Origin of the sequence: Burkholderia sp. JPY481 (assembly GCF_038900515.1) — a bacterium.
In the GTDB taxonomy this organism is placed as follows: Bacteria; Pseudomonadota; Gammaproteobacteria; order Burkholderiales; family Burkholderiaceae; genus Paraburkholderia; species Paraburkholderia youngii.
In genome coordinates this window covers 1-57,259 of sequence record NZ_JAYMRT010000002.1, presented here as the reverse complement: position 1 = coordinate 57,259, position 57,259 = coordinate 1, and the positions used below count along the sequence as shown (strand labels likewise).

General features: G+C 63.8%; 47 protein-coding genes, 2 tRNA genes and 1 rRNA gene (1 of these 50 cut by a window edge). 30 read left to right on the top strand and 20 right to left on the bottom strand.

All coding sequences use genetic code 11. The annotated features are described in order from the left end of the window. The 3 genes from VSR82_RS05595 to folE2 all read left to right on the top strand — a co-directional run. Positions 1–436, top strand: the 3' end of a protein-coding gene (locus tag VSR82_RS05595) for a polyprenyl synthetase family protein (protein ID WP_368584113.1). Its footprint begins 446 nt before the window's first position; 436 of the gene's 882 nt are visible here — the last part of the coding sequence; its start codon lies off the left edge, out of view; it ends in the stop codon at positions 434–436. A gap of 87 nt (positions 437–523) precedes the next feature. Further along, on the top strand, positions 524–2,431 hold the full coding sequence (gene dxs, locus VSR82_RS05590; protein WP_176123306.1) for a 1-deoxy-D-xylulose-5-phosphate synthase: 1,908 nt from the start codon (positions 524–526) through the stop codon (positions 2,429–2,431). A 244-nt stretch (positions 2,432–2,675) separates the two neighbouring features. Next, the gene (gene folE2, locus VSR82_RS05585; protein WP_429456503.1) at positions 2,676–3,482 is read left to right on the top strand and encodes a GTP cyclohydrolase FolE2; all 807 of its coding nucleotides are present in this window, start codon (positions 2,676–2,678) and stop codon (positions 3,480–3,482) included. Between the two features lie 85 nt (positions 3,483–3,567). Here the strand turns inward: folE2 and tsaD are convergent, their stop codons facing one another. Continuing rightward, positions 3,568–4,596 carry a tRNA (adenosine(37)-N6)-threonylcarbamoyltransferase complex transferase subunit TsaD gene (gene tsaD / locus VSR82_RS05580; RefSeq protein ID WP_013093004.1) on the bottom strand — a complete coding sequence of 343 codons (1,029 nt, stop codon included), beginning with the start codon at positions 4,594–4,596 and terminating at the stop codon, positions 3,568–3,570. Between the two features lie 145 nt (positions 4,597–4,741). Between tsaD and VSR82_RS05575 the strand changes: the two genes are divergently transcribed. The 8 genes from VSR82_RS05575 (at position 4,742) to VSR82_RS05540 (ending at position 14,340) form a co-directional block, all read left to right on the top strand. Next, positions 4,742–5,959, top strand: a complete 1,218-nt coding sequence (locus tag VSR82_RS05575; RefSeq protein ID WP_429456505.1) for a BaiN/RdsA family NAD(P)/FAD-dependent oxidoreductase — start codon at positions 4,742–4,744, stop codon at positions 5,957–5,959. Between the two features lie 68 nt (positions 5,960–6,027). Beyond that, positions 6,028–6,240: a 30S ribosomal protein S21 gene (rpsU, locus tag VSR82_RS05570; RefSeq protein WP_008919901.1), complete on the top strand. Its 213-nt coding sequence runs from the start codon at positions 6,028–6,030 to the stop codon at positions 6,238–6,240. A gap of 233 nt (positions 6,241–6,473) precedes the next feature. Beyond that, positions 6,474–6,920 (top strand): GatB/YqeY domain-containing protein, encoded by a 447-nt coding sequence (locus VSR82_RS05565; protein WP_176378918.1) that lies wholly within the window; start codon positions 6,474–6,476, stop codon positions 6,918–6,920. A 119-nt stretch (positions 6,921–7,039) separates the two neighbouring features. Then, complete coding sequence (dnaG, locus tag VSR82_RS05560; protein ID WP_429456507.1) at positions 7,040–8,914, top strand: DNA primase; 1,875 nt, start codon at positions 7,040–7,042, stop codon at positions 8,912–8,914. Between the two features lie 91 nt (positions 8,915–9,005). Next, the gene (rpoD, locus tag VSR82_RS05555) at positions 9,006–11,396 is read left to right on the top strand and encodes an RNA polymerase sigma factor RpoD (RefSeq protein WP_368584108.1); all 2,391 of its coding nucleotides are present in this window, start codon (positions 9,006–9,008) and stop codon (positions 11,394–11,396) included. A 151-nt stretch (positions 11,397–11,547) separates the two neighbouring features. After that, positions 11,548–11,635 (top strand) — tRNA-Ile (locus tag VSR82_RS05550). Between the two features lie 494 nt (positions 11,636–12,129). Beyond that, a complete protein-coding gene (locus tag VSR82_RS05545) occupies positions 12,130–12,300 on the top strand; it encodes a hypothetical protein (RefSeq protein ID WP_429456511.1) in 171 nt (56 codons plus the stop codon). Between the two features lie 897 nt (positions 12,301–13,197). Further along, positions 13,198–14,340 carry a porin gene (locus VSR82_RS05540; protein ID WP_368584105.1) on the top strand — a complete coding sequence of 381 codons (1,143 nt, stop codon included), beginning with the start codon at positions 13,198–13,200 and terminating at the stop codon, positions 14,338–14,340. A gap of 150 nt (positions 14,341–14,490) precedes the next feature. Here VSR82_RS05540 and VSR82_RS05535 read toward each other — a convergent pair whose 3' ends face one another. Further along, the gene (locus VSR82_RS05535; protein ID WP_429457747.1) at positions 14,491–15,621 is read right to left on the bottom strand and encodes a porin; all 1,131 of its coding nucleotides are present in this window, start codon (positions 15,619–15,621) and stop codon (positions 14,491–14,493) included. Between the two features lie 283 nt (positions 15,622–15,904). On the opposite strand from VSR82_RS05535, the gene VSR82_RS05530 reads away from it, so the two are divergent. Further along, on the top strand, positions 15,905–16,261 hold the full coding sequence (locus tag VSR82_RS05530) for a transposase (protein ID WP_410848822.1): 357 nt from the start codon (positions 15,905–15,907) through the stop codon (positions 16,259–16,261). A gap of 18 nt (positions 16,262–16,279) precedes the next feature. Here VSR82_RS05530 and VSR82_RS05525 read toward each other — a convergent pair whose 3' ends face one another. Next, positions 16,280–17,020, bottom strand: a complete 741-nt coding sequence (locus VSR82_RS05525; protein WP_368584102.1) for a Crp/Fnr family transcriptional regulator — start codon at positions 17,018–17,020, stop codon at positions 16,280–16,282. A gap of 182 nt (positions 17,021–17,202) precedes the next feature. On the opposite strand from VSR82_RS05525, the gene VSR82_RS05520 reads away from it, so the two are divergent. Beyond that, positions 17,203–18,837 carry an acyl-CoA synthetase gene (locus VSR82_RS05520; RefSeq protein ID WP_429456514.1) on the top strand — a complete coding sequence of 545 codons (1,635 nt, stop codon included), beginning with the start codon at positions 17,203–17,205 and terminating at the stop codon, positions 18,835–18,837. A gap of 72 nt (positions 18,838–18,909) precedes the next feature. Here the strand turns inward: VSR82_RS05520 and VSR82_RS05515 are convergent, their stop codons facing one another. Continuing rightward, entirely contained in the window at positions 18,910–19,548 is a 639-nt protein-coding gene (locus VSR82_RS05515; RefSeq protein ID WP_429456516.1) for a LysE family translocator, read from the bottom strand. Positions 19,549–20,005: 457 nt separating this feature from the next. On the opposite strand from VSR82_RS05515, the gene VSR82_RS05510 reads away from it, so the two are divergent. Then, the gene (locus VSR82_RS05510; protein WP_368584099.1) at positions 20,006–20,272 is read left to right on the top strand and encodes an H-NS family nucleoid-associated regulatory protein; all 267 of its coding nucleotides are present in this window, start codon (positions 20,006–20,008) and stop codon (positions 20,270–20,272) included. Between the two features lie 96 nt (positions 20,273–20,368). Here VSR82_RS05510 and pcaG read toward each other — a convergent pair whose 3' ends face one another. Together pcaG and pcaH are read right to left on the bottom strand one after the other, a co-directional pair. After that, positions 20,369–20,956: a protocatechuate 3,4-dioxygenase subunit alpha gene (pcaG, locus tag VSR82_RS05505; RefSeq protein ID WP_368584098.1), complete on the bottom strand. Its 588-nt coding sequence runs from the start codon at positions 20,954–20,956 to the stop codon at positions 20,369–20,371. Between the two features lie 3 nt (positions 20,957–20,959). After that, positions 20,960–21,664: a protocatechuate 3,4-dioxygenase subunit beta gene (gene pcaH, locus VSR82_RS05500; protein ID WP_429456519.1), complete on the bottom strand. Its 705-nt coding sequence runs from the start codon at positions 21,662–21,664 to the stop codon at positions 20,960–20,962. A gap of 111 nt (positions 21,665–21,775) precedes the next feature. Here pcaH and pcaQ point away from each other — a divergent pair, with 111 nt between their 5' ends. Next, positions 21,776–22,798, top strand: coding sequence for a pca operon transcription factor PcaQ (gene pcaQ, locus VSR82_RS05495; RefSeq protein WP_368584096.1), 1,023 nt, complete (start codon positions 21,776–21,778; stop codon positions 22,796–22,798). Between the two features lie 272 nt (positions 22,799–23,070). Continuing rightward, positions 23,071–24,198 carry a 4-hydroxyphenylpyruvate dioxygenase family protein gene (locus VSR82_RS05490; protein WP_410848827.1) on the top strand — a complete coding sequence of 376 codons (1,128 nt, stop codon included), beginning with the start codon at positions 23,071–23,073 and terminating at the stop codon, positions 24,196–24,198. Positions 24,199–24,254: 56 nt separating this feature from the next. Here VSR82_RS05490 and VSR82_RS05485 read toward each other — a convergent pair whose 3' ends face one another. Beyond that, a complete protein-coding gene (locus VSR82_RS05485; protein WP_429456521.1) occupies positions 24,255–25,187 on the bottom strand; it encodes a LysR substrate-binding domain-containing protein in 933 nt (310 codons plus the stop codon). Between the two features lie 125 nt (positions 25,188–25,312). On the opposite strand from VSR82_RS05485, the gene VSR82_RS05480 reads away from it, so the two are divergent. Together VSR82_RS05480 and VSR82_RS05475 are read left to right on the top strand one after the other, a co-directional pair. Beyond that, entirely contained in the window at positions 25,313–26,350 is a 1,038-nt protein-coding gene (locus VSR82_RS05480; protein WP_498857517.1) for a DUF1338 domain-containing protein, read from the top strand. A gap of 45 nt (positions 26,351–26,395) precedes the next feature. Beyond that, a complete protein-coding gene (locus VSR82_RS05475; RefSeq protein ID WP_429456525.1) occupies positions 26,396–29,386 on the top strand; it encodes an FAD-binding and (Fe-S)-binding domain-containing protein in 2,991 nt (996 codons plus the stop codon). A 25-nt stretch (positions 29,387–29,411) separates the two neighbouring features. Here VSR82_RS05475 and VSR82_RS05470 read toward each other — a convergent pair whose 3' ends face one another. Both VSR82_RS05470 and VSR82_RS05465 read right to left on the bottom strand, forming a co-directional pair. Further along, positions 29,412–30,047: a helix-turn-helix domain-containing protein gene (locus VSR82_RS05470; RefSeq protein ID WP_429456527.1), complete on the bottom strand. Its 636-nt coding sequence runs from the start codon at positions 30,045–30,047 to the stop codon at positions 29,412–29,414. Positions 30,048–30,230: 183 nt separating this feature from the next. Then, positions 30,231–31,052 (bottom strand): isocitrate lyase/PEP mutase family protein, encoded by an 822-nt coding sequence (locus tag VSR82_RS05465; RefSeq protein WP_429456529.1) that lies wholly within the window; start codon positions 31,050–31,052, stop codon positions 30,231–30,233. Positions 31,053–31,284: 232 nt separating this feature from the next. On the opposite strand from VSR82_RS05465, the gene VSR82_RS05460 reads away from it, so the two are divergent. Beyond that, a complete protein-coding gene (locus tag VSR82_RS05460) occupies positions 31,285–31,596 on the top strand; it encodes a hypothetical protein (protein WP_429456531.1) in 312 nt (103 codons plus the stop codon). A gap of 187 nt (positions 31,597–31,783) precedes the next feature. Here VSR82_RS05460 and VSR82_RS05455 read toward each other — a convergent pair whose 3' ends face one another. The 3 genes from VSR82_RS05455 to VSR82_RS05445 form a co-directional block, all read right to left on the bottom strand. Continuing rightward, positions 31,784–32,095, bottom strand: a complete 312-nt coding sequence (locus tag VSR82_RS05455) for a DUF4148 domain-containing protein (protein WP_498857516.1) — start codon at positions 32,093–32,095, stop codon at positions 31,784–31,786. A 190-nt stretch (positions 32,096–32,285) separates the two neighbouring features. Beyond that, the gene (locus VSR82_RS05450; RefSeq protein WP_410848834.1) at positions 32,286–33,380 is read right to left on the bottom strand and encodes an aldose epimerase family protein; all 1,095 of its coding nucleotides are present in this window, start codon (positions 33,378–33,380) and stop codon (positions 32,286–32,288) included. A gap of 34 nt (positions 33,381–33,414) precedes the next feature. After that, the gene (locus VSR82_RS05445) at positions 33,415–34,635 is read right to left on the bottom strand and encodes a XylR family transcriptional regulator (RefSeq protein WP_018433875.1); all 1,221 of its coding nucleotides are present in this window, start codon (positions 34,633–34,635) and stop codon (positions 33,415–33,417) included. Positions 34,636–34,957: 322 nt separating this feature from the next. On the opposite strand from VSR82_RS05445, the gene xylA reads away from it, so the two are divergent. The 6 genes from xylA (at position 34,958) to VSR82_RS05415 (ending at position 43,358) form a co-directional block, all read left to right on the top strand. Beyond that, positions 34,958–36,280, top strand: a complete 1,323-nt coding sequence (gene xylA / locus VSR82_RS05440; RefSeq protein WP_498857515.1) for a xylose isomerase — start codon at positions 34,958–34,960, stop codon at positions 36,278–36,280. Between the two features lie 129 nt (positions 36,281–36,409). Continuing rightward, positions 36,410–37,438 (top strand): D-xylose ABC transporter substrate-binding protein, encoded by a 1,029-nt coding sequence (xylF, locus tag VSR82_RS05435; RefSeq protein WP_013093030.1) that lies wholly within the window; start codon positions 36,410–36,412, stop codon positions 37,436–37,438. Between the two features lie 95 nt (positions 37,439–37,533). Beyond that, on the top strand, positions 37,534–39,093 hold the full coding sequence (gene xylG / locus VSR82_RS05430) for a D-xylose ABC transporter ATP-binding protein (protein ID WP_368584086.1): 1,560 nt from the start codon (positions 37,534–37,536) through the stop codon (positions 39,091–39,093). Then, the gene (locus tag VSR82_RS05425; RefSeq protein ID WP_368584085.1) at positions 39,090–40,289 is read left to right on the top strand and encodes a sugar ABC transporter permease; all 1,200 of its coding nucleotides are present in this window, start codon (positions 39,090–39,092) and stop codon (positions 40,287–40,289) included. Before xylG ends, VSR82_RS05425 begins: the two co-directional genes overlap by 4 nt. A gap of 281 nt (positions 40,290–40,570) precedes the next feature. Then, positions 40,571–42,841 (top strand): xanthine dehydrogenase family protein molybdopterin-binding subunit, encoded by a 2,271-nt coding sequence (locus VSR82_RS05420; RefSeq protein ID WP_429456537.1) that lies wholly within the window; start codon positions 40,571–40,573, stop codon positions 42,839–42,841. Positions 42,842–42,896: 55 nt separating this feature from the next. After that, on the top strand, positions 42,897–43,358 hold the full coding sequence (locus tag VSR82_RS05415; protein ID WP_410848838.1) for a (2Fe-2S)-binding protein: 462 nt from the start codon (positions 42,897–42,899) through the stop codon (positions 43,356–43,358). A gap of 214 nt (positions 43,359–43,572) precedes the next feature. Here the strand turns inward: VSR82_RS05415 and VSR82_RS05410 are convergent, their stop codons facing one another. From VSR82_RS05410 to VSR82_RS05380, 7 genes are all read right to left on the bottom strand, one after another. Continuing rightward, positions 43,573–45,141, bottom strand: coding sequence for an efflux transporter outer membrane subunit (locus VSR82_RS05410; RefSeq protein ID WP_429456539.1), 1,569 nt, complete (start codon positions 45,139–45,141; stop codon positions 43,573–43,575). Then, positions 45,138–46,148, bottom strand: a complete 1,011-nt coding sequence (locus VSR82_RS05405) for an efflux RND transporter periplasmic adaptor subunit (protein WP_368584081.1) — start codon at positions 46,146–46,148, stop codon at positions 45,138–45,140. The genes VSR82_RS05410 and VSR82_RS05405 overlap by 4 nt, the downstream gene beginning before the upstream one ends. Continuing rightward, the gene (locus tag VSR82_RS05400) at positions 46,145–46,354 is read right to left on the bottom strand and encodes a DUF1656 domain-containing protein (RefSeq protein ID WP_176123222.1); all 210 of its coding nucleotides are present in this window, start codon (positions 46,352–46,354) and stop codon (positions 46,145–46,147) included. Before VSR82_RS05400 ends, VSR82_RS05405 begins: the two co-directional genes overlap by 4 nt. 69 nt (positions 46,355–46,423) lie before the next feature. Continuing rightward, positions 46,424–48,526, bottom strand: a complete 2,103-nt coding sequence (locus VSR82_RS05395) for an FUSC family protein (RefSeq protein WP_429456541.1) — start codon at positions 48,524–48,526, stop codon at positions 46,424–46,426. 6 nt (positions 48,527–48,532) lie between these two features. Next, entirely contained in the window at positions 48,533–49,153 is a 621-nt protein-coding gene (locus VSR82_RS05390; RefSeq protein WP_368584079.1) for a MarR family winged helix-turn-helix transcriptional regulator, read from the bottom strand. Positions 49,154–49,238: 85 nt separating this feature from the next. After that, positions 49,239–50,897 carry an ATP-binding protein gene (locus VSR82_RS05385; protein WP_429456543.1) on the bottom strand — a complete coding sequence of 553 codons (1,659 nt, stop codon included), beginning with the start codon at positions 50,895–50,897 and terminating at the stop codon, positions 49,239–49,241. A gap of 3 nt (positions 50,898–50,900) precedes the next feature. Further along, positions 50,901–52,418, bottom strand: a complete 1,518-nt coding sequence (locus tag VSR82_RS05380; RefSeq protein WP_429456545.1) for an ATPase domain-containing protein — start codon at positions 52,416–52,418, stop codon at positions 50,901–50,903. A 196-nt stretch (positions 52,419–52,614) separates the two neighbouring features. On the opposite strand from VSR82_RS05380, the gene VSR82_RS05375 reads away from it, so the two are divergent. Continuing rightward, positions 52,615–53,055 (top strand): hypothetical protein, encoded by a 441-nt coding sequence (locus VSR82_RS05375; RefSeq protein WP_429456547.1) that lies wholly within the window; start codon positions 52,615–52,617, stop codon positions 53,053–53,055. Positions 53,056–53,068: 13 nt separating this feature from the next. Here VSR82_RS05375 and VSR82_RS05370 read toward each other — a convergent pair whose 3' ends face one another. Next, positions 53,069–53,689 (bottom strand): histidine phosphatase family protein, encoded by a 621-nt coding sequence (locus VSR82_RS05370; protein WP_368584075.1) that lies wholly within the window; start codon positions 53,687–53,689, stop codon positions 53,069–53,071. Positions 53,690–53,962: 273 nt separating this feature from the next. Here VSR82_RS05370 and VSR82_RS05365 point away from each other — a divergent pair, with 273 nt between their 5' ends. The 4 genes from VSR82_RS05365 to VSR82_RS05350 all read left to right on the top strand — a co-directional run bounded on the left by VSR82_RS05365 (position 53,963) and on the right by VSR82_RS05350 (position 57,214). After that, complete coding sequence (locus tag VSR82_RS05365; protein WP_013093044.1) at positions 53,963–54,184, top strand: CbtB domain-containing protein; 222 nt, start codon at positions 53,963–53,965, stop codon at positions 54,182–54,184. An 11-nt stretch (positions 54,185–54,195) separates the two neighbouring features. Next, positions 54,196–54,936 (top strand): CbtA family protein, encoded by a 741-nt coding sequence (locus VSR82_RS05360; RefSeq protein WP_429456550.1) that lies wholly within the window; start codon positions 54,196–54,198, stop codon positions 54,934–54,936. A 590-nt stretch (positions 54,937–55,526) separates the two neighbouring features. Continuing rightward, positions 55,527–57,059, top strand: a 16S ribosomal RNA gene (locus tag VSR82_RS05355). Positions 57,060–57,137: 78 nt separating this feature from the next. After that, positions 57,138–57,214 (top strand) — tRNA-Ile (locus tag VSR82_RS05350). Positions 57,215–57,259 lie beyond the last annotated feature (45 nt).

Genomic DNA, 57,259 nt, shown 5'->3' with positions numbered 1-57,259 from the left:
CGGCATGTGCGGCGGGCAGGCCATCGATCTGGCGAGCGTCGGCCACACGCTGACCCGCCCGCAACTCGAGACCATGCATCGCATGAAGACCGGCGCGCTGCTGCGCGCGGCCGTGCGCATGGGCGCACTGGCTGGCGAGACGCCGGACGCGCAGGCTCTGGCTTCGCTCGACGCCTACGCCGCCGCGGTCGGTCTCGCGTTTCAGGTCGTCGACGACATTCTCGACGTCACGACCGACTCCGCAACGCTTGGCAAGACCGCCGGCAAGGACGCGAAGGACGGCAAGCCGACCTACGTGTCGATTATCGGGCTCGACGCGTCGCGCGCGCTCGCGGCGCAACTGCGCAGCGACGCTCACGCCGCGCTTGCACCGTTCGGCGCTCGCGCACAGCGTCTTGCCGAACTGGCCGACCTGGTGGTGAACCGGGTCAGCTGAACGCGAAAGCCCGCCGCCGCGCACCCTCCATCCCCGGGGTGCATGAATGAAGTGCGGGCGCGTAAGTTTTCCTACAATGGAACGACGATGTACGACTTGCTGAAAACCATCGACGACCCGGCAGCCCTGCGCCGCCTCGATCGCCGTCAATTGCAACCGCTTGCCGACGAGTTGCGCGCCTTTGTGCTCGACAGCGTATCGCAGACGGGCGGCCATCTCTCGTCCAACCTCGGCACGGTCGAGTTGACCATCGCGCTGCATTACGTGTTCGACACGCCGCACGATCGGATCGTCTGGGACGTAGGCCATCAGACCTATCCGCACAAGATCCTGACCGGTCGTCGCGACCAGATGCACACGCTGCGTCAGTTGGGCGGCATCTCGGGCTTCCCGAAACGCGACGAATCGGAATACGACACCTTCGGCACCGCGCACTCGAGCACGTCGATCTCGGCCGCGCTCGGCATGGCGATCGCGAGCAAGCTGCAGGGCGACAACCGCATGGGTATCGCGGTTATCGGCGACGGCGCGATGACGGCCGGCATGGCCTTCGAGGCCATGAACAACGCGGGCGTCGAAGACGACGTCCCGCTGCTCGTGATCCTCAACGACAACGACATGTCGATCTCGCCGCCGGTCGGCGCGCTGAATCGCCATCTCGCGCGTCTGATGTCGGGGCGCTTCTACGCGGCCGCGCGTGCGGGCGTCGAGCGCGTGCTGCGGGTTGCGCCGCCGGTGCTCGATCTCGCGCGCAAGCTCGAGGAGCACGCGAAGGGCATGATTGTGCCGGCCACGCTGTTCGAAGAGTTCGGCTTCAACTACATCGGGCCGATCGACGGTCACGATCTCGATTCGCTGATCCCGACGCTGCAAAACATCAAGGAACTGCGCGGGCCGCAATTCCTTCACGTGGTCACGAAGAAAGGCCAGGGCTACAAGCTGGCCGAGGCCGATCCGGTGCTGTACCACGGCCCGGGCAAGTTCAACCCGGCCGAGGGCATCAAGCCGGCCGCGACGCCGTCGAAGAAGACCTACACGCAGGTGTTCGGCGAATGGCTGTGCGATGCGGCCGAGCTCGACTCGCGCGTGGTCGGCATTACACCGGCGATGCGTGAAGGCTCGGGCATGGTCGAGTTCGAAAAGCGCTTCCCGGATCGTTACTTCGACGTCGGCATCGCCGAGCAGCACGCGGTGACGTTCGCGGGCGGCCTCGCCGCGGACGGCATGAAGCCGGTCGTCGCGATCTATTCGACCTTCCTGCAACGCGCGTATGACCAGTTGATTCACGACATCGCGCTGCAAAACCTGCCGGTGGTGTTCGCCATCGATCGCGCGGGTCTCGTCGGTGCGGACGGCGCGACGCATGCGGGCGCGTACGACCTCGCGTTCATGCGTTGTATCCCGAACATGACCGTGATGGCGCCGTCGGACGAAAACGAGTGCCGTCAGATGCTGTACACCGCGTTGCAGCAGTCGCATCCGACCGCTGTGCGCTACCCGCGCGGCGCGGGTACCGGTGTCGCAACCGTCAAGCAGATGGCCGCGTTGCCGCTCGGCAAGGGTGAAGTGCGTCGCGAGACGTCGGCGCCGGCTGGCAAGCGCATCGCGATTCTCGCGTTCGGCACGATGGTCGCGCCGTCGCTCGCGGCCGCCGAGCAATTCGACGCCACCGTCGCGAACATGCGCTTCGTGAAGCCGCTCGACACCGAACTCGTGCGCAAGCTGGCCGAGACGCACGACGCGATCGTCACCGTCGAGGAAGGCTGCATCATGGGTGGCGCGGGTTCGGCCTGCGTCGAAGCCCTGCTCGCAAGTGGGGTTATGCGCCCCGTACTACAATTGGGCCTCCCCGATCGGTTCATCGATCACGGGGACCCGGCCAAGCTGCTCGCCGCGTGCGGTCTCGACGCCGCGGGTATCGCCCGGTCGATTCGCGAACGCTTCCTCGCAAGCGGCGCGGTCGGCGGTCAGTCGTCGGTGAAGCGCGTCGCTTAAGGCGCTGTCGCCTGTCGTGCCGCCGCGGTACGACTCATGCCGCCGTCATGCGACGGCGGCTTCGGCAATCTCCAGTTTGAATCGACGGGTCCTGCGGCCCGTCACCCAACGCCGGCGGCAGCCGGCGTTCCCCGTTGCGCGCGCTGATCTGCACGGCCGCTGGGCGCTTCGAGCTCGCTGCGCGATGGTCGCCGATGCAGCGAGACCTTGACGCAGCCAGGCGCTTTCCAGAAAGGACAAAAGAATGAATCAGATGAATCCCGCCTTCGTGATGCCCGACGTGCAAAGCACCCCCGACACGCGCCAGATTCCGATCCAGCGGGTCGGCGTGAAGGGCGTGCGTCATCCGTTGACGGTCCGCACGCAAGCCGGTGAAGTGCAGCCAACGGTCGGCACGTGGAATCTCGACGTGCATCTGCCGGCCGAGCAGAAGGGCACGCACATGTCGCGCTTCGTCGCGTTGCTCGAAGAGAACAAGGCGCCGCTCGAACCGGCCACGTTCCGCACGATGCTCGCTGCCATGCTCGATAAGCTCGAGGCCGAGGCGGGCCGCATCGAAGTGTCATTCCCTTACTTCGTGAACAAGACCGCGCCGGTGTCGGGCGTGCAGAGCCTGCTCGACTACGAAGTCACGCTGACCGGCGAGACCCGCCATGGCGCGACGCGGCTGTTTCTGAAGGTGCTGGTGCCGGTCACGAGCCTGTGCCCGTGCTCGAAGAAAATCTCGCAGTACGGCGCGCACAACCAGCGCTCGCACGTGACGATCGATGCCGAGCTCATCGGCGACGTCGCTGTCGAAGAGTTGATCCGCATCGCCGAGGAAGAAGCGTCGTGCGAGCTGTGGGGTCTGCTCAAGCGTCCGGACGAGAAGTTTGTTACCGAGCGCGCGTATGAAAATCCGAAGTTCGTCGAAGACCTCGTGCGCGACGTTGCCCAGCGTCTGAACGCCGACGAGCGCATCGTCGCGTATGTGCTCGAAGCCGAGAACTTCGAGTCGATTCACAATCACAGCGCTTATGCGATGATCGAGCAGGACAAGCGCCTGGCCTGATACGTTCTGTGTCGGTCTACGCCGTTCGTTGCAAAAGCATTGAACCCATGAAAAAGCCGCTTTTTTATCGTCTTGCGGCGCCGGGTTAGTGCGCGAGCGACGTCAGATCCCAGCGCGGCTTCACGGTGAACGCGTAGTCGTTGACGGCCTGTTCGGGCCAGCGTTGCAGACGCAGCGCGCCGGCCAGCGCGATCATCGCCCCATTGTCCGTGCACAGCGACAGGTCGGGATAGTGCACGTAAAAATTGCGCTTCTGCGCGGCGGCCGACAGCGCTTCGCGCAACTGCCGGTTCGCGCCGACGCCGCCCGCCACCACCAGCCGGTTCAGCTTCGTGCGCTTGAGCGCGGCGAGCGATTTCGCGGCCAGCACTTCGACGGCGGCATCGACGAAACCGCGCGCGAGGTCGGCCTTGGCCTGCTCGCAGATGTTTGCGCCGCCCAGCCGGTTGGCGTGCGTGAGCACGGCGGTCTTCAGGCCGCTGAAGCTGAAATCGAGGTCGCCGGAATGCAGCATCGGGCGGGGCAGCACGACCGCGCCGGGTGTGCCGAACTCGGCCATGCGCGAGACTTCTGGGCCGCCCGGATAGCCGAGGCCCAGCAGCTTGGCGGTTTTGTCGAAGGCTTCGCCGGCGGCGTCGTCGAGCGTTTCGCCGAGCGTCTCGTAGACGCCGACGTCCGTCACGCGCATTAGCTGCGTATGGCCGCCCGACACCAGCAGCGCGACGAATGGAAACGGCGGCGGCTCGTCGACGAGCAGCGGCGACAGCAAATGCCCTTCGAGATGGTGAATACCGACGGTCGGCTTGTTCCACGCCATCGCCAGCGAATTGGCGACGCTCGCGCCGACCAGCAGCGCGCCCGCGAGCCCGGGCCCTTGTGTGTAGGCGATCGCGTCGATGTCGCCGCGCGCGACGCCAGCGCGCTCCATCACCTCTTCGAGCAGCGGCAGCGCGCGGCGGATATGGTCGCGCGATGCAAGCTCCGGCACGACGCCGCCGTACTCCCGATGCATCGCAATCTGCGAATGCAGCGCGTGCGCGAGCAGGCCGCGCTCCGTGTCGTAGAGCGCGAGACCGGTTTCGTCGCAGGAGCTTTCGATGCCGAGAACGAGCATGATGAATCGCTTGGGACGGGCGCGCGCGACGCGCGTCCGAAAGTAAAAGGTAAGCCTGAAAGTATACCAGCGCGCACAAGCGGCCGCTGGCGGCCGGCTGCGCACGGGCATGGGCGCGAGGGTCCGGCAGGTACAATGCGGCCCCATGGAATCCTACGATATCGCGGTGATCGGCGCGGGCGCGGCCGGCATGATGTGCGCTGCAGTTGCCGGTCAACTTGGTCGGCGTGTGACGCTGATCGACCACTCGCAGCGTCTCGCGGAAAAAATCCGCATTTCCGGCGGCGGCCGCTGCAACTTCACGAATCTGTATGCGGGGCCGGCCAATTATCTGTCGGCGAATCCGCATTTTTGCCGCTCGGCGCTTGCACGCTATACGCCGCGCGACTTCATGGCGCTGCTGAAGCAGCATCGCGTGACATGGCACGAGAAGCACAAGGGCCAACTGTTTTGCGATCAGTCGAGCGACGCGGTCATCGACGTGCTCAAAAACGAGTGCGACGCCGGTGGCGTTGCATGGCGCACGCCGCTGTCCGTCGAAGAAGTGCGCCAGGACGCAGAAGGGCGGTTCCTGCTTGGCACGACGGCGGGCACGATCGCCGCCCGTGCGCTCGTGATCGCTACGGGCGGTCTGTCGATCCCGAAGATCGGCGCGACCGATTTCGCATACCGAATCGCCAAGCAGTTCGGCCACAAGCTGATCGACACGCGCCCCGCGCTGGTACCGCTGACCTTCGCGCCCGCCGACTGGGAGCCGTTTGCGGCGCTGTCGGGCGTGTCGCTCGAAGTCCAGCTGTCGACCGGCAATAAGAAGACCGGCGCGGAGTTCACCGAAGATCTGCTGCTCACGCACCGCGGCCTGTCGGGTCCGGGGGTGCTGCAGATATCGAGCTACTGGCAGCCCGGCGAGCCGATTCACATCAATCTGCTGCCGGAGCGCGACGCCGCGGTCGCGCTGATCGACGCGAAAAACGGCACTAAGCGGCAGATTGGCAATCTGCTGTCGGAGTGGGTGCCGCAGCGGCTCGCGCACGTGTGGCTCGACACGCACCAGGTGGCCGCCGAGGCCCGCGTCGCCGATTTGCCGGACAAGTCGCTGCGCCGCATCGGTGAGGCGCTGTCGCGCTGGACGCTCACGCCGAACGGCACCGAGGGTTATCGCAAGGCCGAAGTGACGCGCGGCGGCGTCGATACGCGCGGTTTGTCATCGACGACGATGATGAGCGCGCGGGTGCCGGGCCTCTACTTCATCGGCGAGGCGGTCGACGTGACCGGCTGGCTCGGCGGCTACAACTTCCAGTGGGCGTGGGCGTCGGGTGTCGCGGCCGGAGAGGCGGCCGCCGAATATGCCCGGGGGGCTTGACGGCGCAATGGCTTTGTGAGAAAGCTCTGCTATACTCCTGAACCTTTACAAAGTTCCGTTATTGAAAAATGACGACTATCCGCGTAAAAGACAATGAGCCGTTCGAAGTCGCCATGCGCCGTTTCAAGCGCACCATGGAGAAAAACGGCTTACTGACGGAACTTCGCGCTCGCGAGTTTTACGAGAAACCCACAGCCGAACGCAAGCGCAAGAAAGCGGCGGCGGTGAAGCGTCATTTCAAGCGTCTGCGTGGCCAGATGCTGCCAAAAAAGCTCTACTGATTCTGGCGTTGCCCCGCTGTACGCGGCGCGGCAGCATCCCAGCCGATGGCGGCACCACAGTGCCATCACGGCAAACCCGGCCCATCGGGCCAGCCGGCAGGGTCGCATCCACTACGCATATTGCGCCAACCCGCTTGAGGAAGAAGTCCCAAGCGGGTTTTCGTGCTGATGCGGCGGTATCGCCGCCATCGACCGGCCGGTTTTTCAACTTTTCAACGCAATTCAGGTGAGTGATGAGTCTCAAGGACCGGATCAACGACGATATGAAAGCTGCCATGCGGGCGCGCGAGACCGAGCGTCTCGGTACGATCCGCCTGCTGCTCGCCGCGATCAAGCAGCGTGAAGTCGATGAGCGGGTCACGCTCGACGATGCCGGCATAACCGCCGTGGTCGACAAGATGATCAAGCAGCGCAAAGATTCGATCAGCCAGTTCGAGGCCGCCGGACGCACGGATCTCGCGGACAAGGAAAAGGCTGAGCTGGCCATTCTTTCCGCCTATATGCCCGAGCAGATGTCCGAAGCGGAAATCGTTGCCGAAGTGCAGGCGGCGGTCGCGCAGACTGGCGCTGCCGGCCCGCAGGACATGGGCAAGGTGATGGGCGTGCTGAAGCCGAAGCTGGCCGGCCGCGCCGACATGACCGCCGTCTCCGCGCAGGTCAAGGCCGCGCTCGCGAAGTAACCCTGTCGATTTGTCCGGGTCGCGCGCCCCTCCGGAAGGCGAGGCGCGGGGCTTGGCCGCGGTGTCGAGCCCGGACTCCGGGCTTGGATTTTGAAGCTTTCCAGGCAGCGTTATTTACTGTGATCCCACCGTCATTCCTGCAGGACCTGCTCAACCGCGTCGATATCGTCGACGTGGTCGGCCGGTATGTGCAGCTGAAAAAGGGCGGCGCGAACTTCATGGGGCTGTGCCCGTTTCACAACGAGAAGAGTCCCTCGTTTACGGTTAGTCCGACTAAGCAGTTTTATCACTGCTTCGGCTGCGGTGCGCATGGCACGGCCATCGGTTTCCTGATGGAACACGTGGGGGCGTCGTTTCCCGAAGCGGTCAACGAGCTCGCGCAATCGGTCGGTCTCACCGTGCCGAACGAGCCTTCGCCCGGATATGGCGGTGGTGGCGGAGCTGGCGGCGGCTACGTGCCGGCGGCGTCGAAGGCTGTCACCACAGCGCTGTCCGATCTCATGCAGATCGCCTGTGACTACTACCGCAAGCAACTGCGCGGTGCGCCGGGCGCGATCCAGTATCTGAAAAAGCGCGGTCTGACCGGCGAAATCGCCGCGCGCTTCGGTCTCGGCTATGCGCCCGAAGGCTGGCAAAACCTCGAGGCGGCGTTCCCGAACTATCGCGACGACGCGCTGGTCGAAGCGGGCCTCGTGATCGTCAGCGAAAAGTCGGACGCGCAGGGTCAGAACCGCCGCTACGACCGCTTCCGCGAGCGGATCATGTTCCCGATCCGCAATGTCAAAGGGCAGGTGGTCGGCTTCGGCGGCCGCGTGCTCGACGGCGGCGAGCCGAAATATTTGAATTCGCCCGAAACGCCGCTATTTAACAAGGGCAGCGAGCTGTACGGGCTGTTCGAGGCGCGTCTGGCGATTCGAGAGCAGCACTACGTGCTGGTCGTCGAAGGTTATATGGACGTGGTTGCGCTGGCTCAGTTGGGGTTCCAGAACGCGGTCGCGACCCTCGGCACCGCTTGCACACCGATTCATGTGCAGAAACTGATGCGCCAGACCGACACGGTCATTTTCAGTTTCGACGGCGACGCGGCCGGCCGGCGTGCAGCGCGCCGTGCGCTCGATGCGTGCCTGCCGCATGCCGCCGACAACCGCACGATCCGTTTCCTGTTCCTACCGAGCGAGCACGATCCCGACAGCTACGTGCGCGAGTTCGGAACCGAGGCTTTCGCCGAGCAGGTCGAACGGGCGATGCCGCTGTCGCAGTTCATGCTCAACGAGGTACTGACCGGCAAGGAGCTCGATCAGCCCGAGGGCAAAGCCCGCGCGCTGTTCGACGCGAAGCCGCTGCTGCAGGCGTTGCCGGCCAACGCGCTGCGAGCGCAGATCATGCATATGTTCGCCGACCGGCTCGATGTGCCGTTCAGCGAAGTGGCGGCGCTTTGCGAAGTCGATGCCCGGATTGCGGCCGCGGCGCGCGAGGCGCCGGCCCGCAAGGACCGCCGCAGCGTGACCGGAATCGAGGAAAAGACGCTGCGCAACCTGGTGATGTATCCGCGCACGGTCGCGATGCTCGACGAAGAGGCCGAAGAGGCCCTGCTCACCGTGACCCGGCACGGCGAACTGTTCGCGGAAGTGACGACGCACGCGCGCGCCCTCGGCGATTCGGCGGCGTTCCAGTTGTTGTCAGATCTCTTGCGAAATGGCGCGAACGCCCCAACTTTCGAGGAAATCTTTCGCAAAATTCTAGACTATGATGAAAACGTCCGGGATTTGCTGCTGAAAGACCCGCAGGACGCGGCCGTCATCGAGGAGCGGCGCGAGCAGGAACGAATCGTCGGCGAGGAGTTGAAGGCCGCAATTTTGAAGATGCGATACGACGCTTATTGCGATCGTCTCGAACAGCTTTCGCGACAGTCACGACATACGCCGGAAGAGTTTGCCGAGTTTTCGGAGCTCAACCGGAAGCGGGCCGACATGAAGCGTCAACTCGGTCTGTAGCGGAGAGGGCAAAACCTCGGGTGCTATAATCAAAAGTTTCTAGCGGTTTGTTTTTTCAAGGGTTTTCCTAGCAAAGGCGAAAGGCGATGCGATGGCAAAGACGACAGGCGGAAATCAGACAACTGGCTCACGCGCTAAAGAGCGCACCGGAAAAGTTACCGAAGCCAGGCTGACTGCATCCGCCAAAAGGACGTCTGCTGTCAGCGTTGCACCAGCTGCCGGGAAGAAGTCGTCGACCACTGCGGCCGCGCAGGCCGCACCGGTTCGGGCGGCGAAAGCTGTAGCACCGCCGGCTGCCAAGCGGGCGGGTGTCAGAAGCGCAAGGGAAGCGGCTGCCGTTAAGGACGATGCGGCAGCGCGCGTGACTTCAGTATCCACGGTTCATCCGGCTGTTGTCCAACAGCCGGGGGTCGAGACTACAGCCGGTACGGCGAACTCCATGACGAAAAAGCTGAATGAAGTACCCGTCGATGACGATGCAACCCAGGCCGAAGAAACCGCTGCCGCCGCACCGGGCAAGGTGGAAAAGGTCAAGGCTCGCGACCGTCGTGCAAAGGAAAAAGCGCTGCTGAAGGATGCGTTCGCGTCGTCGCAGCCTGGCACGGTGGAGGAGCTCGAGGAGCGTCGCTCCAAGCTGCGCGCGCTGATCAAACTCGGCAAGGAGCGCGGCTTCCTCACGTACGCTGAAATCAACGATCACCTGCCGGACAACTTCACCGAGACCGAGGCGATCGAAGGCATCATCAGCACGTTCAACGACATGGGCGTCGCGGTCTACGAACAGGCCCCTGACGCTGAAACGCTGCTGCTCAACGACAACGCGCCCGCGGCTTCGTCGGACGATGAAGTCGAAGAGGAAGCCGAAGTCGCGCTGTCCACCGTCGACTCCGAATTTGGCCGCACCACCGATCCCGTGCGCATGTACATGCGCGAAATGGGCACGGTCGAGCTGCTTACGCGCGAAGGCGAAATCGAGATCGCCAAGCGCATCGAAGACGGCCTGAAGCACATGGTGATGGCCATCTCCGCGTGCCCGACCACGATCGCCGACATCCTCGCGATGGCCGAGCGCGTCGCCAATGACGAAGTGCGCATCGACGAACTCGTCGACGGTCTGATCGACGCCGACGCGGAAGACGCCGACGGCTTCTCCGCCCAGGAAGCGGAAGCGATCGAGAACGAAGACGAGGAAGCCGAGGAAGAGGACGAAGAGGACGAGGAAGAGGACGACGGCTCGGCGCAAGCCACCGCCAACGCCGCGCAACTCGAAGCGCTGCGGCGCGCGTCGCTCGAAAAATTCGCGTTGATCAGCGAATGGTTCGACAAGATGCGTCGCGCGTTCGAGAAGGAAGGCTACAAGTCCAAGTCGTACCTGAAGGCGCAGGAAACCATCCAGAACGAGCTGATGACGATCCGCTTCACCGCGCGTACCGTCGAGCGTCTGTGTGACACGTTGCGCGCGCAGGTCGATGAAGTGCGCCAGGTCGAGCGTCAGATCCTGCATACCGTAGTCGACAAGTGCGGCATGCCGCGCGCGGAATTCATCGCGCGTTTCCCGGGCAGCGAGACGGACCTCGAATGGGCCGACAAGATCGTAGCCGAGGGGCATGTATATAGCGCGATCCTCACGCGCAACATTCCGGCGATTCGCGAACAGCAGCAGCGTCTGCTCGATCTGCAGGCGCGCGTGGTGCTGCCGCTGAAGGACCTGAAGGAAACCAACCGTCAGATGGCGGCCGGCGAACTGAAGGCGCGTCAGGCGAAGCGCGAGATGACCGAGGCCAACCTGCGTCTCGTGATCTCGATCGCGAAGAAGTACACGAACCGCGGTCTGCAGTTCCTCGACCTGATTCAGGAAGGCAACATTGGCCTGATGAAGGCGGTGGACAAATTCGAATACCGTCGTGGCTACAAGTTCTCCACGTATGCGACGTGGTGGATTCGCCAGGCCATTACGCGTTCGATCGCCGACCAGGCGCGCACGATCCGGATTCCGGTTCACATGATCGAAACGATCAACAAGATGAACCGCATCTCGCGCCAGATTCTGCAGGAAACCGGTCTCGAGCCGGACCCGGCAACGCTGGCCGAGAAGATGGAAATGCCGGAAGACAAGATCCGCAAGATCATGAAGATCGCGAAGGAGCCGATCTCGATGGAAACGCCGATCGGCGACGACGACGATTCGCATCTGGGCGACTTCATCGAAGATACGAACACGGTCGCCCCGGCGGATGCGGCGTTGCACGCGAGCATGCGCGACGTCGTGAAGGATGTGCTCGACTCGCTCACGCCGCGCGAAGCGAAGGTGCTGCGCATGCGTTTCGGTATCGAGATGAGCACCGATCACACGCTCGAAGAAGTCGGTAAGCAGTTCGACGTGACGCGTGAGCGGATTCGTCAGATCGAGGCGAAGGCGCTGCGCAAGCTGCGTCATCCGAGCCGTTCGGACAAGCTGAAGTCGTTCCTCGAAGGCAATTGACGTCGACGGCCGCGGCTCGCCGCAAATGATGCGATTAAGGGGCCTCCCGGTCGTTTCGCGGAAGCGAAGCGGTTGCGGAGGCCCCTTTTTCGTGTAGTATGTCGGCCAATCGACGAAACGGGCCCGGCCTTCACGACCGGGTCTTTTTCTTGGGCTGGACGCCGTGTTGGTTGCAGGCAGTGGACTCATAATCCACCTCCGAAAGGACATCGTGGGTTCGAACCCCACCCGGCCCACCAAAGTATTGAAGAAAGGGTTCCGAATTCCGGAACCCTTTTTTGTTTTTGGGCGGCCTTCGGCTGCCTGTGTTTCGCGACACTCATTGGCATGTCGCTTGCTCCGACTCGGCTTCCACGCCCTATCCAATAACGAGAACGATCATGCGAACCGACCACAGCGCAGCCGAGTTAATCCCGCCCCAACCCCTGCCAGCCGCGTCGCCCGCGTCGCTCGATGACGCCAACGAAGACCCGCCGCAGCCATCAGTGCGAGCACTGACGCGGGTCGCATTCTGCTTCGCGTGGCTATTCGGGCTGGAGCCGTTCCTCACGGCTTCGTCGGATGAGGTGGGGATTCGCGCTTCGAACGTCACTGAGGCGTCGGGCGTTGCAATTTCGGTTTCGAGCCAACGCAACTTCTACAGGCGCCGCCGCCGGCGAGCTTGCCAGCGATCGCAGGAATAGCCGTTGCGCATCCAGCGTAGGGAGAAGTTCCCGTCCACGTGGAGGCCGTCATGCAAACCGACCCAACCATCGATCCCGTCGCGCCTCCGAATCAGCCGCTCGAGGAATCCGACTGCGAGCCGCGTCCATTGCCCGACACGCCGCCCGATACCGACCCGCTCGCTCCGGGTTCCTCGCCCGAGGACGAGGAGGCGCTCGAGCGCGCTCCCCGCAAGCCATAAGCGCTGATCGCGCGTAATCAGGGAAACTCCGTGTAAATGCGGGTGCCGCCCGGCCGTTAATTGAATGTGGAAGGCCTGTTGATGCACGCCGTCCGCTTTCAGCGCGGGTCTTGTCACGCGGCGGCCGGCGCCGCAATTCACCTCCGGGCAATGCCCGTGCTGAAGGCTTTTTCGAGTGGTCGCGAGTGCATCTTTAGAGACGTGACTGAGGGTGCTTGCTAAAGCGTGAAATCAGAAGACCGCCGCAATGGCGGTGTCTCAATAGTGAATGCTGATTCGACGCGACAGGCTAAGACCGTTGTGCTGCCAGGGAGTGGCAGCAACTGTTTACCTTGGCCAATAAAGACCAGGTGAATAGGCGGTCTTGTCGATTCGACGAGTTAATCGTTCTCGCTCGAAACGATTAATTGCCACATGAGCCAAGAAGACTGCATTAACCCCATTAAGTTCCCTTGAGCTCAAAGTAAATTTAAAACAACGCGGAAAACCGTCATTCGAGCCATTCGATTACCAGAAATATCGACGGTCTTTTCGTCGATTTGCTCCGACCCGATTACGTCGCGCGTATTAAAACACTGTTGCAAACGCACAACTTCGAATATTGGCGCGTTGCAAATTCGTTTTGATTGGGGCTGCGATCCGGCACTTAGATCTTGCGATAAACGTCGGAAAAACAAGAAGTTATCCCCATCGGCTCCAGCATTGTTGCGAAATTCGAAAAACCCTGTTGCGTGAATTGTCGGCGTCGATACCAGGGTGTCCCCCTACACTCACGCTTCGCTTCAAGGGTGCCCGGTCGATCCGAACGGGTCGGCCAAGCGGGCGGCGGCAGATGCGATGCATCGGCTGCTGAGGCAGGTCCTGCTCCCCGTATAAATTTTTCGAATTGGAGTTCCCATGAAAAAGAGTCTCATCGTCGTTGCGGCTGCCGCATCGTTCGCTTCGGTCGCTCACGCACAAAGCAGCGTGACCCTGTACGGTCTGATCGACGCAGGTCTGACCTACACCAGCAACGTTGCTGGCAGCTCCAAGTGGGCAGCAAATAGCGGCGGCATCGACCAGAGCCGCTTCGGCCTGCGTGGCTCGGAAGATCTGGGCGGCGGTCTGAAGGCAATCTTCACGTTGGAAAGCGGCTTCAACATCAACAACGGCCAGTTCGCTAACAACAAGGGCATGTTCAACCGTCAGGCCTTCGTCGGTCTGTCGAGCGCGCAATTCGGTACGGTCACGCTGGGTCGCCAGTACGACGCAGCGCAGGACTACCTTGCACCGCTGACCGCAACGGGCAGCTGGGGCGGCACGAACTTCGCGCACCCGTTCAACAACGACAACCTGAGCACCAACGGTGGTCTGTCGGTCAACAACTCGGTCAAGTACTCGAGCGCTAACTACGCTGGCTTCACGTTCGGCGGCACGTACGGCTTCTCGAACCAGGCTGGTAACTTCGCAAACAACCGCCAGTACAGCTTGGGCGCTGCATACCAGTGGCAAGGCCTGCACCTCGGTGCTGCGTACGTACAGCAAAACAACCCGGCTGCTAACACGAGCGGCGCATCGGACGGCGTCGTGGCGAACACCGCGGGCGTCCTGACGGGCAACTTCCGTCAGCGTCAGTTCGGCGCAGGCGCTTCGTACGGCTTCGGCCCGGCGCTGGTCGGCGTGGCCTGGACGCAATCGCGCATCGACAACCTGGTTGGTGCAGCAGCTGGTCAGCGTCAAGGCCACACCAACAACTACGAAATCAACGGCAAGTACAACGTGACCCCGGCGATGGCTCTCGGCGTTGCGTACACGTTCACCGACGCACGCGGCTACGGCATCAACGCCGACGGTAACGACATGAAGACCCGTTACCACCAGATCGGCCTGCAGGCTGACTACTCGCTGTCGCGTCGCACCGACGTCTACGCTCAGGCTGTGTATCAGCACGCAATGGGCGACGGCGGCGTGGCTTCGATCTACAGCGGCGACAACACGGTTCCGACCTCGTCGTCGAAGAACCAGACGGCTGCTACGGTCGGTCTGCGTCACCGCTTCTAAGCTTCAGCAGAAGCTGCCTGTAGTACAGAAAGGTGCCGTTCGCGGCACCTTTTTTTATGCGCGCGGCAAACCGGTAAGCCGGTTTCCGTATGCGAGCCAAAAAAACGGGCGTCCCTGAGGGCGCCCGTTTTGGCATTACGACCCGGAGACTTAGAAAATCGTCCGCAGACCGAGCGCAACGCCGGTCTGGTTGTTGCGGCCCGGCAGTTCGACCGAGGCCGCGCCAGACACCTTGTCGAAATCGACGGTGCCGTACACCTCGGTACGCTTCGACAGCGCGTACTCGGCCAATCCGACGAACGTGTAGCGATAGCCGCTGCCGACCTGACCATTGCCGATCGCCGCGTTCGACATGTGGTCGTAGTACGCGGCGCCCGTCAGCGTCAGCGCGCGCGTGGCCTGCCACGTGACGCCGGCGAACGGTCCATTGTCGATGCGGCCCGAGCCCTTGACGATATCGACGCCCGGCACGAGCGTCTGCTGTGCGAGCGCGCTGTCGACGAAGCCGGTGTCGTCCTTCGAATGCAGGTAGCCGACGTACAGCTTCGTCGAACTGAACGCATACACCGCGTTCGCGTTGAAGATGGTCTGCTTGTGATTGCTGTTGTCGATGTTCTGCTGCACGCCGGCCGCGACCGACAACGGACCCGCCACGTACGACAGCGTGAAGCCGTACATGTTGCCCGCGCCGAGATGGCCCGGCACCTGGCCCGAGAAGCCGCCCTCGCCGGTCGATTGCGAGTTCGTACCGAACGAGTACATCGCGGCCACCGTCAGACCTTTGAACGTGCCCGTGTATTTGACCGCGTTATCCGCGTACAGCCCCGCGCCGAGCGCGCCAGGCAGCCACGAGTTCTCGTTGTAGTTGCCTACCGTGAGCGGGTCGTAGGTGTCGCCGAGCAGGTCGAACAGCGGCGTCTTCTGGCGACCGAGCGTCAGCGTGCCGTACTGACTGCTGACGCCGACGTATGCGTTGCGATTGAAAATGCGCTGGCTATCCGAGGCCGAGCCGTTCTGCAGGTTGATACCGCTTTCCAGATCGAAGATCGCCTTCAGGCCGCCGCCGAGATCTTCCGAGCCGCGCAGACCCCAGCGGCTGTTGGTGATCGCGCCGTTGGTCATGTACAGACGGTCGTCGTTTTTGGCGTTGGAGTTCGTCAGATAGCGCACGCTGACGTCGGCGACGCCGTACAGCGTGATCGAGCTTTGTGCCGAAGCCTGTTCGGACGTCACGGCAAGCGCGGCGCCGCCGACGAGCGCGGCAGCCTTGATAAAGCGGATGTGTCTCAAGGGATTTCCTGCGTGTGGAGAGAGATTTTCTAGTTCGGCCGCGGCGCGCGCCGAGGGGCGGCGGCGCCGGGCGCGCCGATCATAGACCACGATCCGCGTTGGGCCATCAGGGCTTTGACGCAATAACCTATTGCCATTTTTGACGATTGCGTCGGCTCGGATCACAAAAGTTGACTTTCTCCCAGGCAAGCTTCGAGTAGTCTCGAACGAGTTGATGTATCGACACTACTTTTGGAGCGACGCCAGCACGCGCCTGACGCGTGCGCTTTCACGCATGAATCGTCCATCTTCCGAATCCATCGGGACCACGCCGGTCGTTCAGGAATTGACCGACGAGCAATGGCAACAGGTCGCGCCGCTATTGCCCGAAACCCTGCATGACGGCGTCCCGCGGCGTGGTCGTCCGCCGATCGATATTCGCCACGTGCTCAATAGCGTGATGTGGGTGCTGCACACCCGTGCGCCGTGGAGCGCGATGCCCGGGCACTACGTGCCGTACCAGACCGCGCATCGCTACTATCTGCGCTGGAAAAGATCGGGCGTGTTGAGCGCGATCATGCTCGCGCTGTTCAAGACCGACGCCGCAATCCAAACGCGCGCGACACGCAAGGGCGGCGTGCGCGCCGGGTAGCCCGCGCCAGCCGCGCCGCTAGATCTGCTCTCGTCCGTACGCACCTAACCGCTCGAGATCGAGCACTTCGATCTGGTTATACGACAGACGCAAAATCCGCAGCTTCTCGAGGTTCTGCAGCGCCTGATTGATGCGCTGCCGCGACACCCCCGCGAGCAGACCGACCTCTTCCTGCGAAATCGCCAATGTGCGGCCCGTGTCCGGATACAGATCCGGGTTGAACAGCTGCGCGAGCGATTGCGCGACGCGAGCGTCCACGTCGAGCAGCCGGCTGTTCTGGATCGACGCGATGAATTCCCCCATCCGGTTGTTCAATTGGCGGATCACGAAACCCGTGAACGGCAGGCTCGCTTCGAGCAGCGCATGGAAGGTCGCGGACGGCACGAACATCACCAGCGACGGCTGGATCGCGGCCACGTCGTACTTGCGCAACTCGCGCTTGATCACGCTGCCTTCGCCGAACCAGCCGCCCGGCGGCACGCCCGACAGCGTGCAGCTGCGGCCCGACGCATTGTAGATAGCGAGCTTGATTAGCCCCGAGTGCACGCCGATCCAATAGTCGGACGGTTGCTGGCGACGCGCGATCCACGCGCCGCCTTCAAAGTGCTCGGCGTGCGCGCTGGCGAGCACCATCGCCTGATGCTCGGCGGCGAGCGCGCGAAACCATGCGCAGGTGGAGAACAGCCGCGCAAGGTCGGCGAGCGCGACGCGTTGCGGCGGGCGGGAGTCGGCGCGGTCGGTGAGAGGAGCGTCGGTCATCGGCGATAAGCGGCTTGGGAGCGGTTCCGGCTGAGCCAGGTCAAGGCGGGACGTCAGTGGCGCCACTCTGTCATTTGAATGACAGACAGTTCATGACGACAATTGCTAGGCTAGGCGCTGGTTATTCATAGAAAACGATCACAACCATCGGCGGCGCGGCTCGCGCCTCAGGAGACGAAGCAATGACACAGCACATGTTCGACGAAGGCCTCGGGCGGCGCGAGGCCAATTATGTCCCGTTGACGCCGATCGATTTCCTCGTGCGCGCAGCGCAAGTGTATGGCGAGCGGCTCGCGATCATCCACGGGGAGACCCGCCGGAACTGGCGCGAGACCTATGAGCGCGCGCGGCGGCTCGCGAGCGCGCTGCACGGGGCCGGCATCGGCCGCGGCGATACGGTCGCCGCGCTGCTGCCGAACATCCCGGCGATGGTGGAGGCGCACTTCGGCGTGCCGATGGCCGGCGCCGTGCTGAATACGCTGAACACGCGGCTCGACGTCGCGACGCTGCTGTTCATGCTGCGCCACGGGGAGGCGAAGGCGCTGATCGTCGATACGGAATATGGCGAGTTCGCGCATCGCGCTGCGCTCGAATTCCCGGAGCTGCGCGTGATCAGCGTGGCCGATGCGCAGCCCGCCGACGCCGCGCAGTTCATCCGCGCGACCGACTACGAGCAGTTCCTGCAAACCGGCGACCCGTCCTACGAGTGGACTCCGCCCACCGACGAATGGGACGCGATCGCGCTGAACTACACGTCGGGCACGACCGGTGACCCGAAGGGCGTCGTCTACCATCACCGTGGCGCGTATCTGAACGCGCTGAGCAATATTCTCGAATGGGATATGCCGAAGCATGCGGTCTATCTGTGGACGCTGCCGATGTTTCACTGCAACGGCTGGTGCTTTCCGTGGACCGTGGCCGCGCGCGCGGGCGTCAACGTCTGTCTGCGCAAGTTCGACGCGAAGACGGTGTTCGAGCTGATTCGCCGCGAGCGCATCACGCACTACTGCGGAGCGCCGATCGTACAGAGTTCGCTCGCGAACGCGCCGGCCGAATGGCGCGAGGGCATTACGCATCGCGTGTCGACGATGGTCGCGGGTGCCGCGCCGCCGCCCGCAGTGATCGCGAAGATGAAGCAGATCGGCTTCGATCTGACGCACGTGTACGGGCTCACCGAAACCTACGGGCCGGCGGCCGTCTGCGCGAAGCAACAGGAGTGGGACGCGCTCGACGAGCAAATCAGCGCCGACCTGACCGCACGCCAGGGCGTGCGGTATCACCTGCAGGCGGCGGTCGCGGTGCTCGATGCGGACACGCTCGCGCCGGTGCCGGACGACGGCGAAACGATCGGCGAGATCATGTTTCGCGGCAACATCTGCATGAAGGGCTATCTGAAGAACGAGCGCGCGACCGAAGCCGCTTTTAAAGGCGGCTGGTTCCACACCGGCGATCTTGGCGTGCGCACGGCCGACGGCTATATCCGCATCCGCGACCGCAGCAAGGACATCATCATTTCGGGTGGCGAGAACATTTCGAGCATCGAGGTCGAGGACACGCTGTACCGGCATCCGGCGGTGTCGGTGGCGGCGGTGGTCGCGATGGCCGATCCGAAGTGGGGCGAGGTGCCGTGCGCGTTCGTCGAGTTGAAGGAAGGCGCGCAGGCGACCGAGGAGGAAATCATCGCGCACTGCCGGCTGTTCCTGGCCGGCTACAAGTTGCCGAAGGCGGTGCGCTTTGGCGAGTTGCCGAAAACCTCGACGGGGAAGATCCAGAAGTTCGAGTTGCGCGCGCGGATCAAGGCGGAGGGGAAGGCGTAACGCGTCGCGACTACCGCTGTCTCACGGCGGCGCGCACCGAGTCACGTCGGCGCGCGCCGTTTCATGCTGAGGTCAAATCCCCACCTTGTGCGCGTTCAGAATCAGCCGCAGGCCCAGCGCGGTGACCGCGCTCGCGGCGATGCGGTCGATCCACGCCTTCCAGCGCAGATAGATTTCGCGCGGACGTTGGCTCGAAAAGCACAGAGCGACGATCGTGTACCAGCCCGCTTCGATCGCGAAGATCGCCGGCGGCAGCGCGAAATAGCACCACACCGGCGGGTGCTGCGGCAGCAGCGCGGCGAAGATACTGCCGTAATAGACGGCCGTTTTCGGATTGCTGAGCTGCGTGCTCAAGCCGATCCAGAACGACTTGCGCGGATTGACGCCATTGCTGGTTTGCGTTTCGCTGAACGCGAGCGGCTTCGCGGCGCCGCGCCAGATTTTCGACGCCAGATAAACGAGGTAGACGCCGCCGGCTACTTTCAGCCCGACGTAGAGCCATTCGACCGTCGCGAGCAGCGTATAGAGCCCAAGCAGCGCGATGCCGCTAAAAAACACACCACCGATGCCCATGCCGAGCGCCGTGGCGAGACCGTCGCCGCGCGACAGACCGATCGCGTTGCGCGCGACGATGACGAAGCTGGGCCCCGGACTCATCGCGCCCAATAGCAGCGCGGCGAGGATCGTGAGGATGGCGGTCGAGGCGGGCATGGTCGTGTCTCCTGATGTCGGGCCGATGCCAGATGTTCTGGCGAATCCCGAGTTTCGCATTGTCCGCCAATCGGATGGTGGAAGCCACGATTACCGAAAACTCGGAAGTACCGCAATCAGTACAATTAGAAAAACTTCTTTGCTGCGGCCAAAATACATCGAATGCTAGAATCGCTTTCGATAATGTTCCCTCGCCACGACGAGGCGACGCACGAAGCGAAACACGGGCGCAATTCGAGCCCCCTTCGATTCTTCGAGTAGCCGATTCGCTTGATCCCAGCGCTTTAATCCAGACTCTGACAGGCATCAGTTGCAAATGCGGGTTTTTACGCATTTGCAGGGATCGCGTGAATTCGTCGAATTGCATTCGTTCAAATTGAATTAAGCACGAGCCTCGCGTTGCTATGCGAGTTGCCAGTTTGTCTAATGCCAGCAAGAGCTGCGACACCAATACGTTATGAAACAACGAGAAGGACAACAACGACTGTTCGAACGCGACGAGAACCTGCGCGAGCGCATGATCGCGTGGATCCGCCGACGCATGGACGACCACAACATCACCCTCGAAGCACTGGCCGAATCGCTCGAAGCCGATGCGAACGCCGTGGCCGCGGTGCAGTATCGCGACGCGTTCGGCAACACGTGGGACGGTCACGGCGATAAACCGGCGTGGCTCGCGCGCGCGATTCACGCCGGACAGAGCATCGATCACTTCCGCTGCTGAGCGCGCGCAGCCGCACCGCGAAACGCCCGCGCGAAAAAAAGCCCGCGCGAGGCGGGCTTAATCGTTACTGCTCGGAGTTTCGCGACAGACCGCGCATCACAGGTCGAAAAACACGGTTTCCTTGTCGCCCTGCATGTGGATGTCGAAGCGATACACGTTGGCCGTCCCGGCAACGCGGCGCGCGATCAGCGTGCCACGGCGCTCGGCCGGCACCGACGCCAGCACGGCGTCCTGCTCGTTCGCCTGCGCTTCGTCCTCGAAATAGATGCGCGTGAACGTGTGCAGCAGCATGCCGCGCATCGTCAGGATCACGTCGATGTACGGCGCTTCGTCGGGGTTCGCGCGGCCCGGCTTCACCGTCTCGACGATAAAGCGCTTATGCGGGTCCGTACCGGTGCCGACGCGCGCAAAGCCGTGAAAACCGGTCTTCAGGATCTCGTCGCGCGATTCCGGATAGTGGCCGTTCGAGTCGACTTGCGACATTTCGATCATCGCGTCGCCGACTACCTTGCCGTCGCCGTCGAACACCTGACCGACGATCGTGATGTGCTCGCCGGCCGCTTCCATCTCGGCCAGAACGTTGGTGAACAGGCTCTTGTAGTCGAAGTCGTATTGCTGCGGGACAAGACCGTAGGCGAAGTACGGACCAACGGTTTGCGAAGGCGTTTGCTTAAGAGTCGTCATGGCTTAGCGCTCCATCGGGGTTTCGTTCGGGCCGCGCAGCACGATGTCGAAATCGTAGCCGAGCGCATAGGCCTCTTGCGTAGTGTCGAGCGAGAACTTCGAGATCATGCGCTCACGGGCGCTCTCCGGCGTGCCTTGGTAGATCGGGTCGAACGCGAGCAGCGGATCGCCGGGGAAGTACATCTGCGTGACGAGACGCGAGCCGAAGTGGTCGCCGAACAGCGAGAAGTGGATGTGCTGCGGACGCCATGCGTTCGGATGGTTGCCCCACGGATACGCGCCCGGCTTGATGGTCAGGAAGCGATAACGGCCTTCGTTGTCAGTGATGCAGCGGCCCGCGCCGAGGAAGTTCGGATCGAGCGGCGCGTCGTGCTGGTCGGCTTTGTGCACATAGCGGCCGGCGGCGTTCGCCTGCCAGATTTCCACGAGCGTGTTGCGCACCGGACGGCCGCCTTCGTCGAGCACGCGGCCCGTCACGATGATGCGCTCGCCGAGCGGTTCGCCATTGCGCACCGCGTTGCGGGTCAGGTCGTTGTCGAGCGCGTCGAGGTCGTCGGTGCCGTAGACCGGCACGCGCTGGTCGCGCAGACGTTCTTTCAGCGGAATCAGCGGACGGGTCGGGCCGCGCTTGACCGACGAACCGTACAGCGGATAGATGTACTCGGGATGGGACGCGAAATCTCGCGGGGAAAGAATTGAATCTTCCATGAAGTGTCTCCGTTGGAGGAATCGGGGGATGCGGCGTTATGACTCGCACTTTATACAAAGCAGGCGGTTATGAAAAATGACGTTTTTGCCCGTTTCGTATAACCTTTCGTTATGCAACGCAGTCTCGCGGATAGCCGCGTCAAATTTCGTCATCTCCAGTGCTTTCTGGCCGTCGCGCAGTTCGGCAGCGTCCAGCGGGCGGCGGACAGTCTGTCGATCACGCAGCCGGCGGTATCGAAGACCGTCGCCGAGCTGGAAACCATTCTCGGCGTGAAGCTGTTCGAGCGCGGCCGTCACGGCGCGGTGCCGACGCGCGAGGGGCAGCTTTTCATGCCGCACGCAAGCGCCTGCGTGAGCGCGCTGCGCCAGGGCGTCGATCTGCTCGCGCGCGACGAGGGCGCGGCCGCCGCGACGCTCGAAGTCGGCGTGCTGCCCACCGTCGCCGCGGCGCTGATACCGCCCGTGCTGAAACAGTTCTCGACGCAGTGGCCGCGCGTGATCGTGCGCCTCGCGACCGGCGCAAATCCGGAATTGCTCGAACGCCTGAAAGCGGGCTCGATCGAATTCGCGATCGGCCGCCTCGCGGACCCCGAGCGGATGGTCGGCCTGAGCTTCGAGCAACTGTTTACCGAGCCGCTGATCGCGGTCGTGCGCGCCGGGCATCCGCTCGCGCAGGGAACGGCCTTGCCGGCCACGTCGCTGGACGATTTTCCGATCGTGCTGCCGCCGTTCGGCACGCTGATCCGCCAGTCGACCGAAAGCCTGCTGAGCGCGTGGGGCGTGGCGCCGTTGTCGGGGTTCGTCGAGGTGTTGTCGGTATCGACGGGGCGTGCGCTGACGCTCGAAAACGGCGCGGTGTGGTTCGTGCCGCAAAGCGCGGTCGAATACGAACTCGCGCACGGCATGCTGGTGCGCTTGCCGTTGCCGTTTGCGGGCACCGGCGAGCCGGTGGGGCTGATCCGTCGCTCGGATACGCAGCCGTCGGCGGTGGGGCGCGCGTTCATCGAGGCGGTGCGCGAGGTCGCGCGGGGCAGAATGGCGGCAGTGTCGGGCAAGGATGCGGGCAAAAACACCGCTAAAACCGGCGGCAAAACGGTGCGCAAAAGCGGTCCGGGCGACGCGCCGCTCGAGTGATTCGGCGGCCTGCCGCACGTATGTCCCCGCGCGCCCATCGGCATGCCGGTCGATGGATGAACCATCCAGTACAAAATGACGGTTGCGAATGCCCCGCGACCCGGTGTAAAAACACGGTGCGAAAGCCGCCGCAGCCCGTTTTTTTCGCGGCACACCGCGTGCAAGCCACGAGCGGGCGAGCGTCACGCAGACCACGCGAACGGCCGGAACGGTTCGCGCTGAATCCCGGAACGACCGGCCGCCGCATCGAAAGACCGTACAAGGAGATTGCCATGCCCAGCGACTTGCCCACTCCCGAGGCCGCGCAGCACGCCGTAATGGCGCCGGAGCACAATCCGCTCGGCACGGCCGGCCTCGAATTCGTCGAATTCGCCGCCCGCGATCCGCAAGCGCTCGGCGAGACCTTCAAGCGGCTCGGCTTCAAGGCGATTGCGCGTCATATCAGCAAGGACGTGACGCTGTACCGTCAGGGCGAGATGAATTTCCTGATCAACGCGGAGCCCGATTCGTTCGCGGCGCGCTACGCGGAGGAATACGGGGTCGGCATCTGCGCGATCGGGATTCGGGTCGCCAACGCGCAGCGCGCGTTCGAACGCGCGGTGGAACTCGGCGCGTGGGAGTTCGAGGGCGAACGTCTCGGTGCCGGCGAACTGCTGATTCCGGCGATTCAAGGCATCGGCGATTCGCACATCTATTTCGTCGATCGCTGGCGCGGGCGCGGCGGCCAGCGCGGCGGCCTCGGCGACATCTCGATCTTCGACATCGACTTCCGCCCCATCGAAATCGACACGGCCGAGGCCGATCTGAGTCACGCGGGCAGCGGCCTGATCGCGGTCGACCATTTGACGCAAACCGTGGGCGAAGGCCGCATGCAGGAGTGGATCGACTTCTATCGCGACCTGCTGAATTTCCGCGAGATTCACGAGTTGCACGCGAATTGGCACGTGTCGGCGGAATCGCGCGTGATGGTGTCGCCGTGCGGCGCGATCCGCATACCGCTGTACGAGGAAGGCACGCGCCGGACCAACCTGATGCACGAGTATCTGCCCGATCATCCGGGCGAAGGCGTGCAGCACATCGCGCTCGCTACCGACGACATCTTCGCGTGCGTGGAGCGTCTGCTCGCGAACGGCGTCGAATTCGTCGAGCCGCCGCCGCGCTACTACGAGCAGCTCGATGCGCGCTTGCCGGGCCACGGGCTCGATGTCGAGCGGCTGCGGCGCACGCACGTGCTCGTGGATGGCGAGATCGGCGCGGACGGCGTGCCGCTGCTGTTTTTCCAGACCTTCGTGCGCCGTCGCGCTGGCGAGATCTTCTTCGAGATCGTGCAACGCCAGGGACATCATGGCTTCGGCGAAGGCAACCTGGCCGCATTGGCGCAGGCGCGCGCCGGCAACTGAGTTTCACACGGTCGCATGTGTGATTGATCCAATCACGCATGTGACTGCTGTTTTCCTCACGCCCCCTCGGGCCGCTCCGCCAACTCCGGATAAATCGCACCGTACGCGGCCGCTTCGCGCAGCAGCCACTCGCGGAAATTCGCGAGCGGTTTGCCGTGGCTCAACTCGGTTGGGTACACGAGGTAATACGCGGCGTCGGCGACGGCGGGTCCGTCGAACGGAATCACGAGACCGAACTGCTGCAACTGCGTGTCGACGAAAAAGCGCGGCACCAGCGCAATGCCGAGTCCGGCCGCGGCCGCGCTGATCAGCATCGTGTGCAGTTCGTAGCGCACGCCCTGCATCGTGCGGTTGTCGTCGACGCCGAAATTCGCGAACCAGGTTGCCCAGCCATCGGGTCGCGTCGTCGAATGCAGCAGCGGATAGTTGAGCAGTTCGGCGACATTGCGGATCGGCCGCTTCAGCAGACTCGCCGCGCAGACCGGCACGACTTCCTCGCTGAACAGAAAATCGGCCGATGTACCCGGCCACGTCGGCTTGCCGTAGTGAATCGCCGCTTCGAAATGCGTGTCGGCGAAAGGGAACGTCGCGGTACGCACGCCCATGTTCACGCGCACGTCCGGGTATCGTTCATTGAATGTGGCCATGCGCGGAATCAGCCATTGCGATGCGAACGTCGGCAATACCGCGAGTTCCAGATAACCGCCGCCGCTGCCGTGCGCGATGATCGACAACGTGTCGCGATCGAGGTGTTCGAGCGAGCGTCGCACCTGCGCGCTGTAGACCTTGCCCGCGCGTGTCAGCACCACGCGTTGCTTGACGCGCACGAACAGCCGCACGCCGAGATTGCTTTCGAGCGTATTGATCTGTCGTGACACCGCGCTTTCGGTCAGGAACAGCTCGCGCGCCGCATGCGTGAAGCTCTCGTGCCGCGCCGCGGCTTCGAACGCGAGCAGCGCGCCCATGTTGGGAATCTTGAACTTTCGCACGTTAATTCCAAAAACGCATCAAGTGGCGATTTTATCTCGCTTTACGGGGGCGGAGCGGATTTTGAATAATCTCGCCCGTCATGAGCGCTTCTGGGGGCGCTCAGCGTATAGCGTGGAGAAGCCGGATGCGAAACTCGAAGAATGCGAACGTCGAACAACTGCTAGTGAAACTGCTGGGCGCGGAGAAAACCGCGCGCCTGTTTGCGACGCTGAATCATCCGCATGTGTTGAACGAGTGGGAAAGCGGCAGCGTCACGCGTGCGGAACTCGCGCAGGCGATGAACATGGCGCTGTTCGACGATCTGCTCGCGCGCTCGGAAAACGGCCGCCGCTATACGGAGGAAACCGTCGCCGGCGGCGGCAGCGTGTACTTCGATCATGGCGCCCTGCGCACCGTGCGCTGGCCGCACAGCGGCGCACTGCCACCCGGCGAGGCCGCGTTCGCGCGCATCCTGCGGCCGCTCGGCTTTCGGATCAACGGCCGTTATGCGCTCGATCGGCTCGGCATGACCGGCCGCGCGTGGGCGCATGACGACGCGCCCGACGAGATCGCGCAGTTCTTCGTCAGTGAACTGCACCCGGAACGTTTTTCCGCGGCGTTCCAGCAGGCGGTGACGAACGTGATCGGTGCATCGCGCGATCCGTTGACGCCGCGCGCTAATGGCCTGTTGTGGGAACTCGAACGCGACGGCGTGCTGCCGATCGATGCGGCGCAAGAGTTGCTACCGGTAATAGTCGGTGCGTTCGCGCGTCAGCACGAGATGCCACGCGAAGCCGACTACGAAGTATTGTTGAAGGAATCGGCGGAGATGGCGTGGATCGCGACCGAAGGTAACGCGTTCAATCACGCGACCGACCGCGTCGCGGATGTATTCAAGCTGTCGGACGAAGAGAAGGCGAAGGGCCGGCCGATGAAGCCGGAAGTCGAGCATTCGCGTTCCGGGCGCGTGTTCCAGACCGCGTATCGCGCGGATCTCGTGCAGCGCGAATTTCGCGCGGCCGACGGCAGTGTCGTCATGCGCGACGTGCCGGGCTCATTCTACGAATTCATCACCCGCAAGCGCAGTTTCGATCAGGACACGCGCCGCTGGGAAACGGACCTGCGTTTCGACGCGGGCAACGCACAGGGCATCTTCCGGATGACCGCAAGCCAGGCGGCCTGAGCGCATACGACGGCGCGAGCGCCGGCATCGCAGACGAGGTGCGCAGTGGGGACGTCATTGTCATTGGATGAAGAGCGCGGGGTCGGCGAGCGCGGCGCTTCGAATGAACCGCATGTCGCCAGGCCTTTCGCGGGCAGCGCCGCGGTATTGCACGCGCTCGAAAGCGACCTGCGCCAGCATGTGCGCGGCGAAGTGCGCTTCGATCAGGGTTCCAAAGCACTGTATGCGTCGGATGCGTCGAACTATCGGCAAATCCCGCTCGGTGTGGTGGTGCCGGCCGATCTCGACGATCTGCTCGCGACACTCGCCGCATGCCGTCGCAACGACGTGCCGTTCCTCGCGCGCGGCGGCGGCACGTCGCAGAACGGCCAGTGCGTGAACGTCGCGGTCGTCGCCGATGCGAGCAAGTATCTGAACCGCGTCGTCTCGATCGATCCGCTGGCGGGCGTCGCGATCGTCGAGCCGGGCGTCGTGTGCGACTCGTTGCGCGATGCCGCCGAACAGCACGGTCTCACGTTCGCGCCCGATCCCGCCACGCATAGCCGCTGCACGCTAGGCGGCATGATTGCGAACAACTCGTGCGGCGCGCATTCGGTGATGGCCGGCAAGACCGTCGAGAACATCGAGGCGCTCGAAATCGCCACCTTCGACGGCGCGCGTTTCTGGGTCGGCCCGACCTCCGAAGAAGAACTCGAACGAATCATCGCGGCGGGTGGTCGTCAAGGCGAAATCTACGCGGAGCTCAAGCAACTGCGCGACACCTACGCGGAACGGATTCGCGCGAAGTTCCCGCGGATCAAGCGGCGCGTGTCGGGCTTCAATCTCGATCAACTGCTGCCGGAAAACGGCTTCAACGTCGCGCGTGCGCTGGTTGGCAGCGAAGGCACCTGCGCGGTCACGTTGCAGGCCAAAGTGAGGCTCGTGAAGAGTCCGGCGAGGCGCGTGATCGTCGTGGTCGGCTTTACCGACATTTATACGGCGGCGGACGCCGTGCCGCATTTCATGCGCTGCGGGCCGATCGCAGTCGAGGGACTCGACCGCGCGATCATTCGCGGCTTGCAGGCGCGCGGTCTGAAGAAGGATGAGATCGCACTGCTGCCCGAAGGCGATGCGTGGGTCGTGCTCGAATTCGGCGCGGATACGCAGCATGAAGTACTGCAGCAGGCGCGCGACGCCGCCGCGTATTTTCAGTCGGGCGCGGCGGGTCCGGATATCTCGACGGTGCTCGTCGAAGATCGCGCATTGCAGGCGAAGGTGTGGTCGATTCGTGAGACCGGCGCGTCGGCGGTTGCATTATCGGTGGATCGCGACAAGCCCGATCCGGTGGTCGGGTGGGAAGACGCCGCGGTCGATCCGCTGCGGCTCGGCGATTATCTGCGCGCGTTTCAGGCGCTCGTCGATCGCTATGGCTACGAGACGAGCCTGTACGGCCATTTCGGCGACGGCTGCGTGCACGCGCGCATCACGTTCGATCTGCGCAGCGCGGAAGGTATCGCGACGTGGCGCGGGTTCTTGCGCGAAGCGGCGGAACTGGTGGTCGAATTCGGCGGCTCGCTGTCGGGCGAACACGGCGATGGCCAGGCGAAGGCCGAGTTTCTGCCGATCATGTACGGCCCTGAACTGATGCAGGCAATGGAGCAATTCAAGGCGATCTGGGACCCGGCGAATCGTTTGAATCCGGGCAAGGTCGTGCATGCATACCGCGCCGACGAAAACCTGCGCACGGGTCCCGCGTACAAGCCGGTAACGCTGCATACGAAGCTCGCGTTCGCGAGCCAGGAAGGCGACGGCTTTCAGCGTGCGATCGAACGCTGCATCGGCATGGGCAAATGCCGCTCGCTCGAAGGCGGCACGATGTGTCCGAGCTATCGCGGCACGCGCGAGGAAAAGTACTCGACGCGCGGGCGCGCGCATCTGTTCTGGGAAATGCTGCAAGGCGACGTGATCGCCGATGGCTGGAACAGCCGCGAAGTGAAAGATGCGCTCGATACCTGCCTCGCATGCAAGGGCTGCAAATCCGATTGCCCGACGCATACGGACATGGCGTCGTACAAGGCGGAGTTCCTTTCTCACTACTATGAGAACAATCGGCGGCCGCGTCAGGCGCTGTTCATGGGGCGGATCGGCGAATGGGCGCCGTGGGCCGCGCGTTTTTCCCGCGTGACCAATTTTCTGACGACGGCGCCCGGTTTGTCCGCGCTCGGCAAATGGATGGCGGGTGTGGCGCAGACCCGTGCGTTGCCGCGCTTTGCCGCCGCGACTTATAGACGGAGCGCATCGTCGCAAGCATCCGCGATTGATGCGCGCGGCGGCGACGCAAAGAAAGTGATCCTGTGGGTCGACACGTTCAACGACCATTTCACGCCCGAGATCGCGCGGGCCGCAGCTGATGTGCTCGCGCAACTCGGCTGGCACGTGGTGCTGCCGAAGAAGCGTCTGTGCTGCGGGCGTCCGCTATACGACTTCGGTCTGCTCGAACGCGCGCGCGAACTGCTTACGCATATCGTCGACGATCTCGCGGACGACATCGCCGCCGGCGTGCCGCTGGTCGGTCTGGAGCCTGGCTGTCTATCGGTGTTCAAGGACGAGTTGCTGAAACAACTCCCCGATCATGCGTTGGCGAAGAAGCTGTCCGCCCAAACGTATCTGTTCGCCGATTTCGTCGCGCGTCAGCCGTTCGAGTGGCCGACGCTCGCGGCCAACGTGATCGTGCATGGCCATTGTCATCAGAAGGCGCTATTCGGCATGCAGGGCGATGCGGCGCTGCTGAACAAGCTCGGCGTCAGATGGAAGCTGCTCGATACCGGTTGCTGCGGGATGGCGGGATCGTTCGGCTTCAATGTCGAGCATCACGCGTTGTCGGAAAAGATCGGCGAGGACAAGCTATTTCCGGCGGTGCGCGACGCGATGGCGGCCAACGCGGAAACGATCGTGCTGACCAACGGCTTCAGTTGTCGCGAGCAGATCGAGCACGGTACGGGGCGACACGCATTGCATATCGCGCAACTCGCGCAACGCGCGCTGGCGGCGCGCTGAGTACACGCGCGCCGTGCAGGGCGCGCTATTTCTTCGCTGAATCGTTCGCGGCAGGCGGTGTATGCGGAAGGTCCGCATTGGTCGCCATCCACAACACTTCGGCGTCTTCCTCGCCGGTCGACACCGCCGCGTGACCCGTGCGGCTGTCGAAGTAGAGGCTGTCGCCCGCGTTCAGATGCGTCGGCGCGTACAGCTCCGAATAGAGGCACACGCTGCCGCTGATCACGTAGAGAAACTCCTCGCCTTCGTGGCGGCCCCAGTCGTCGAAAGCGTCGAGCGTGTGCGCCGAGATGCGGATGCGAAACGGCAGCATCGCCTTGTGCGCGAGATCGGTAGCGAGCAACTCCATCTGATAGCCGCGATACGCGTGGCGCTGGCCTTCGTTTTTGCGCGTCAGCGCGCGCCGGCCGCTCGCGCTGACTTTCGGCGTCGAGCCGAACAGTTCGCCGATTTCGATCTTCAGGCCCAGCACGATTTTCTGCAGCACGTCGAAAGTGGGGGACATCAGGCCGTTTTCGATTTTCGACAGTGTCGAGCGGGAGACGCCGCACAGACGGCTCGCGGTTTCGAGCGTCAGATCCTGCGCCTGACGGGCGGCGCGCACGCGCCGGCCGAGATCGGTGGACGCGGTGTCGGCGGATTTGGTGAGATGGGTGTCCATGAGGTTTGCTGCGGGTCGGGTATGCGCTAGATCGGAGCGAGCAATGTTTCCGATCATAACATTTGGCGTGAACAGTGCCTTTGGACGCCGATTCAGGCGCTCGCGCGCTTTTCTCATCGGAAACGCCGCCGCTTTCCCAATCACGTCGACGCGGCGCGCGAACACCTGTGCGCACGCCGTCTTTCACGCATTGCGATTGAAAAGCTCGTTGAGCTGCTTGCCCGCCACCGCGCCGGTGAAGTCGAAGCGGCCATCGGCCAGCGCCTGAGCGGCCTGCATGAAGCCACCCCACGCCGCGCGAGCGAGGCCGCCGCCGACGCTGATCCGCCGCACGCCGAGGGCGGCCACGTCCTGCAACGTCAGCGTCGATGTCGAGCCGATCAGCAGATTGACCGGCTTCGGCGCGACGGCCGCGACCACTGCTTCGATCTGCTCGGGCGTCTGGATGCCGGGCGCATACAGGCAGTCGGCGCCCGCCGCCGCATAGGCCTTCAGCCGCGCGATCGCATCGTCGAGATCGGGCTTGCCGGCGACGAAGTTTTCCGCGCGGCCCACCAGCAGCGTATCGCCGCCGTTCTGATCGATCGCACGGCGCGCCGCGCTGAGCCGTTGCACCGCGACGTCGACCGGAAACAGCGGCGCGGCGGGGTTGCCGGTCGAGTCCTCGATCGACAGACCCGCGACGCCCGTTGCCACCGCGAGCGCCACGCTCTCGGCGACTTCGTCCGGATCGCGGCCGAAGCCGTTTTCGAAGTCGGCGTTGACCGGCAGATCGGTCGCATCGACGATCGCCCGCAGGTGGGCGAGGATCGTTTCGCGCGGCAAGGTGTTGTCCGCGTGTCCGGTCGACCACGCAAAACCAGAACTGGTAGTGGCGAGCGCCTTGAAGCCGAGCGTATGCAGATAACGGGCGCTGCCCGCGTCCCACGGATTGGGCAGCACGAAACAGCCAGACGAGTGCAGCGCGCGGAAAGCGGCGCGTTTTTCAGCGGCGGTGCGGGGCATCGCGGGTCTCCTTGGGGTGAGGGAGCGCGGCTCCCTCGTTGAGGGGAAAACGTCGGTTCAACTGATGCGTGGGCAAATCGGCATTCACCAGGGGAAAGTCTATGTCCGTATCGAAAGCGCGGCTGATGAAATTGGCGGCGACTTTCACAGGTGGTGCGAATAATTCAAAATGCTGACAGGCGAACAAGCCGGCTCAGAAATGCGAAGGACACTTTCATCAAGGAGGCGCGACATGAACATCGCCACGCAGATGCGGTCGATCCCTGCCCTGTTGTTCCTCACACTCGTTGGCTGCGCCGCGGGCGGCGGGAACGGCGGCGCGCAAACCCATCTGAGTGCGACGCAATGCCAGGACCTGACCGACCTCAGGAACAAGGCGCCGGCCACGCATCAGCGGAGCATGAGCGAACTGACAGCTCTGCAGCAGGCAGGCTACCACCCTGAACGACGCTTTGATCCCGACTATCCGGCGAGTCTCGAACGCGCGCAGCGTCAGGTGAACATCTGGTATCAGACGAAATGCCCGCAAGCACGGTCAGGCTGAATCCGCGGCGGCGTCGGAACTAGCGGTACGTTGTTAGCGCCGCACATAAGTAGAAAAGCGAGCGCATGCGTTGAAAACATGCGCTCGCTTCATATCGGTCAGAAACGGCGAAAACCGCAAAGACTGGAAAGCCGCTAACTCACGAGTCTTTCCTCGCTGCGGATATTCGCAACACGTTCGCGACTCGTTATTGACCGTCCGGATTAACTACCATCGGATGATGGCCTGATTGCGACGATCCGCCCATCGGCGACCCGTAACCCGAGGTATCGGCTTGTCCCTTCCCGTTCATCGCGGCGACGCGTGCCTCGGCCGCCTGAATGTCCGCGGGATACTGCGCATCGAGCGAGATGGCCGGGTTATAGCCATTCTGTTCGAGTTGCTGCAGTTCCGCTTTGACTTCGGCTCGCGTGATCGGCTGTTCCGATTGTGCCAACGACGCGACCGGCGCAGCAGCGATCACGGCCGTAAGTACAACTGCCTGGATAAGCGATTTCATGATGTTTCCCTCCGTAGTTGTCTATCGGGCGCCGCAGGATGCCGGCGCCATAAAAACAGTCTAGAAGGGTGCGTACTTCGGGAAAACCACTAGTCGACTAATTCAGTATTGCAGAGAACGGCTAGTCGGCGAGCTGTAATCTCGCCGTCGCGGTGTTCGTAAAACACTGGAAAAGCGCCCGTGAATCTGGTCACACACCTTCGCGCACATCGACGCGATAAGTCGTGATTTGCCGGTAAGTATCGCCGGGTCGCACGATCACTTCGTCCAGGCCGCTCATATTGACCTCGTTCGGAAAACCGCCCGCCTCGAGGCACAAGCCGGCGTGCCGTTGATAGCGAACGCCGCCGCGTCCCGGGTTGCCGTTCAACGCGTTGCCCGTGTAAAACTGCAAGCCCCGCTGATCGGTCGCGACGGTCAGTTCGCGTCCGCTGCCGGGATCGTATGCGCAGGCTACTTCGCGCAGCGGCGGCGCGTGGCCGTGGTCGCCGTTTATCGCGTCTGTCGGCGCCTCGCGCAGCACGTAGCAATGATCGAAGCCGCCAGCGCGCGCGAGTTGCGAGTGCGGCCAGTCGAGCCGGCCGCCAATCGGCGCGCTCTGCCGGAAGTCGAATGCGTTGCCCGCGACGTCGGCGAGCTTGCACGGAATCATCGTCGCGTCGACTTCGAAAAAGCGCTCGGCGTCGATCGACAGCACGTGGCCGCGAATGTCGGTGCCCGCGCGCCCGGTCAGGTTGAAGTACGGATGGCTGGTCAGATTGAGTGGCGTCGGCGCGTCGGTGATCGCTTCGTAGCCGATCGTCAGTGTGCCGTCGTCGTCGAGCGAATAGCGCACCTGCACCGTCACGTTGCCCGGAAAACCGGCGTCGCCTTCGGGTGACTCCAGGCGCATCAGCAGCGCGCCGTCGTCCTCGGCCACGTCCCACAACGCGCGATGAAAACCGACCGTGCCGCCATGCAGCAGGTTCGGGCCTTCGTTGCGATCCAGCGTGTACTCGATGCCGTCGAGCGCAAAGCGCGCGCCCGCAATCCGGTTCGCCCAGCGGCCGATCAGTCCGCCCATGTAAGTCGAGGCCGCCACGTACTCGGCGGGCGTGTCGTGGCCGAGCAGAATATCGCCGAGACGTCCGGCGCGATCCGGCGCGTGCCACGAAACCAGCGTCGCGCCGAGGTCGCTGATGGCGACTTTCATGCCATGTGCATTACGCAGCGTATAGAGCCGGACTCGATCGCCGCCCTGCAGCGTGCCCCATGGTTCGGAAGAGAGTTGTGCGATGCTGATCATGTGGTCGGTGCGAAGAAAAAATAGAAAAGCATGCTCAGCCAGTGGTTTTCGTCTTCGGGCCTACGCGCTCCTGGTATTCGCGCGGCGTGCAGCCGAGTTCGCGGCGAAAAACCGCGTACATGTATTGCAGCGACGTGAAGCCGCAACGAATCGCGACCTCCGCGCTCGACGCATCGCGTTTCGCGAGCAGCGACTTCGCGACGTCGAGCTTGTGGCGCAGGATCTCCTGATGCACGGTGCATTGCCGCTCGCGCCGGAAATACTCTTCGAGCGACGAACGCGACACGCCCACATAGTCGGCCACCTGCTCGGTGCGGATGCCTTGGCACGCGTACTGGCGAATGAAATGGCGCGCGCGCATCACGTACGGACTCGCGAGCGGCTGATGCCGCGTCGATTCGAGCACGTTGATGCCGACCGGCGGCACCAGAATGCGGCGCCCCGGAAAGCGCGCCCCGTGCAGCATCTGATGCAGGATGTGCGCGGCGGTACGGCCCATTTCCTCGGTCCCCTGTATCACCGACGACAGCGGAATGCGCGTCAGCGTGCGCGTGAGCGGATCGTTGTCGATGCCGATGATCGCGACTTCCTCGGGCACCGGAATGCCCGCGATCAGACATGCCTGGAGCAAATGCCGTGCACGCGCGTCGGTCACCGCGATGATGCCGACCGGCTTCGGCAGTTGCCGCAGCCATGTGGTCAGTTGTTCGATGGCCTGATTCCAGGAGGGCGCGCTCGTCGACAGACCGCGATAGATCTCGCTATCGATCTGCGCCGCGCTGCGTCCGTCCGCGCTGCGCAGATGCGCGAAGGCGAGTTCGCGCTGTTGCGCCCAACGGTTTTCCTGCGCCTGCGGCAGGCTGTACAGCGCGAAGTTTTCGAGGCCCGCGCCGATCAGATGCGTGTACGCGAGCGACACGAGCTTGCTGTTGTCGGTCGCGATATAGGGTAAATCCGAGGGGTACTGCGTCGGATCTTCATATGACGAACCGACCGCGACCACCGGCAGCGGACAGTCGCGCAGGGCTTCGCCAACGGCGGGATCGTCGAAGTCCGCGATGATGCCGTCGCCGTCGAAGCGCTGGATACCGGCGAGCCGGCAGCGGAAGTCCTCTTCCAGGAAGAGATCCCACGCGACGCGCGTCGACAGCAGGTAGTTGCCGATGCCGGTGATGATCTCGCGATCGTAGACCTTGTTCGCGTTGAACAGCAGCGCGATCCGATGGGTTGTCTGAGGTGCTTGTGGACGGGTCATGGCGGTGTGCGGCGTGCGGACGATGGACCACGCGCCTTTGTCTCCATTGTGTCGGGTGCCTGGGGGCAATCCCGTTTTTAAGCGTCTGGCTATTCTAGGCGTCGAATCGCGCGCCGGCAGTAAACAAACGCGCGGGCGGTAAGAAACATCAAGCGCGCTGCGAAATTTCGCAATTGCCGGCACATCGTCCAAGCGGCAGCATTGCGTCACCTCGTCGGCCTGCACGGCCAAGTCGCGCGGGTCGCAGTGAAGAATGCAAAGAAAACCTTTCATGGGACCCGAGTAGTCGCCTTGCGGCAACTCGGGCCGACCGGAGACGCCGATGTCCTACTTCGAACACATTCCCGAGATTCGATACGAAGGCCCGCAATCGGACAACCCGCTCGCGTACCGTCACTACGACAAAACCAGGAAGGTACTCGGCAAAACGCTCGAGGAGCATCTGCGTATCGCCGTGTGCTATTGGCATACGTTCGTATGGCCCGGCGTCGATATCTTCGGTCAGGGCACGTTCCGGCGGCCGTGGCAGCAACCCGGCGACGCAATGGAGCGGGCGCTTCAGAAAGCCGACGCCGCGTTCGAATTCTTCTCGAAGCTCGGCACGCCGTACTACACGTTCCACGATACCGACGTCGCGCCCGAAGGCGCGAGCGTCAAGGAATACAGCGAAAACTTCCTGCGCGTATCCGACTACATCGCGCGCAAGCAGCAGGATACCGGTATCAAATTGCTGTGGGGCACCGCGAATCTGTTTTCGCATCCGCGTTACGCGGCCGGCGCCGCGACCAACCCGAATCCGGAGGTGTTCGCCTTCGCGGCGACCCAGGTGCGTCATGCGCTCGACGCGACGCTGCGCCTCGGCGGCGAGAACTACGTGCTGTGGGGCGGACGGGAAGGCTACGACACGCTGCTGAACACCGACCTCGTGCGCGAGCGTGAGCAGTTCGCGCGCTTCCTGCACATGGTGGTCGAGCATAAGCACCAGATCGGTTTCAAGGGCACGCTGCTGATCGAGCCGAAGCCGCAGGAGCCGACCAAGCACCAATACGACTACGACGTCGCGACCGTGCACGGCTTCCTGTTGCAGCACGGTCTCGACAAGGAGATCCGCGTCAACATCGAGGCCAATCACGCGACGCTCGCGGGCCACTCGTTCCATCACGAGATTGCGACCGCGTTTGCGCTCGGCATCTTCGGCAGCGTCGATGCGAATCGCGGCGATCCGCAAAATGGCTGGGATACAGATCAATTCCCGAACAGCGTCGAGGAATTGACGCTGGCCTTCTACGAGATTCTGCGCCACGGCGGCTTCACGACCGGCGGCATGAACTTCGATGCGAAAGTGCGGCGCCAGAGTGTCGATCCTGAAGACCTGTTTTATGGCCACATCGGCGCGATCGATAACCTCGCGCTCGGTCTCGAACGCGCGGCGGTGCTGGTCGAAAACGAGCGACTCGAGCAGTTCAAGCGGCAACGCTACGCGGGCTGGGATGGCGAGTTCGGCCGCAAGATCCTGTCCGGCGAGTATTCGCTGGCAACGCTCGCGGCCGACACGCTGGCGTGCGATCTGAATCCGCGGCATGTGAGCGGGCAGCAGGAACAGATGGAAAACATCGTAAATCAGGCGATTTATAGCGGACGTTGAATAAAGATCGCGCGGCCACGCGGACCGCGCGCACCAGCAAGCTGTGGGTTGTCGCTTGTCCGAGTCTGCGGCTCGCAGCGCAGACCGATACGTCCGGTATTCCGGCGATCACTAACGAAGGAGACAAAAATGAAGTTCGCAATGCGTCGTAACGTACTGAGCTCGCTGCTGTGCGGCGCGGTACTCGCCAGCCTTTCGCTCGCCGCGCCGCTCGCGCATGCCAGCAAGGATCATCCGGAAATCGGCTTCTGCATCGACGATCTGCGTGTCGAGCGCTGGTCGCGCGATCGCGACTATTTCGTCGCCGCAGCGGAAAAGCTCGGCGCGAAGGTGTCGGTGCAGTCGGCCGATGCGAGCGAAGAGCGTCAGATCTCGCAGATCGAAAACCTGATCTCGCGCGGCGTCGACGTAATCGTGATCGTGCCGTTCAATTCGAAGACGCTCGGCAACGTGGTGGCCGAAGCACGCAAAGCGGGCATCAAGGTCGTGTCGTATGACCGCCTGATCCTCGACGCCGATATCGACGCATACATCTCGTTCGACAACGAGAAAGTCGGCGAAATGCAGGCGCAGGGCGTCTACGACGTGCGGCCGAAGGGCAACTACTTCCTGCTCGGCGGCGCACCGACCGACAACAACGCGAAGATGCTGCGCCAGGGCCAGCTGAAGGTGCTGCAACCGGCAATCGACAAGGGCGACATCAAGGTCGTCGGCCAGCAGTGGGTGCCGGAGTGGAGCGCATCGACCGCGCTGCGCATCATGGAAGACGCGCTGACCGCGAACAACAACAAGATCGACGCAGTCGTCGCTTCGAACGACGGCACCGCCGGCGGCGCGATCCAGGCACTCGCGGCGCAAGGCCTCGCGGGCAAGGTACCCATCTCGGGCCAGGATGCCGACCTCGCAGCGGTGAAACGCGTGGCGGCCGGCACGCAGACGATGACGGTCTACAAGCCGCTGAAGCTGATCGCGGGCGAAGCGGCCAAGCTGTCGGTCGCGCTGGCGAAGGGTGACAAGCCGGGGTTCAACGCGCAGTACGACAACGGCAAGAAGAAGGTCGATACGGTGCTGCTGCAGCCGACCAAGCTGACGAAGGCGAACCTCGACACCGTCGTAAAGGACGGCTTCTACACGCAACAGCAACTCGCGAGCAAATAACACTGAGACGGGTTTGATGTGAACGCCACGCTCCCGGGCCGTCGCGCCCGGGAGCGTGCTCGAACATCGGCCCAACTTGCAGCGAGGCATAGCGAATGACGCAACCTCTTCTGACGATGCGCGGCATCGTCAAAGCTTTTTCCGGCGTAAAGGCGCTCGACGGCATCGATCTGACCGTATCGCCGGGCGAATGCGTGGGCCTGTGCGGTGAAAACGGCGCGGGCAAATCGACGCTGATGAAGGTGCTATCCGGCGTGTATCCGCACGGAACCTGGGATGGCGAAATCACCTGGGAAGGCGAAACGCTGAAGGCCGCGAGCGTACGCGACACCGAACGCGCGGGCATCATCATCATCCACCAGGAACTGATGCTCGTGCCGGAGCTGTCGGTCGCGGAAAACATCTTTCTCGGCAACGAAATCACGCTGCCGGGCGGCCGCATGAATTACGCGGCGATGTATCAGCGCGCGGACGAACTGCTGCGCGAACTTGGCATCAGCGGCATCAACGCCGCGCAGCCCGTGATGAACTACGGCGGCGGCCATCAGCAGCTGATCGAAATCGCGAAGGCGCTGAACAAGCGCGCGAAGCTGCTGATTCTCGACGAACCGTCGTCGTCGCTGACCGCCTCGGAAATCGCGATTCTGCTCGACATCGTGCGCGATCTGAAACGGCGCGGCATTGCCTGCGTGTACATCTCGCACAAGCTCGACGAAGTCGCGGCAGTCTGCGACACGATCAGCGTGATTCGCGACGGCCGCCATGTCGCCACCGAGCCGATGCGTTCGCTGACGACCGAGCGGATCATCTCGCTGATGGTCGGCCGCGAGATCAAGAACCTGTTTCCGCGCGAGCCGCATCCGATTGGCGACGTGATCTTCGAAGCCCGCAACGTTACGTGTTTCGACGTGACGAATCCGCGCCGCAAGCGCGTGGACGACGTGTCGTTCTCGTTGCGACGCGGTGAGATTCTCGGCGTCGCCGGGCTCGTCGGCGCGGGCCGCACCGAGCTGATGCAGGCAATCTTCGGCGCGTATGCGGGGATCAGCGAGGCGCACGTCGTGCTCGACGGCAAGCCGCTGAAAATCCGCGCGCCGATCGACGCGATTCGCGCCGGCATCGCGATGGTGCCGGAGGACCGCAAACGCCACGGCATCGTGCCGGGCATGAGCGTCGGCCATAACATCACGCTTGCGGTATTGCAGCGCTTCGCGTCGGGCGGACGCATCGATTCCGCGGCCGAACTCGACACGATTCATACGGAAATGAAGCGGCTTTCCGTGCGCGCCGCGAATCCGATGCTATCGATTGCAAGTCTGTCGGGCGGCAATCAGCAGAAGGCCGTGCTCACGCGCATGCTGCTGACCAACCCGACCGTGCTGATCCTCGACGAACCGACACGCGGCGTCGACGTCGGCGCCAAGTACGAGATCTACAAGCTGATCTTCCAGCTGGCGCAGCGCGGCATGTCGATCGTGATGGTGTCGTCCGAATTGCCGGAAGTGCTCGGCATCAGCGACCGTGTGCTGGTGATCGGCGAGGGCGAGTTGCGCGGCGACTTCGTCAACGACGGTCTCACGCAGGAAGACATTCTCGGCGCCGCGATCCGCCCCGTGCATCTATCTACGAACCCAACCGCAGCGAGTGCCGCATGACTCCCGACGTAACTTCCCAACGCACCGACAACGCCGCGCCGCGAGGCGCATTCGGCGGCACGCAACGGCTGCAGCAACTGTTCGCGCGCTACAAGATTCTCGCGCTGCTGATCGCCGTCGCCGTGATTTGGATTTTCTTTTCGGCGCTCACCCACGGCGCGTTCGTCACGCCGCGCAATCTGTCGAATCTGCTGCGGCAGATGTCGATTACCGGCATGCTGGCGTGCGGCATGGTGTTCGTGATCATCGCCGGTGAGATCGATCTGTCGGTCGGTTCGCTGCTCGGTTTGCTCGGCGGCGTCGCTGCGATTCTCGACGTGAACCGGCACTGGCCGATCGGCGTGACGATTCCGGTCGTGCTGCTGCTCGGCATCGTGGTCGGCTTGTTCAACGGCTGGTGGTCGACGTATCGGCGCGTGCCGTCGTTTATCGTCGGGCTCGGCGGCATGCTCGCGTATCGCGGCATTCTGCTCGGCATTACCGGCGGCTCGACGATCGCGCCGGTGTCGGACAGCTTCGTGTTCGTCGGCCAGGGCTATCTGCCGCGCATTGCCGGGGACACGCTCGCCGTCGTGCTGTTCGTGCTGCTGGCCTTCCTGACGATCCGCCAGCGCGCCAACCGGCAGCGTTATCAACTGCGCGTCGTGCCGTTCTGGCAAGACGTCGCGAAGGTGGTCGGCGCGGGCGCGATTCTCGCCGGCTTCGTCGCGATGCTCGACAACTACGGCGGCATTCCGGTGCCGGTGTTGCTGCTGCTCGCGCTGCTCGGCATCTTCACGTGGATCGCGACGCAGACCGTGTTCGGACGCCGCATTTACGCGGTCGGCTCGAACCTCGAAGCGACGCGCCTGTCGGGTGTCAACACCGACCGCGTGAAGCTTGCGATTTTCGCGCTGATGGGGCTGATGTGCGCGTTCGCCGGCATCGTCAACACGGCGCGGCTCGCCGCCGGTTCGCCGTCGGCCGGCTCGATGGGCGAGCTCGATGCGATCGCCGCGTGCTTCATCGGCGGCACGTCGATGCGCGGCGGTTCCGGCACCGTGTACGGCGCGCTGATCGGCGCGCTCGTGATGGCGAGCCTCGACAACGGCATGTCGATGCTCGACGTCGACGCGTACTGGCAAATGATCGTGAAGGGCGGCATCCTCGTGCTGGCCGTGTGGATCGACGTGGTGTCGGGTTCGAACCGCCGTTGATCCGGTCTTAAGATCGCCTGATCGAATCAGGCGCAAGGTTCGCGGTGTGCCAGCGGTTTTAATCTCGCTCGCACACCGCGGCCCGCGCGATAGCAGTTAATGAAACACCCCACGACTTTCCCCCGCCGCTTTCCGTCCCCGCCTTTCCACGCCGCACGGCCGCTCCAGGTTCACGCGAGGATTTAAGTATCACGCACGCCGATTCGTCTTATTACTATTCGCAGTCAAAGACGGGTGCATCGGCGCTGTCGCCGTTTTCCTACCATCGAGCCAGCCATGCCATGTTGACGCGCAGAACCTTTCTGCTTGGCGGCGCCAGTGCGTTGGGCGGGCTGCTGGTCGGCTGGGGCGTGCTGCCGCCGCGCCAGCGCCTGATGACGTCGACGCCGCTGCCGACGCAAGGCACTCAGGTCGCGCTGAACGGCTGGGTCAAGATCGACACCGACAACCGCGTGACGATCATCGTGCCGAAGGCCGAGATGGGGCAGGGCATCCATACGGGGCTCGCGATGCTGCTCGCCGAGGAACTCGACGCCGACTGGTCGCAGGTGCACGTCGAAGAGGCGCCGATCGACCGGATCTACAACGCGGTGCAGAGCATCGTCGACGATCTGCCGTTTCGCCCGGACGACGACAGCTATGTCCGGCGCGGCACCGTATGGATTACGAGCAAGGCGGTGCGCGAGATCGGCACGATGATGACGGGCGGCTCGTCGAGCATGAACGATCTCTGGACGCCGATGCGCGAGGCCGGCGCGTCGGCGCGCGCGATGCTGATCGGGGCGGCGGCCGACCGCTGGAACGTGCCGGTCCACGAATGTCGCGCGGAAAAGGGCTACGTGCTTCATTCGTGGGGGCATAAGGCGACGTTCGGCGAATTGTCGTCGGTGGCCGCGGGCCAGCCGCTGCCGCGCAGCGTCGTCCTGAAGCAGCCCGCCGACTTCAAGCTGATCGGCCAGCCCGTGCGGCGCATCGAAGCCGCGTCGAAAATCGACGGCGCGGCGCGCTTCGGCATCGACGTGCTGCCGAACGGGTTGGTTTATGCGAGCGTCGTGATGTGCCCGACGCTCGGCGGTACGGTCGCGCATTTCGATGCGACGCCCGCGCAAAAGATGCCGGGCTTCATCAAGGCGCTCGCCGTGCGGCCGTATGCGGGCGGCACCGGCGGCGTCGCCGTGATCGCGGACAACGCGTTTCACGCTATGAACGCGGTCGAGGCGATCAACGTGACCTGGCATCACGGCGAGGCCGCGAAGCTGTCGAGCACGGAGGTGGATCGCCACCTCGTCGACGCGCTCGACCATACGGACGGCCACGTGTATTACGACATCGGCAACGTCGACAACGCGATGAGTCGCGCGGCGCGCAAGATCGAAGCGGTCTATCACGCGCCCTACCTCGCGCATGGCGCGGTCGAGCCGCTGAACTGCACCGTGCAGGTCGCCGACGGCGCGGCGACCGTCTGGGTGTCGACACAAATGCCGCGGCTCGCGCGGCACCATGCGGCGAAAGTGCTCGACCTCGACGTCGATCTCGTCGATGTGCAGACGCAGTTGTTGGGCGGCGCGTTCGGCCGGCGCCTCGAACTCGATTTCGTCGCGCAGGCCGCCGCGATCGCGCGCGAGGCCGATGGCCGTCCGGTGCAAACCATCTGGTCGCGCCAGCAGGATTTCACGCACGACTTCTACCGGCCCGCGTGCGCGGCACGGCTGCAGGCCGGCTTCGACGAGCACGGCAAGCTGGTCGCGTGGCACGCGAAGTCGGCGGGCCAGGCGATCGTGCCGGATGCGCTCGCGCGCTACTACGGCGTGCCGCACATTCCGATCGACAAGACCACCTGCGAAGGCGCGTTCGATCAACCGTACGAGTGGCCGGCCGCGCGCGTGTCGCACAAGATCGTCGAATTGCCGGTGCCGATCGGCTTCTGGCGCTCGGTCGGCCACTCGCATCAGGCCTTCTTCACCGAAAGCTTCACCGACGAAGCCGCCGTCGCGGCCGGCCAGGACCCGATCGCGTTTCGCGCGATGCTGCTCGCCGAGCATCCGCGTCATCTGGCGGTTCTGAAGCGTGTCGAGAAGTTGTCCGACTGGGGAGGTCCGCTCAAACCTGCCGCCGATGGCGCGCGCTGCGCGCGTGGCGTCGCGTTGCACGAGGCATTCGGCAGCGTCGTCGCGCAGGTCGCGGAGGTGTCGGTCGGGGCGAACCGGCAGATTCGCGTGCATCGCGTGGTGTGCGTGATCGATTGCGGTTTACCGGTGAACCCGAACCTGATCCGTCAGCAGATGGAAGGCGGCATCGTGTTTGGGCTGTCGAGCGCGTTGCAGAACGAGATCACGATCGTCAACGGCCAGGTGCAGCAGAAGAACTTCGTGGAGTTTCCGGTCGTGCGAATGAATGTGTGCCCGGCGATCGAAGTCGACATCATGGCGAGTCAGCTGCATCCGCAAGGTGCCGGCGAACCGGGCGTGCCGCCGATCGCGCCGGCGGTGGGCAATGCGGTGTTCGCGCTGACGGGGCAGCGTTTGCGGACGCTGCCGTTGCGGCTTGCATGACGGACGGCGGACAGGCAACAGCTTGCGATGCAGCGTGGCGACTCAGGAGGCAGGCATGGCGGTACTGAACATCAACGGACGCAGGGTGCTGGTCAATGCCGACCCGGACATGCCGCTGCTATGGGTACTGCGTTGCGATCTCGGCATGACCGGCACCAAGTTCGGCTGCGGCGTCGGCATCTGCGGCGCGTGCACGGTCAATCTCGATGATGCCGCGTGCCTCGCTTGCCAGACGCCGATGTCGAGCCTGCATACGCAGAAGATCACGACGATCGAGGGTTTGCAGGGGCCCGAGGCGCAGGCGCTGAAGGCCGCGTGGCTCGAACTCGATGTGGTGCAGTGCGGTTATTGCCAAAGCGCGCAATTGATGGCGGCTTGCGCGTTGCTGAAGCACAAACCCGATCCGACCGATGCCGACATCGACGAGGCGATGACGCCGGTGGTGTGCCGTTGCGGAACGTATCCGCGGGTGCGGGCGGCGATACATCAGGCGGCGGCGAAGGCGCGCAAGAGCTGAGCCGCTCTTCCGGACCGCCGCCCGGCCAACTCAACGCGCGAACATTTCGACCACCGTAACCACCGCGGTGAAGACACCGATGCATCCGCCCAACGTGACTACACCCTGCATGAATGGCGACATACGAGACCCCGTAGTTGAAGTGGTGTCACGTATTTAACCGAAAGAGAAAGCAAAAAGAAAGCTTGTCAAAAATAAATCGTAAGACGGCCGATCAAGGCGCTTTCACAGTCGCGGCGCTCGACGCTCCCGACTTCGCGCTCGGCTTGCCCGCTACGGGTGTTGCCTTCAACTGCGGGCGCGTTTCTCCCGGCGTGCTTTGCCCGCCGACCTCCCATCCGCCGCCCAGCGACAGGAACAGATTGACCTGATCGACCGCCACCTGGCCTTCCGCCGCCGCGAGCTGCGACTTTGCGGCCGTCAGTGTGCGCGTCGCGTCGAGATCGGCGAGGAACGACTCGCGGCCGGCGCGATACAGCCGATGCGTTTCATCCGCCGATTGCGCAGCCGACTTCAGCGCCGCGCGCAGCGCTTCGGCGCGTGCGTAATCGGACGAATAGGTTGCGAGGTTAGTCTCGGTTTCGCGCAGCGCGCCCAGCACCACGCCGTCGAACTTGGCGAGCGCGACCTGGCTCGACGCTTCCGCTTCGCGGACCCGCTGCCGCGCGCCATTGGCCGGGAAGTTCCAGCTGATCAGCGGACCGAAGCCCCAACGCGCCGTCGGCTGGGTGGGAATGTCTTCCAGAATGCCGGTGAAGCCCGCCGACGCGCCAATGCTGATGCTCGGATAAAGCGCGCCGGTCGCGACACCGATGCGCGCCGTCGATGCCGCGAGCTGACGCTCGGCTTCGTGCACATCCGGGCGCCGCCGCAGCAGCCCGGCGCCGTCGCCGATCGGAATCGGCTGGTGGATTTGCGGCAGCCGGTCGCACGCGAGCACGGCCGGCGGCAATTGCGACGGTGACTGCGCCAGCAGCATTGCGAGCCGGTATTGCGCGATCTTGCGGCGCGCGGTGTAGCGTGGAATGTCGGCCGTCAGGGTCTCGACCTGGGTCTGGCCGCTCGTGACCGCGGTCTGGTTGCCGCGGCCCGCGTCGCGCAGACGGCGCGACAGATCCACCCGCTGCTTCTGCAACGCGAGCGATTGCTGCGCGATGTGCAGTTCCTCCGCCGCCGAGCATTGTTCGACGTACGAGCGCACCACGTCCGCGACGACGGTGATGCGAGCGAGGTCGGCCGCGGCTTCCACGGCCTCGGTGTCCGCCGCCGCCGCTTCGACACCGCGGCGCAGCTTGCCGAACAGATCGATTTCGTACGAGACGTTGATGCCCATGTCACCCAGATTGGCGACCGGCAGTTTCTCGAACAGCAGGAATTGCTCGGCCGATTCCTGCGCGCGCTGGATCGCCACCGACGCGTTGCCGGAAAAGCCACCCTGCGCCTGCGCCACGCCCAGCGCCTCGCGCGAGCGCGCGAGATTCGCGGCCGCGACGCGCAGGTCGGTATTCGATTTCAACGCCTGTTCGACCAGACCGTTCAGCACCGGATCGTCGTACAGCTTCCACCAGACGGTCGGCGTGTTGAGGTTCGACGTCAGCGCGGGATCGGCGCCCTCGATCGCTCCAGTTGCGAGCGGCGCATTGACGAGCGCCTGTTTCGGCAGCGTGTAGTTCGGCCCGACGTTGATGCAGGCGTTCAGCGCGACGGTGAGCGGCAATAACGGCAGCAATGGCAGCAGCGGCAAGCGCGGCGCCAGCGAGGACAAGGTACGCACGAACTTCATTGCGACGCGCCCGACGGTGCGGTGGCCGTTGCCCCGGCCGACCCGGAGCCCACCGACGAACCCGGCGCCACCGGCGCGGCCGAAGCGGCGAGCGTGCCAGATGCGCCGCCCGTGCCCGACACGGCTCGGGTTCTGACCGGCGACAGATCACGCACCGACACCGTCGCGGTACGCCCCGCGATCAGGCGAAAATCAGCGGGCACTTCATCGAGCGCGACGCGCACCGGAATGCGCTGCGCGAGCCGCACCCAGCTGAACGCCGGGTTCACGTTCGGCAGCAGATTGGCGCTTTGCGTGCGGTCGCGGTCTTCGATACCGGCGACGATGCTCTGCACGTGCCCGCGCAGCGGCTTCGGCTCACCCATCACGATGATGTCGACCGGCTGGCCGATGTCGATGCCGCGCAGCTTGGTCTCCTCGAAGTAGCCGTCGACGCGGAACGAATGCATGTCGACCACCGCGACCACCGCGCGGCCCGCCGCAACGAATTCGCCGGCGCGCGGCGCGCGGTCGTTCAGATAGCCGTCGACCGGGCTTTTGATCGTCGAACGTTCGAGGTTCAGCTTCGCGGTGTCGATCGCGACGTTCGCATCGGCAAGCGCGGCTTCGCCCGCGTCGACGCGCGAGCGGCTTTCTTCGAGCACTTCGGCGGCGACGAGATTGCCGAGCTGGCGGTTGCGCGCGTATTCGCGGCGCGCCTGATCGAGCGTCGCGCGGCGCTGCTGCGCGGTTGCCTCGGCCTGACGCAAGGCGAGCGTGTAGCGCGCCTGGTCGATCCTGAACAGCACCTGGCCCTGCTTGACCTGCTGGTTGTCCATGACCTCGACCGACGAAATCAGTCCCGACACGTCGGGGGCGACCTGGATCACGTCGGCGCGTACGTGGCCGTCGCGGGTCCACGGCGCGAACAGGTAGTAGTTGACGAGTTTCCACAGCACGAATGCCGCGACCACCACGACGATCAGGGTCAGCAGGATCTGACCGACGGAGAACCAGGTTTTTTTCACGTTATTAGTCTGTGCGAAACGACGACGACAAGGCCCAGCACCAGCACATAGATGCCGAGATCGAAGACGGAGCGATGCCAGACGAAGCGGTAAAAGCCGGCGTAATCGAGCACGGTGCGGATGCCGAGGTTGATCAGATACGCGATCAACATCAGAACCAGCACGGACGGTACGAATACGCCGAAGATATCGATTTCACCGATCATCGCGGGAACTGGGAAAAGGGGGGACGGGGCGCGCCAGCGGGTACGAGCGGTGGCGCAAGAATGGGTACATCACGCGGCGGCCTCCGGTTCGGTCGGCGTTGGTTTCGTGAGGGTCGCCGGAAACAGCGAAAGACGCAAGCCGACCAGCGCGTGCAGCGCATCGCGCAACTGGCGCGCGGAGGTTGGCGAGGTCTCGGTCGGCGCCGCGGCGTTGGCCAGCCCCTGCGCGGTGATACGCGCGACGGCCACGTCGATCAACGACATCAGGCTGTCCGGTACCGGCTCGCGGTGGCGTCGCGCGACGCAGCTTTCGTAGTATGCACGCACTCCATCCAGCACATGCTCGATCGCGCCGGCCGCTTCGCCGCCGAGCTTGCGGGTGAGGCGGCGCAAATCGAGCGCGTTGAATGCGATGCGCAGATCGCGGAAGCTCTCGATCGACGGATGGCGTTGGTCGTCGGTGGCAGCAAGGCGCGGGATCAATTGCATCAGCCGGTCGAGCATGCGCGCCGCGAGGTTGCGCGGATCTTCGATCGGCCGCGTCGATGCGGTCAGCGCGACGTCGGCCCAGCTCGAGCGCAACAGGCGCGCCGCGGCGAGCTCGGCGCCGAACGGGCGCGTCACGCGGGTCCACAGGTACGCATAGAGCAGGCCTGAGAGGCCCGCGAGGTTGGCGTTCAGGAACGTCAGGAAGTTCGCGTCGTAAGCGTCCTGAATGCTGATGAAGGTGGCCGTGTTCACCGCGACCAGCACCGTCACCATGTTGAACTGCGGGCGCGGAATCAGCGTGCCGACCAGAATGAACGGCGCGGCGAACAGGATCACCAGCATCGCGAAGTCGTGTACCTGCGGCAGCACGACGAACAGATAGAGGCCCGCGGCCACGACGGCGACGCCAGTCGCGACGAAGAAGCGGAACATGAACGGCGCGGGTTCGTCGAGCGCGGCGAAGAAGCAGCAGGCGACCGCCGCCAGCGTGACCGCGCTCGCGCCGTCGTTCCAGCCCGAGCCGATCCACAGCGCGCACGCGAGCACCACGGCCGCGCCCGCCGACAGGGTCGCGAACAGCATCATGCCGCGATCGTAGAAGCGCTCGGTGCCGCCGAGCCGCCAGTGACGGAAATGCGGCCGCCACGAACCTTCCTCGCGGGTGATGATGATGCGCAGCGAGCGGCAGTCCTGCCACACGTCGATCACTTGCCCCAGCCGCCACAGCGCATTCGACAGCAGCGCGCCGTCCCAATGCGCGAGCGCGGCGGCGGGCGGGCGCATCGCGGCGATGCGCGCGCGCAGCGCGTTGGCGGTTTCGTCCGCGTGATAGCCCTCGCTCGGCTCGGGCAGCGGTTGGTTGAACCACTTGATGACGTCGTCGATCAGCGTCTGCAGCCCTTCGGGCCAGTGTTGCGGGCCGTTGTTGTAGAGCGCGAGCAGCGGATCGGCGAGCGACGACATGATAGGCAGCAGCAACTGCATGCGGCCGCGCAGTTCATGCGCGCGCGCGAGCACGTCGGGCCGCGTGTGGTCGTAGGCGAGCTGGCTCAGCAGCAGTTCGAGACCGTTGATCGTGCTCGCGAGCCGTTGCCGCGCGCCGGAAATCGCCGAGCTTGCGATGCGGCCCGATAGCGTTTCGGTCGCGTAGAACGCGGCGTCGCGAAACCATGCGTCGGTGCGCTCGATGATCGTTGGCGCCAGTCGGCTCGGAAACACCGCGCTGCCGACGATGCTCGCGCACACGATGCCGAGAATGATCTCCTCGGTCCGGCTCACGGCGAGATCGAACACGCCGGTCGGATTCGTCACCGATGGCAGCGCGATGATCGGCATCGTATAGGCGGCCAGCATGAACACGTAGCTGCGCGCGGTGCGGTCCGCTACCGCGAGGTACAGCATCGTGCAGGTCCACGCTGCGACGATCACGCTGAACAGGTACGGCGATTCGACGAACGGCGGCACCAGCAGCACCGCGCCAGACGCGCCGAGCGCGGTGCCCAGCGCACGATAGATCGCCTTCGAGCGGGTCGCGCCGACGAACGGGTTCGACACGATATAGACGGTGGCCATCGCCCAGTACGGACGCGGCAGTTCGAACGCGAGGCCGATGTAGAGCGCGAGCATGGCCGCGGCGAACGTCTTGATTGAGAACAGCCAGTCGCGGAGAGTGGGATAGACCATGAGCCGTTACGCGGAATCGGCGTTGTGCGGCGCGCTGGCTCGCGCCCCGCGCCTGGTGGACTTGCGCGCCTTGACGGTGCCGCGGGATTTGCCGGCCGTTTTGGCCGCGCTTTTGCCGCTCGTCCGTTTGACCTTGCCGGCAAGCGGCTCGCCTTTGGCCGGCTCGGGCTCGCCGCCGCCCGGTTCGGAGCGTGCGGCGGCATCGGTCGTGAATGCGTCGAGCACGCGCAGCGCGGCTTCGAGATCGTCGCGCGATACACCTTTGAGCGCCTGCGCGCGCAGCGTGACCAGCTCCTCTTCCATCTTCGCGGTGACGGCGCGGCCTTCGTCGGTCAGGACGACGGTCTTCGCGCGGCGGTCTTCGGGGTCTTCGTCACGGCGCATCAGGCCGGCCGCGCACAGCTGGTCGAGCAGCCGCACGAGCGATGGCCCCTCGATGCCGATGTGATCGGCGAGCGTGACCTGACGCACCGCCGAGCCGAGCCGGCTTGCGGTCAGAAGCGGTGTCGCGCACGCTTCGGAGACGTTGAAGGCCGCGAGCACACCGTGACTCGTGCGCCGCCACTTTCTGGCGGCGACGACCAGCGTGCTGCTGACGGTGCGGCGCAAGGCATCGAGATTCGACATGGCGGGTATTGTATTTCCAAAATATTCGTTAGCAAACTATTGATTTTGGAAATCGTGGCCGAACCGGAGGAGTCTGCGGCGCGAATCACGCAACCAGCCCGATCCGCACCGTGCGCGCCAGGTCGTCGAGCTGGAACGGCTTGCGCAGGATCGTGCAATGCTTGACTGCGAGATCGGAGATGTTGACGTCCGCATAACCGGTCGCGAGGATCACCGGCAGATCGGCACGAAGCTTGCGCGCCGCGGCGATCACGTCGATGCCGTTCATGCCCGGCATCGCGAAGTCGACCATCAGCAGATCGGGATGATCGTCGACGAGGCGGTCAAGGCCGGCCTGGCCGTCGGCGGCCTCGGTCACCGTATAGCCGAGCATGCGCAATGATTCGACGAGCATCGCGCGCACCTCGTTGTCGTCCTCGACCACGAGGACGTGCTTGTCGCCGGCCGCGTTCGCTTCCGCGTCGGACTCCGCTTCGTTGTGCGCGACCACCCGCTCGCGCATCGGCAGCCAGATCTGCACCGTGGTGCCAATGCCTTCTTCGCTGAAGATGCGCGCGGTGCCGCCCGCCTGCCTCGCGATGCCATACACCTGGCTCAGGCCGAGCCCCGTGCCCTTGCCGACAGGCTTGGTCGTGAAGAACGGATCGAACACGCGCGACACGACGTCGGGCGGAATGCCTTCTCCGGTATCGGTGACTTCGATCACGACGTAGCGGCCTTGCTTCAGCGTCTGGTCGGGCGCATCGCGCAGGGTCACGCGAATGTCGAGGCGGCCGCCATCGGGCATCGCGTCGCGCGCGTTGATCGCGAGATTGAGCACCGCGAGCTCGAGCTGATTCGCGTCGGCGCGGGTCCACATTTCATTGCGCTCGAAGTCGTTGCCGTAGCGGATGCTCGATCCGAGCGACACCGCGATGATGTCGCGCATGCCTTGCAGCAGCGCGACCACGTCGATCGCTTTCAGATTCGGGTTGCTGTTGCGGGAGAAGGTCAGCAGCTGGCCGGTCAGTTTCGCGCCGCGCTCGGTCGCGCGCTTGACGGTGGCGGCCATGCCGCGCAGGCGTTCGTCGCCGCTCACGCGCGCGATCAGTTCCGCGTTCACCATGATCACGTTCAGCAGATTGTTGAAGTCGTGCGCGATGCCGCCGGTCAGCTGGCCGAGCGCCTCCATCTTCTGCGATTGCACGAGCACGGCCTGCACCTTCGCGCGTTCGTGGATCTCGGCCATCAGCCGGTCGTTGGCCGACGCGAGTTCGTGCGTGCGCGCGGCGATGCGGCTTTCCAGCGAATCGTTCAGCTGCTCCAGCGCGTCCTGTGCCTCGATGCGCTCGGCAAGCAGCCGTCGCGATTCATATTGCCGCCCGCGGGCCCGCAACGACGACGCGACCGCGCGCCGCAAGGTTTCCGAATTGAGCGGACGCTCGAGCACGACGACGTTGCCGAGCCGTTCGAGCACTTCGAGCCCGCGCGTGGAGCGATGGCCGATGCTGCGCGCGGCGAGCAGGATGAACGGGAAGTCGGACCATGCGGGCTGCCGTTCGAGCCAAGCAAAGAGGCCCGAGCCGTGGCCGTTCGCGAGCGCTTCCTCGGTGAGCAGCGCGGTGCCGGCTCCGGCGTCGAGCTCGCTGGTGAGCGCGTCGGCGTCGTCGCAGGTCACGCACGCGCGTGCGTCGTTGTGCAACACAGCGGCGATCACTTCGGCGTCGCGGCCGAACGGTGCGAGGATGAGGACACGCTGCTCCATCGCTTACTGTCCCGATGTGTCGATCAGATTGTTCGCCGCGCCGAGCATCGCGGTGCCGCCGCGATACGAGGGCAGGCCCGACAACACGCCCTCGAAATCACGCAGCGCTTCGCCGATCTCGACGCCTGCGGTGCCGAGGCGGAACTGGCGGATCGTGCGTTCATGATCGTTCGCGCGGCTCTTGACGGCGGTTACCGCGGTCAGCACTTCGCCGTGATGCTCGAAGTAGCGGAACAGCACGACCACGTCGCTCAGATAACTGATGTCGACCTCGGTCTGCACCTCGCCGATGATGCCGTGCTGCCCGAGCACGAGCATCGTGACCACGCCCTGCTGATTCAGATAGCCGAGTAGCTCATGCATGTGCAGCAGCAGGAAGCGCTCGCCGGGTATCGCCTGCAGATAGGCGTTCAGGCTGTCGACCGCGACATAGCACACACCTTCGTTTTCGACCGCGTTGCGCACGTCGCTCGACAGCTCGCCCGGCGAGATTTCCGCGGGATCGATCTGGCGCAAAGTCAGCAGACCGCTGTCGACATGCGGTGCGAGGTCCATGCCGAGCGACGCGCAGCGCGTGACCAGGGTGCTGAGCGTTTCGTCGAACACGTAGTACGCGCAGCGCTCGCCGCGTTCGAGCGCGGCAAGCAGGCACGACACGACGGTGGTGGTTTTGCCGACCCCCGACGGGCCGATGATCAGCGAATTGGTGCCGGGAACGAGGCCGCCGCCGAGCAGCGCGTCGAGGCCGGGCGTGCCGGTGCTCATCGGGCTCGTGCCGAATTCGCGGTGATGCTCGGCGGCGACCAGGCGCGGATAGACGCGCAGACCGCCGGTGTTCAGCGTGAAGTCGTGATAGCCCTCGCGGAACTTGATGCCGCGCATCTTCGCGATGCGCAGACGGCGGCGGTTGCCGCCGTAATCGTGGGAAATGTTGTCAAGGCTGATCACGCCGTGCACGATGCTGTGAAGCTGAATGCCGGAGGCGCTGGCCGACGTGTCGTCGAGCAGCAGCACCGTGCATGCGCGTGTCGAGAAATGGTGCTTGAGCGCGAGAATCTGCCGGCGGTAGCGCAACGGGTTCTCCGCCAGCAGCCGCAGTTCGGACAGGCTGTCGAGCACGACGCGCGCGGGTTTCAGTTCGTCGACGTGTTCGATCACGTTGCGCACGCTTTCGCCGAGTTCGACTTCGGCCGGGTGCAGCACGCTCTGTTCGTATTGTGGTTCGAGCCCTTCTTCGGGCAGCTGTTCGAGTATCTTGAAGCGGCTCAGATCCCAGCCGTGGCTCGCGCCGATCGCGAGCAGTTCGGCACGGGTTTCGGACAGCGTGACGTAAAGACCGGTCTGCCCTTCGTCGAGGCCCTTGAGTAAGAATTGCAACGCCAGGGTGGTTTTACCCGTGCCTGGCTCACCCTCTACGAGGTACATGCGGTTCGGCGTGAGACCACCGCCGAGGATGTCGTCGATTCCTGCGATGCCCGACCATAAGCGGGCGGGGGTGGGGGCGGCGGTGGTGGTCGACATGATGGTTGCAATGACGTCGGCAGTGGCTTTGATCGGAAGCGGCGTGATGTTGCGGCCGGTATGGCGCCACGCAATTTGTGTGCCGTCCTGCGCGGCCCGCGTGCTGGGTGCTGGCGCGAATGGGCATGAAGCGTGCTGTTGAAGGTGGCTCGCTGCGAGCTTTTTTCAGCAGCGCTCTGGAAGCTTCACGCACAACATGAAAGCCTATCGACACTCCGCTATCGCGCTTACCGCGGCATCGCTCGTTGCGCTGCTGCCGGCCGGCGCATCCGCCGACGATAGTCCCAGACCTTGCGGCGCGCTCAAACGGATCGTCGCCGCGGCGCCCGACGGCTTCACCTCGCTGACGCCCGACGACGGCAAAGGCGTCGCGCAACCCTATGGCGACGACGCGCAATGTTCGGCCGCGCATCGTAGTTTCCAGTGCACGTGGACGCCGCATCAGGCGACGGGCTCGAACGCGGATGCATTGGAAGCGGTCGCGGCCGACATCGCGTCGTGCCTGCCCGATGCAACCCACGATCAGAATTCGCCGGGACGTCAGCACTTTTATCTCGGCGCGAAGAATCGACGCACCGAAATCACGCTGACGCCCGAGGGGTCGAACCGGTTGCGGCTCGTGGTGTCGGGCAGGTAAGCGGCGGTTCCGTTCAGGCGGTGGCGGCCGGCCACCATGACCAGCCGCGTCGCGAGTGGCGTAATTCGACGACCGACAGCGGCGCGATCTCGATGTGACAGAACACGGTTGGCGACGCGCCGAGGGCATGCACGATTGCCGCTCGCAGAAGCGTTGCGTGAGTGATCGCGATGATGGTCCGACCGTGCGCAGAGGCCGCGAAGCCTGCTTCGTTGACCGCGTTGCATGAGTGTGCGTCTGCCTGTTGCGCGTCGAGCCACTCTCCGACCCGCCGCACCAGTCGATCGAACGATTCACCGCCGGGCGGCGCAGCGTCGGGCTCGCGTGTCCAGGCCGCGAGTTCGCGGGGGGCTTCGTCGGCAATATCCGCGAGGCGCTGGCCGCGCCATTTGCCGTAGTCGATATCCGCCAATGCGTCGGCAGGCGTGGCGCTCAGACCGAGCGCGGCGGACGTTTGGCGCGCGCTTGCGGCGGGACTGGTGAACACGGCGGCGTCGGCGGGAAGCGCGAGACGGGCGCGCGCCGCTTCGGCTTCGGCGCGGCCGCGCGCGTCGAGCGGATCGTCGGCGGGGAAGCGGCCCGCGCGCTGTGCGGCCGTTGCCGCATGGCTCACCAGTAACAGTCGCGTATCCATTCTTTGCGTTGGCGCCTCATTCGCACTTGCCTGCATGGCTTCATCGGCTCGCGGCGGGCGTTGCGCGTTGCGAGGTAGCCTTCGTCGTCGCGGAAGCCGCAGTTTAGCGCGTAGAATACCGACACTGCGAAGCACGGAAGCCGGTGAGAGCCCGGCGCGGTCGCGCCACTGTAATCGGCCTTGCAATCCACAAGAGCCGAAAGCCAGACCTGAGCTTCGCATCATTCTTCCGCAATCGACTATCGGGGCGCGTTACCCCAGGAGATGTCCATCATGACCGAAGCTGTTTTCGATCGCGCCGCGCAACCGGCGGCCCAGCCCACTCCCATTCCTTTGCGCGAACTGCTGCCGTGGGTCGTGTTCGGCGGCTTGCTGCTGTTGCTCGCGCTTTACTTCGTTGGTGCGGAACAGGGCGCGACATCGCTCGTGCCTGGCATGTACGTGCATGAGTTCGTGCACGACGGCCGCCATCTGCTTGGCTTTCCCTGCCACTAACGGAGTTCGACATGGTAGGAAAATTGTTGGTGCGCGGGATGCTCGCGGGCATCGTCGCGGGCTTGCTCACATTCGCGTTCGCGCGAATCGTCGGCGAACCACAGGTCGAGCAGGCCATTTCGCTCGAAGAAAAAGCGGCCACCGCGCGCGGCGAGGCGCCCGAGCCCGAAATCGTGAGCCGTGAGACGCAGGCTGGCCTCGGCCTGCTGACTGGCGTGGTCACGTATGGTGCGGCATTCGGCGGTCTGTTCTCGCTGGTGTTTGCTTATTCATATGGACGCACGGGTACCTCGAGCGTGCGCGCGCTGTCCGCGTGGCTCGCGCTTGGCGCGTTCATTGCCCTCGTGGTCGTGCCGAATATCAAGTATCCGGCCAATCCGCCGTCGGTCGGTGATCCGGACACGATCGGCACGCGCACGGGCCTGTTCCTTCTGATGATCGCGATTTCGCTCACGACGATGGTGTTTTCGCTGAAGGTGCGGCGCCGCGCGGCGGCGAAGCTGGGTGCATGGAACGGCTCGATCGTCGCGGGACTCGTATTCGTCGTGATCATCGCGGCCGTACAACTGTCGATGCCGGTCATCAATGAAGTACCGGCCACGTTCCCGGCCGTGCTGCTGTGGAAGTTCCGCGTCGCGGCGATCGGCATGCAGGTGGTCATGTGGACGACGATCGGGTTGTTGTTCGGCGCGATGGTCGAGCGCAGTCCTTTTATGCGAACGAATGCGCGGGTGACGATGAAGTCGGCCTGAATGGGACCGTGACGCGTGGCCGCGCAAGCGGCCACGCTTCGCGCGCAATGCGCGAGAATGGTTTTGGATCAAGTACTTGGCGTGGTTGTGGAGCGGTTATCCACAGCCTTGCGAACATTTTCTGTGGAAAAGCTGCTTAACGGCTTTTCGCAACTCCACTCGACGCGGCTCCCAGTGAATCCAATTGGACGCCTAACTAATTCCATCTTGTGCGTGGGGCTGCTTAATTTTTGAGCTCTTCAACTTTTTAAAATAATTTGTGAGAAGGGTATTGACGTGTTGTCGACCGCTCTCCATAATCTCGTTTCTCTGCTGCAGACGCAGCGACGCAAACGAAGCGGTGCCGGGTAGTGGTGGTTCAGGCGCGGCGGGTTGGGCGGATCGATCTTTAAAAACTAACAGCCGATAAGTGTGGGCGCTTGATGCGGAATGCGGCGGCGGATTCTTCTGGATCTGCTGCAAGGCAAAAAGTATCAGAAAGCCTCACACAGTATTAGAGGAAGGTTTATCTGTCGAAAGACGGATTGATCATCGTCAGTACGTTGAGTGAGCGACCGGTTTCTGACGAAACCGAAAACAGTAACAGGTTTGAACTGAAGAGTTTGATCCTGGCTCAGATTGAACGCTGGCGGCATGCCTTACACATGCAAGTCGAACGGCAGCACGGACTTCGGTCTGGTGGCGAGTGGCGAACGGGTGAGTAATACATCGGAACGTGTCCTGGAGTGGGGGATAGCCCGGCGAAAGCCGGATTAATACCGCATACGCTCTGTGGAGGAAAGCGGGGGATCTTTCGGGACCTCGCGCTCAAGGGGCGGCCGATGGCAGATTAGGTAGTTGGTGGGGTAAAGGCCTACCAAGCCGACGATCTGTAGCTGGTCTGAGAGGACGACCAGCCACACTGGGACTGAGACACGGCCCAGACTCCTACGGGAGGCAGCAGTGGGGAATTTTGGACAATGGGCGCAAGCCTGATCCAGCAATGCCGCGTGTGTGAAGAAGGCCTTCGGGTTGTAAAGCACTTTTGTCCGGAAAGAAAACCTCGTGGCTAATATCCATGAGGGATGACGGTACCGGAAGAATAAGCACCGGCTAACTACGTGCCAGCAGCCGCGGTAATACGTAGGGTGCGAGCGTTAATCGGAATTACTGGGCGTAAAGCGTGCGCAGGCGGTGCTGTAAGACCGATGTGAAATCCCCGGGCTTAACCTGGGAACTGCATTGGTGACTGCAGCGCTGGAGTATGGCAGAGGGGGGTGGAATTCCACGTGTAGCAGTGAAATGCGTAGAGATGTGGAGGAACACCGATGGCGAAGGCAGCCCCCTGGGCCAATACTGACGCTCATGCACGAAAGCGTGGGGAGCAAACAGGATTAGATACCCTGGTAGTCCACGCCCTAAACGATGTCAACTGGTTGTCGGGCCTTCATTGGCTTGGTAACGTAGCTAACGCGTGAAGTTGACCGCCTGGGGAGTACGGTCGCAAGATTAAAACTCAAAGGAATTGACGGGGACCCGCACAAGCGGTGGATGATGTGGATTAATTCGATGCAACGCGAAAAACCTTACCTACCCTTGACATGGATGGAATCCTGCTGAGAGGCGGGAGTGCCCGAAAGGGAGCCATCACACAGGTGCTGCATGGCTGTCGTCAGCTCGTGTCGTGAGATGTTGGGTTAAGTCCCGCAACGAGCGCAACCCTTGTCCCTAGTTGCTACGCAAGAGCACTCCAGGGAGACTGCCGGTGACAAACCGGAGGAAGGTGGGGATGACGTCAAGTCCTCATGGCCCTTATGGGTAGGGCTTCACACGTCATACAATGGTCGGAACAGAGGGTTGCCAAGCCGCGAGGTGGAGCCAATCCCAGAAAACCGATCGTAGTCCGGATCGCACTCTGCAACTCGAGTGCGTGAAGCTGGAATCGCTAGTAATCGCGGATCAGCATGCCGCGGTGAATACGTTCCCGGGTCTTGTACACACCGCCCGTCACACCATGGGAGTGGGTTTTACCAGAAGTGGCTAGTCTAACCGCAAGGAGGACGGTCACCACGGTAGGATTCATGACTGGGGTGAAGTCGTAACAAGGTAGCCGTATCGGAAGGTGCGGCTGGATCACCTCCTTTCCAGAGCTATGCATTCAGTGCATTCAAGTGCTCACGCTTATCGGCTGTGGTTTAGAGAAGCAACGCAGACAGACTCAGGGGTCTGTAGCTCAGTCGGTTAGAGCACCGTCTTGATAAGGCGGGGGTCGATGGTTCGAATCCATCCAGACCCACCACTGTCTTGTCTGGTGAGCTGGTCGGGTGAGCCCCTCTGGAGTGTG

What these genes read in the sequence shown, in the direction of transcription:
- tsaD (WP_013093004.1), bottom strand. Translation starts at nt 4,596, where the DNA reads ATGCTCGTTCTCGGCATCGAAAGCTCCTGCGACGAAACCGGTCTCGCG.
- VSR82_RS05380 (WP_429456545.1), bottom strand. Translation starts at nt 52,418, where the DNA reads ATGTCGACCACCACCGCCGCCCCCACCCCCGCCCGCTTATGGTCGGGC.
- VSR82_RS05450 (WP_410848834.1), bottom strand. Translation starts at nt 33,380, where the DNA reads ATGATCAGCATCGCACAACTCTCTTCCGAACCATGGGGCACGCTGCAG.
- VSR82_RS05415 (WP_410848838.1), top strand. Translation starts at nt 42,897, where the DNA reads ATGGCGGTACTGAACATCAACGGACGCAGGGTGCTGGTCAATGCCGAC.
- VSR82_RS05375 (WP_429456547.1), top strand. Translation starts at nt 52,615, where the DNA reads ATGAAAGCCTATCGACACTCCGCTATCGCGCTTACCGCGGCATCGCTC.
- xylF (WP_013093030.1), top strand. Translation starts at nt 36,410, where the DNA reads ATGAAGTTCGCAATGCGTCGTAACGTACTGAGCTCGCTGCTGTGCGGC.
- VSR82_RS05420 (WP_429456537.1), top strand. Translation starts at nt 40,571, where the DNA reads ATGTTGACGCGCAGAACCTTTCTGCTTGGCGGCGCCAGTGCGTTGGGC.
- VSR82_RS05510 (WP_368584099.1), top strand. Translation starts at nt 20,006, where the DNA reads ATGAAACAACGAGAAGGACAACAACGACTGTTCGAACGCGACGAGAAC.
- VSR82_RS05395 (WP_429456541.1), bottom strand. Translation starts at nt 48,526, where the DNA reads ATGGTCTATCCCACTCTCCGCGACTGGCTGTTCTCAATCAAGACGTTC.
- VSR82_RS05360 (WP_429456550.1), top strand. Translation starts at nt 54,196, where the DNA reads ATGGTAGGAAAATTGTTGGTGCGCGGGATGCTCGCGGGCATCGTCGCG.
- VSR82_RS05425 (WP_368584085.1), top strand. Translation starts at nt 39,090, where the DNA reads ATGACTCCCGACGTAACTTCCCAACGCACCGACAACGCCGCGCCGCGA.
- VSR82_RS05545 (WP_429456511.1), top strand. Translation starts at nt 12,130, where the DNA reads ATGCAAACCGACCCAACCATCGATCCCGTCGCGCCTCCGAATCAGCCG.
- folE2 (WP_429456503.1), top strand. Translation starts at nt 2,676, where the DNA reads ATGAATCAGATGAATCCCGCCTTCGTGATGCCCGACGTGCAAAGCACC.
- dxs (WP_176123306.1), top strand. Translation starts at nt 524, where the DNA reads ATGTACGACTTGCTGAAAACCATCGACGACCCGGCAGCCCTGCGCCGC.
- VSR82_RS05565 (WP_176378918.1), top strand. Translation starts at nt 6,474, where the DNA reads ATGAGTCTCAAGGACCGGATCAACGACGATATGAAAGCTGCCATGCGG.
- VSR82_RS05470 (WP_429456527.1), bottom strand. Translation starts at nt 30,047, where the DNA reads ATGGACACCCATCTCACCAAATCCGCCGACACCGCGTCCACCGATCTC.
- VSR82_RS05525 (WP_368584102.1), bottom strand. Translation starts at nt 17,020, where the DNA reads ATGACCGACGCTCCTCTCACCGACCGCGCCGACTCCCGCCCGCCGCAA.
- xylG (WP_368584086.1), top strand. Translation starts at nt 37,534, where the DNA reads ATGACGCAACCTCTTCTGACGATGCGCGGCATCGTCAAAGCTTTTTCC.
- VSR82_RS05490 (WP_410848827.1), top strand. Translation starts at nt 23,071, where the DNA reads ATGCCCAGCGACTTGCCCACTCCCGAGGCCGCGCAGCACGCCGTAATG.
- VSR82_RS05445 (WP_018433875.1), bottom strand. Translation starts at nt 34,635, where the DNA reads ATGACCCGTCCACAAGCACCTCAGACAACCCATCGGATCGCGCTGCTG.
- rpoD (WP_368584108.1), top strand. Translation starts at nt 9,006, where the DNA reads ATGGCAAAGACGACAGGCGGAAATCAGACAACTGGCTCACGCGCTAAA.
- VSR82_RS05455 (WP_498857516.1), bottom strand. Translation starts at nt 32,095, where the DNA reads ATGAAATCGCTTATCCAGGCAGTTGTACTTACGGCCGTGATCGCTGCT.
- VSR82_RS05575 (WP_429456505.1), top strand. Translation starts at nt 4,742, where the DNA reads ATGGAATCCTACGATATCGCGGTGATCGGCGCGGGCGCGGCCGGCATG.
- VSR82_RS05460 (WP_429456531.1), top strand. Translation starts at nt 31,285, where the DNA reads ATGAACATCGCCACGCAGATGCGGTCGATCCCTGCCCTGTTGTTCCTC.
- VSR82_RS05465 (WP_429456529.1), bottom strand. Translation starts at nt 31,052, where the DNA reads ATGCCCCGCACCGCCGCTGAAAAACGCGCCGCTTTCCGCGCGCTGCAC.
- pcaH (WP_429456519.1), bottom strand. Translation starts at nt 21,664, where the DNA reads ATGGAAGATTCAATTCTTTCCCCGCGAGATTTCGCGTCCCATCCCGAG.
- VSR82_RS05480 (WP_498857517.1), top strand. Translation starts at nt 25,313, where the DNA reads ATGCGAAACTCGAAGAATGCGAACGTCGAACAACTGCTAGTGAAACTG.
- xylA (WP_498857515.1), top strand. Translation starts at nt 34,958, where the DNA reads ATGTCCTACTTCGAACACATTCCCGAGATTCGATACGAAGGCCCGCAA.
- VSR82_RS05390 (WP_368584079.1), bottom strand. Translation starts at nt 49,153, where the DNA reads ATGTCGAATCTCGATGCCTTGCGCCGCACCGTCAGCAGCACGCTGGTC.
- VSR82_RS05400 (WP_176123222.1), bottom strand. Translation starts at nt 46,354, where the DNA reads ATGATCGGTGAAATCGATATCTTCGGCGTATTCGTACCGTCCGTGCTG.
- VSR82_RS05370 (WP_368584075.1), bottom strand. Translation starts at nt 53,689, where the DNA reads ATGGATACGCGACTGTTACTGGTGAGCCATGCGGCAACGGCCGCACAG.
- pcaG (WP_368584098.1), bottom strand. Translation starts at nt 20,956, where the DNA reads ATGACGACTCTTAAGCAAACGCCTTCGCAAACCGTTGGTCCGTACTTC.
- VSR82_RS05515 (WP_429456516.1), bottom strand. Translation starts at nt 19,548, where the DNA reads ATGCCCGCCTCGACCGCCATCCTCACGATCCTCGCCGCGCTGCTATTG.
- VSR82_RS05385 (WP_429456543.1), bottom strand. Translation starts at nt 50,897, where the DNA reads ATGGAGCAGCGTGTCCTCATCCTCGCACCGTTCGGCCGCGACGCCGAA.
- VSR82_RS05365 (WP_013093044.1), top strand. Translation starts at nt 53,963, where the DNA reads ATGACCGAAGCTGTTTTCGATCGCGCCGCGCAACCGGCGGCCCAGCCC.
- VSR82_RS05410 (WP_429456539.1), bottom strand. Translation starts at nt 45,141, where the DNA reads ATGAAGTTCGTGCGTACCTTGTCCTCGCTGGCGCCGCGCTTGCCGCTG.
- pcaQ (WP_368584096.1), top strand. Translation starts at nt 21,776, where the DNA reads ATGCAACGCAGTCTCGCGGATAGCCGCGTCAAATTTCGTCATCTCCAG.
- VSR82_RS05520 (WP_429456514.1), top strand. Translation starts at nt 17,203, where the DNA reads ATGACACAGCACATGTTCGACGAAGGCCTCGGGCGGCGCGAGGCCAAT.
- rpsU (WP_008919901.1), top strand. Translation starts at nt 6,028, where the DNA reads ATGACGACTATCCGCGTAAAAGACAATGAGCCGTTCGAAGTCGCCATG.
- VSR82_RS05540 (WP_368584105.1), top strand. Translation starts at nt 13,198, where the DNA reads ATGAAAAAGAGTCTCATCGTCGTTGCGGCTGCCGCATCGTTCGCTTCG.
- VSR82_RS05530 (WP_410848822.1), top strand. Translation starts at nt 15,905, where the DNA reads ATGAATCGTCCATCTTCCGAATCCATCGGGACCACGCCGGTCGTTCAG.